Source organism: Paenibacillus sp. MDV22-iso6 (assembly GCF_058408365.1).
Map to the genome: position 1 here is coordinate 874,053 of NZ_JBZVDZ010000001.1, position 57,671 is coordinate 931,723.

At 47.3% G+C, this 57,671-nt stretch carries 55 protein-coding genes and 1 pseudogene (2 of these 56 cut by a window edge); 45 read left to right on the top strand and 11 right to left on the bottom strand.

The window, feature by feature from the left end; genetic code table 11:
* The 6 genes from AC4PM4_RS03700 to AC4PM4_RS03725 all read left to right on the top strand — a co-directional run.
* Positions 1 to 358, top strand: the final stretch of a protein-coding gene (locus tag AC4PM4_RS03700; RefSeq protein WP_090806403.1) for a 5'-deoxyadenosine deaminase. The gene continues 965 nt to the left of window position 1, outside the view; the window shows 358 of its 1,323 coding nt (coding positions 966–1,323); its start codon lies off the left edge, out of view; it ends in the stop codon at positions 356 to 358.
* A gap of 129 nt (positions 359 to 487) precedes the next feature.
* Positions 488 to 1,663 carry an XdhC family protein gene (locus AC4PM4_RS03705; RefSeq protein WP_491612781.1) on the top strand — a complete coding sequence of 392 codons (1,176 nt, stop codon included), beginning with the start codon at positions 488 to 490 and terminating at the stop codon, positions 1,661 to 1,663.
* On the top strand, positions 1,629 to 2,273 hold the full coding sequence (locus tag AC4PM4_RS03710) for a nucleotidyltransferase family protein (protein ID WP_491612782.1): 645 nt from the start codon (positions 1,629 to 1,631) through the stop codon (positions 2,271 to 2,273). Before AC4PM4_RS03705 ends, AC4PM4_RS03710 begins: the two co-directional genes overlap by 35 nt.
* A gap of 308 nt (positions 2,274 to 2,581) precedes the next feature.
* On the top strand, positions 2,582 to 3,496 hold the full coding sequence (locus tag AC4PM4_RS03715) for an FAD binding domain-containing protein (RefSeq protein ID WP_491612783.1): 915 nt from the start codon (positions 2,582 to 2,584) through the stop codon (positions 3,494 to 3,496).
* A 69-nt stretch (positions 3,497 to 3,565) separates the two neighbouring features.
* Positions 3,566 to 5,899, top strand: coding sequence for a xanthine dehydrogenase subunit D (gene pucD / locus AC4PM4_RS03720; protein ID WP_491613068.1), 2,334 nt, complete (start codon positions 3,566 to 3,568; stop codon positions 5,897 to 5,899).
* Positions 5,896 to 6,426 (top strand): (2Fe-2S)-binding protein, encoded by a 531-nt coding sequence (locus tag AC4PM4_RS03725; protein ID WP_491612784.1) that lies wholly within the window; start codon positions 5,896 to 5,898, stop codon positions 6,424 to 6,426. The genes pucD and AC4PM4_RS03725 overlap by 4 nt, the downstream gene beginning before the upstream one ends.
* A 74-nt stretch (positions 6,427 to 6,500) precedes the next feature.
* On the opposite strand, the gene AC4PM4_RS03730 is transcribed toward AC4PM4_RS03725, so the two are convergent.
* Complete coding sequence (locus AC4PM4_RS03730) at positions 6,501 to 7,415, bottom strand: hypothetical protein (protein WP_491612785.1); 915 nt, start codon at positions 7,413 to 7,415, stop codon at positions 6,501 to 6,503.
* A 210-nt stretch (positions 7,416 to 7,625) separates the two neighbouring features.
* Between AC4PM4_RS03730 and AC4PM4_RS03735 the strand changes: the two genes are divergently transcribed.
* The 10 genes from AC4PM4_RS03735 to AC4PM4_RS03780 all read left to right on the top strand — a co-directional run bounded on the left by AC4PM4_RS03735 (position 7,626) and on the right by AC4PM4_RS03780 (position 17,047).
* Entirely contained in the window at positions 7,626 to 7,982 is a 357-nt protein-coding gene (locus AC4PM4_RS03735; RefSeq protein ID WP_072732914.1) for a hypothetical protein, read from the top strand.
* Positions 7,983 to 8,106: 124 nt separating this feature from the next.
* Positions 8,107 to 8,298, top strand: coding sequence for a hypothetical protein (locus AC4PM4_RS03740; protein WP_491612786.1), 192 nt, complete (start codon positions 8,107 to 8,109; stop codon positions 8,296 to 8,298).
* 240 nt (positions 8,299 to 8,538) lie between these two features.
* Positions 8,539 to 9,486: a helix-turn-helix transcriptional regulator gene (locus tag AC4PM4_RS03745; protein WP_491612787.1), complete on the top strand. Its 948-nt coding sequence runs from the start codon at positions 8,539 to 8,541 to the stop codon at positions 9,484 to 9,486.
* Positions 9,487 to 9,552: 66 nt separating this feature from the next.
* Positions 9,553 to 10,119, top strand: coding sequence for a DinB family protein (locus AC4PM4_RS03750; protein WP_491612788.1), 567 nt, complete (start codon positions 9,553 to 9,555; stop codon positions 10,117 to 10,119).
* Positions 10,116 to 10,667 (top strand): EVE domain-containing protein, encoded by a 552-nt coding sequence (locus AC4PM4_RS03755; protein ID WP_481852327.1) that lies wholly within the window; start codon positions 10,116 to 10,118, stop codon positions 10,665 to 10,667. Before AC4PM4_RS03750 ends, AC4PM4_RS03755 begins: the two co-directional genes overlap by 4 nt.
* 676 nt (positions 10,668 to 11,343) lie before the next feature.
* Positions 11,344 to 12,420 (top strand): class II fructose-bisphosphatase, encoded by a 1,077-nt coding sequence (gene glpX / locus AC4PM4_RS03760; protein WP_274570542.1) that lies wholly within the window; start codon positions 11,344 to 11,346, stop codon positions 12,418 to 12,420.
* Between the two features lie 260 nt (positions 12,421 to 12,680).
* On the top strand, positions 12,681 to 13,727 hold the full coding sequence (locus AC4PM4_RS03765; protein ID WP_176854364.1) for a LacI family DNA-binding transcriptional regulator: 1,047 nt from the start codon (positions 12,681 to 12,683) through the stop codon (positions 13,725 to 13,727).
* Between the two features lie 36 nt (positions 13,728 to 13,763).
* Complete coding sequence (locus AC4PM4_RS03770; RefSeq protein WP_491612789.1) at positions 13,764 to 14,936, top strand: Gfo/Idh/MocA family protein; 1,173 nt, start codon at positions 13,764 to 13,766, stop codon at positions 14,934 to 14,936.
* Between the two features lie 162 nt (positions 14,937 to 15,098).
* Positions 15,099 to 15,827, top strand: a complete 729-nt coding sequence (locus AC4PM4_RS03775) for a ThuA domain-containing protein (RefSeq protein ID WP_491612790.1) — start codon at positions 15,099 to 15,101, stop codon at positions 15,825 to 15,827.
* A 113-nt stretch (positions 15,828 to 15,940) separates the two neighbouring features.
* Positions 15,941 to 17,047 carry a Gfo/Idh/MocA family protein gene (locus AC4PM4_RS03780; RefSeq protein ID WP_400344932.1) on the top strand — a complete coding sequence of 369 codons (1,107 nt, stop codon included), beginning with the start codon at positions 15,941 to 15,943 and terminating at the stop codon, positions 17,045 to 17,047.
* A 77-nt stretch (positions 17,048 to 17,124) separates the two neighbouring features.
* On the opposite strand, the gene AC4PM4_RS03785 is transcribed toward AC4PM4_RS03780, so the two are convergent.
* Complete coding sequence (locus tag AC4PM4_RS03785; protein WP_488730639.1) at positions 17,125 to 17,943, bottom strand: SPL family radical SAM protein; 819 nt, start codon at positions 17,941 to 17,943, stop codon at positions 17,125 to 17,127.
* Positions 17,940 to 18,536, bottom strand: a complete 597-nt coding sequence (locus AC4PM4_RS03790; RefSeq protein ID WP_491612791.1) for a bifunctional transcriptional activator/DNA repair enzyme AdaA — start codon at positions 18,534 to 18,536, stop codon at positions 17,940 to 17,942. Before AC4PM4_RS03790 ends, AC4PM4_RS03785 begins: the two co-directional genes overlap by 4 nt.
* Before the next feature lie 174 nt (positions 18,537 to 18,710).
* On the opposite strand from AC4PM4_RS03790, the gene AC4PM4_RS03795 reads away from it, so the two are divergent.
* The 3 genes from AC4PM4_RS03795 to AC4PM4_RS03805 all read left to right on the top strand — a co-directional run bounded on the left by AC4PM4_RS03795 (position 18,711) and on the right by AC4PM4_RS03805 (position 21,421).
* Entirely contained in the window at positions 18,711 to 19,691 is a 981-nt protein-coding gene (locus AC4PM4_RS03795; RefSeq protein WP_491612792.1) for a Gfo/Idh/MocA family protein, read from the top strand.
* A gap of 24 nt (positions 19,692 to 19,715) precedes the next feature.
* Positions 19,716 to 20,432: an SAM-dependent methyltransferase gene (locus tag AC4PM4_RS03800; RefSeq protein WP_491612793.1), complete on the top strand. Its 717-nt coding sequence runs from the start codon at positions 19,716 to 19,718 to the stop codon at positions 20,430 to 20,432.
* 95 nt (positions 20,433 to 20,527) lie between these two features.
* On the top strand, positions 20,528 to 21,421 hold the full coding sequence (locus AC4PM4_RS03805) for an NAD-dependent epimerase/dehydratase family protein (RefSeq protein ID WP_491612794.1): 894 nt from the start codon (positions 20,528 to 20,530) through the stop codon (positions 21,419 to 21,421).
* Positions 21,422 to 21,558: 137 nt separating this feature from the next.
* Here AC4PM4_RS03805 and AC4PM4_RS03810 read toward each other — a convergent pair whose 3' ends face one another.
* Positions 21,559 to 22,569 (bottom strand): LacI family DNA-binding transcriptional regulator, encoded by a 1,011-nt coding sequence (locus AC4PM4_RS03810; protein WP_491612795.1) that lies wholly within the window; start codon positions 22,567 to 22,569, stop codon positions 21,559 to 21,561.
* A 409-nt stretch (positions 22,570 to 22,978) separates the two neighbouring features.
* On the opposite strand from AC4PM4_RS03810, the gene AC4PM4_RS03815 reads away from it, so the two are divergent.
* From AC4PM4_RS03815 to AC4PM4_RS03875, 13 genes are all read left to right on the top strand, one after another.
* Entirely contained in the window at positions 22,979 to 24,769 is a 1,791-nt protein-coding gene (locus tag AC4PM4_RS03815; protein ID WP_491612796.1) for an L-fucose isomerase, read from the top strand.
* 41 nt (positions 24,770 to 24,810) lie between these two features.
* Positions 24,811 to 26,313, top strand: coding sequence for a rhamnulokinase (locus AC4PM4_RS03820; protein WP_491612797.1), 1,503 nt, complete (start codon positions 24,811 to 24,813; stop codon positions 26,311 to 26,313).
* Between the two features lie 53 nt (positions 26,314 to 26,366).
* Positions 26,367 to 27,029 carry a class II aldolase/adducin family protein gene (locus tag AC4PM4_RS03825; protein ID WP_491612798.1) on the top strand — a complete coding sequence of 221 codons (663 nt, stop codon included), beginning with the start codon at positions 26,367 to 26,369 and terminating at the stop codon, positions 27,027 to 27,029.
* Between the two features lie 264 nt (positions 27,030 to 27,293).
* Positions 27,294 to 28,046: a FadR/GntR family transcriptional regulator gene (locus AC4PM4_RS03830; protein WP_090950051.1), complete on the top strand. Its 753-nt coding sequence runs from the start codon at positions 27,294 to 27,296 to the stop codon at positions 28,044 to 28,046.
* 16 nt (positions 28,047 to 28,062) lie between these two features.
* Entirely contained in the window at positions 28,063 to 30,108 is a 2,046-nt protein-coding gene (locus AC4PM4_RS03835; RefSeq protein WP_491612799.1) for a hydantoinase/oxoprolinase family protein, read from the top strand.
* Positions 30,105 to 32,078 carry a hydantoinase B/oxoprolinase family protein gene (locus AC4PM4_RS03840; RefSeq protein WP_072732930.1) on the top strand — a complete coding sequence of 658 codons (1,974 nt, stop codon included), beginning with the start codon at positions 30,105 to 30,107 and terminating at the stop codon, positions 32,076 to 32,078. The genes AC4PM4_RS03835 and AC4PM4_RS03840 overlap by 4 nt, the downstream gene beginning before the upstream one ends.
* A 75-nt stretch (positions 32,079 to 32,153) precedes the next feature.
* Complete coding sequence (locus AC4PM4_RS03845; RefSeq protein ID WP_491612800.1) at positions 32,154 to 33,290, top strand: ABC transporter substrate-binding protein; 1,137 nt, start codon at positions 32,154 to 32,156, stop codon at positions 33,288 to 33,290.
* A 71-nt stretch (positions 33,291 to 33,361) separates the two neighbouring features.
* Entirely contained in the window at positions 33,362 to 34,495 is a 1,134-nt protein-coding gene (locus AC4PM4_RS03850; protein WP_491612801.1) for an ABC transporter ATP-binding protein, read from the top strand.
* Positions 34,492 to 35,409, top strand: a complete 918-nt coding sequence (locus AC4PM4_RS03855; RefSeq protein WP_491612802.1) for an ABC transporter permease — start codon at positions 34,492 to 34,494, stop codon at positions 35,407 to 35,409. The genes AC4PM4_RS03850 and AC4PM4_RS03855 overlap by 4 nt, the downstream gene beginning before the upstream one ends.
* The gene (locus AC4PM4_RS03860; protein WP_491612803.1) at positions 35,402 to 36,241 is read left to right on the top strand and encodes an ABC transporter permease; all 840 of its coding nucleotides are present in this window, start codon (positions 35,402 to 35,404) and stop codon (positions 36,239 to 36,241) included. The genes AC4PM4_RS03855 and AC4PM4_RS03860 overlap by 8 nt, the downstream gene beginning before the upstream one ends.
* Positions 36,238 to 37,455, top strand: coding sequence for a M24 family metallopeptidase (locus tag AC4PM4_RS03865; RefSeq protein WP_491612804.1), 1,218 nt, complete (start codon positions 36,238 to 36,240; stop codon positions 37,453 to 37,455). The genes AC4PM4_RS03860 and AC4PM4_RS03865 overlap by 4 nt, the downstream gene beginning before the upstream one ends.
* A gap of 78 nt (positions 37,456 to 37,533) precedes the next feature.
* The gene (locus AC4PM4_RS03870; RefSeq protein WP_090807502.1) at positions 37,534 to 38,727 is read left to right on the top strand and encodes an MFS transporter; all 1,194 of its coding nucleotides are present in this window, start codon (positions 37,534 to 37,536) and stop codon (positions 38,725 to 38,727) included.
* Between the two features lie 162 nt (positions 38,728 to 38,889).
* Positions 38,890 to 39,240, top strand: coding sequence for a hypothetical protein (locus AC4PM4_RS03875; RefSeq protein WP_491612805.1), 351 nt, complete (start codon positions 38,890 to 38,892; stop codon positions 39,238 to 39,240).
* A gap of 113 nt (positions 39,241 to 39,353) precedes the next feature.
* On the opposite strand, the gene AC4PM4_RS03880 is transcribed toward AC4PM4_RS03875, so the two are convergent.
* Positions 39,354 to 39,980: an FMN-dependent NADH-azoreductase gene (locus AC4PM4_RS03880; RefSeq protein ID WP_400344952.1), complete on the bottom strand. Its 627-nt coding sequence runs from the start codon at positions 39,978 to 39,980 to the stop codon at positions 39,354 to 39,356.
* A 184-nt stretch (positions 39,981 to 40,164) separates the two neighbouring features.
* Between AC4PM4_RS03880 and deoR the strand changes: the two genes are divergently transcribed.
* The 6 genes from deoR (at position 40,165) to AC4PM4_RS03910 (ending at position 47,125) form a co-directional block, all read left to right on the top strand.
* Entirely contained in the window at positions 40,165 to 41,103 is a 939-nt protein-coding gene (gene deoR / locus AC4PM4_RS03885) for a DNA-binding transcriptional repressor DeoR (protein ID WP_063563981.1), read from the top strand.
* 253 nt (positions 41,104 to 41,356) lie between these two features.
* The gene (gene deoC, locus AC4PM4_RS03890) at positions 41,357 to 42,007 is read left to right on the top strand and encodes a deoxyribose-phosphate aldolase (RefSeq protein ID WP_063563980.1); all 651 of its coding nucleotides are present in this window, start codon (positions 41,357 to 41,359) and stop codon (positions 42,005 to 42,007) included.
* Positions 42,008 to 42,280: 273 nt separating this feature from the next.
* Positions 42,281 to 43,471, top strand: coding sequence for a NupC/NupG family nucleoside CNT transporter (locus AC4PM4_RS03895; RefSeq protein ID WP_053780590.1), 1,191 nt, complete (start codon positions 42,281 to 42,283; stop codon positions 43,469 to 43,471).
* 31 nt (positions 43,472 to 43,502) lie between these two features.
* Positions 43,503 to 44,681, top strand: a complete 1,179-nt coding sequence (deoB, locus tag AC4PM4_RS03900; protein ID WP_072732935.1) for a phosphopentomutase — start codon at positions 43,503 to 43,505, stop codon at positions 44,679 to 44,681.
* Positions 44,682 to 44,826: 145 nt separating this feature from the next.
* Positions 44,827 to 45,534: a purine-nucleoside phosphorylase gene (deoD, locus tag AC4PM4_RS03905; protein WP_491612806.1), complete on the top strand. Its 708-nt coding sequence runs from the start codon at positions 44,827 to 44,829 to the stop codon at positions 45,532 to 45,534.
* A gap of 289 nt (positions 45,535 to 45,823) precedes the next feature.
* Complete coding sequence (locus tag AC4PM4_RS03910; protein ID WP_090950065.1) at positions 45,824 to 47,125, top strand: pyrimidine-nucleoside phosphorylase; 1,302 nt, start codon at positions 45,824 to 45,826, stop codon at positions 47,123 to 47,125.
* Between the two features lie 84 nt (positions 47,126 to 47,209).
* On the opposite strand, the gene AC4PM4_RS03915 is transcribed toward AC4PM4_RS03910, so the two are convergent.
* On the bottom strand, positions 47,210 to 48,193 hold the full coding sequence (locus AC4PM4_RS03915) for a TIGR03943 family putative permease subunit (protein ID WP_491612807.1): 984 nt from the start codon (positions 48,191 to 48,193) through the stop codon (positions 47,210 to 47,212).
* Between the two features lie 40 nt (positions 48,194 to 48,233).
* The gene (locus tag AC4PM4_RS03920; RefSeq protein ID WP_072732936.1) at positions 48,234 to 49,268 is read right to left on the bottom strand and encodes a permease; all 1,035 of its coding nucleotides are present in this window, start codon (positions 49,266 to 49,268) and stop codon (positions 48,234 to 48,236) included.
* A 120-nt stretch (positions 49,269 to 49,388) separates the two neighbouring features.
* Here AC4PM4_RS03920 and AC4PM4_RS03925 point away from each other — a divergent pair.
* A pseudogene (locus AC4PM4_RS03925) lies at positions 49,389 to 50,288 on the top strand (CobW family GTP-binding protein); the annotation flags it as partial.
* A gap of 70 nt (positions 50,289 to 50,358) precedes the next feature.
* Here the strand turns inward: AC4PM4_RS03925 and AC4PM4_RS03930 are convergent.
* Positions 50,359 to 51,207: a stalk domain-containing protein gene (locus AC4PM4_RS03930; protein WP_072732938.1), complete on the bottom strand. Its 849-nt coding sequence runs from the start codon at positions 51,205 to 51,207 to the stop codon at positions 50,359 to 50,361.
* 173 nt (positions 51,208 to 51,380) lie between these two features.
* Here AC4PM4_RS03930 and rpmG point away from each other — a divergent pair, with 173 nt between their 5' ends.
* From rpmG to AC4PM4_RS03960, 6 genes are all read left to right on the top strand, one after another.
* Positions 51,381 to 51,530 (top strand): 50S ribosomal protein L33, encoded by a 150-nt coding sequence (gene rpmG / locus AC4PM4_RS03935; RefSeq protein ID WP_024631975.1) that lies wholly within the window; start codon positions 51,381 to 51,383, stop codon positions 51,528 to 51,530.
* 49 nt (positions 51,531 to 51,579) lie between these two features.
* Complete coding sequence (locus AC4PM4_RS03940) at positions 51,580 to 52,287, top strand: metal ABC transporter ATP-binding protein (protein WP_491612808.1); 708 nt, start codon at positions 51,580 to 51,582, stop codon at positions 52,285 to 52,287.
* The gene (locus AC4PM4_RS03945; protein WP_079695963.1) at positions 52,233 to 53,126 is read left to right on the top strand and encodes a metal ABC transporter permease; all 894 of its coding nucleotides are present in this window, start codon (positions 52,233 to 52,235) and stop codon (positions 53,124 to 53,126) included. The genes AC4PM4_RS03940 and AC4PM4_RS03945 overlap by 55 nt, the downstream gene beginning before the upstream one ends.
* Positions 53,113 to 54,192, top strand: coding sequence for a metal ABC transporter substrate-binding protein (locus AC4PM4_RS03950; protein ID WP_491612809.1), 1,080 nt, complete (start codon positions 53,113 to 53,115; stop codon positions 54,190 to 54,192). The genes AC4PM4_RS03945 and AC4PM4_RS03950 overlap by 14 nt, the downstream gene beginning before the upstream one ends.
* A gap of 202 nt (positions 54,193 to 54,394) precedes the next feature.
* Positions 54,395 to 54,871, top strand: coding sequence for a hypothetical protein (locus AC4PM4_RS03955; RefSeq protein WP_491612810.1), 477 nt, complete (start codon positions 54,395 to 54,397; stop codon positions 54,869 to 54,871).
* 46 nt (positions 54,872 to 54,917) lie between these two features.
* Positions 54,918 to 55,625 (top strand): M50 family metallopeptidase, encoded by a 708-nt coding sequence (locus AC4PM4_RS03960; RefSeq protein ID WP_491612811.1) that lies wholly within the window; start codon positions 54,918 to 54,920, stop codon positions 55,623 to 55,625.
* 60 nt (positions 55,626 to 55,685) lie between these two features.
* Here AC4PM4_RS03960 and AC4PM4_RS03965 read toward each other — a convergent pair whose 3' ends face one another.
* The 3 genes from AC4PM4_RS03965 to AC4PM4_RS03975 all read right to left on the bottom strand — a co-directional run.
* Positions 55,686 to 56,057, bottom strand: a complete 372-nt coding sequence (locus tag AC4PM4_RS03965; RefSeq protein WP_491612812.1) for a DUF4363 family protein — start codon at positions 56,055 to 56,057, stop codon at positions 55,686 to 55,688.
* A gap of 23 nt (positions 56,058 to 56,080) precedes the next feature.
* Positions 56,081 to 56,809, bottom strand: coding sequence for a DUF421 domain-containing protein (locus tag AC4PM4_RS03970; protein ID WP_079695960.1), 729 nt, complete (start codon positions 56,807 to 56,809; stop codon positions 56,081 to 56,083).
* 232 nt (positions 56,810 to 57,041) lie between these two features.
* Positions 57,042 to 57,671, bottom strand: the 3' portion of a protein-coding gene (locus AC4PM4_RS03975) for an SDR family oxidoreductase (RefSeq protein ID WP_063563884.1). The gene runs 234 nt beyond the window's last position; 630 of the gene's 864 nt are visible here — the last part of the coding sequence; the start codon falls outside the window, past its right edge; it ends in the stop codon at positions 57,042 to 57,044.

Consider the following 57,671-nt stretch of genomic DNA (forward strand, 5'->3'; position numbering starts at 1 on the left):
GACCGCGCTCATTCAAAAGGTACCTCATGGTCCAACAGTGATGGACGCCCGTACGGTGCTTCGTATGGCGACGATGGGTGGAGCAGAAGTGCTCGGAATGTCCAAGGAAATCGGCAGTCTGGAAGTGGGTAAAAAAGCAGATATGTTGCTGCTGGATCTGGATGATTTTCATACGTACCCTTCCTATGAGACTGATGTGTATTCTCGTGTAGTCTATTCCGCAACTCGCAGCTGTGTAGACACCGTTATTATTGATGGAAGCATCGTGCTCCAAAACCGGAAGATTCAAACGATTGATCGTGGCATTGTGCTTCGTGAATCGGATAAAAGTATTGCAAGATTGATGAAACGTATCTAATCGAATGCAGCCGTATGAAACTCACCCAATGAACTATCTGAGCAAAAGTTGGACATTCAATCTTCGCTAAAAAGCTCAAGAATCACTTCTTCGGATTCGAATTCAAATCCCTGAAAGGATGGAGACACGATGGAAATGCATGATCTGTGTGCAATTGCAGCGCGGGAACCGCGCTGTGTTCTCGCAACAGCGGTTAAGGTAGAAGGTCATGCTTACCGTAAGCAAGGAGTCTCTATGCTTTTGACCGAAGAAGGTGCGATGTATGGCAGTATCAGTCCAGGTTGTCTGGAGAGTGATCTGCAGGCCAGGGTGGACCGTGTGCTGCATACACAGCAGTTGGAATTCGTGGAGTATGATATGCGTCCCGAAGATGATATGTCCTGGGGAGAAACGATTGGCTGCGGCGGGTTAATTATAGTGCTGCTAGAGCCGGTATGTGGTGAACTCAGGTCGATCATGTCCCATATGCATGCGTATTTTCAATCTGGATCAGCTGTGGAGCTAACCCGTTCATTCTACGATCAATACACCCGGATTCATTATGTGATTCAGCTCGCTGAGGGTGCAGAAAGGCAGACATCATTATACTCTTCTCCAGCTGTCAAGGGAGCTTCTCTAAATCCAATAAACACATTGATTACAGAGGAGACACCGCGACTATCATTGGTCGTTATTCATTCGTCTGAAGCTGATGATCTCACATCTAATTCTGGAGAGAGTGATCTTCAGAGGGATGGATTGACTGAGGTGGAGAAGTGGGATATCCCTTTACAGATCTCCGCAAAATATGTACCCAAACCCCGTCTGATTATCATTGGAGCCGGAAATGATGTGATCCCGGTCGCCCGTCTGGGCAAATCAGCAGGATTTCGTGTGGTTGTAGCGGATTGGCGAGAAACCTTGTGCACCGCTGAACGCTTTCCGGGTGTTGAGTTTGTTCGCGGTTTCCCAAGTGAGATCATACCTGTACTGGATATCCAAAGCGTGGATTATATCGTATTGATGAGTCATCAATTTCCGAGAGAACGGGAGTTTCTTGAATTACTTGAGGATCGGAATTATGCATACCTTGGTATTATGGGCTCCAGAACGCGAACAGCACGTTTGCTGAACGATCTCCCTCCACTAAAACAGTTGCATTCACCCGTCGGCTTGACCATTGGTGCCGATGGACCGGAAGAGATCGCAATCAGCATCGCAGCAGAACTTATTGCCTGTAAACGAGCAGCTGTTGCCGCAGAGCATCGCAACGTACAGAGGGGGATTGCACATGCGACTGACGGGCATCGTGCTAGCGGCAGGTAAGAGCAGCCGAATGGGGCGGGATAAACTGTCTATCGTCATGCCTGATGGAAGATGTTTGGCCGCATGGACATTGGAAGCTGCCTTGAAATCCGATTTGGAGAAAGTTATCTGTGTGGTCAAACCCGAGGATTCATTAGCGTGGATCCCCTCCATGTGGCTCAATGCAGCATCATATGGTTGTACTCCAGATACGACGATGAGGCTTCAGATTGCAATCTGTACCGATTATGTATACGGTATCGCCATGTCCCTTCACTGTGGCATTCTGTCTGCTATAGCATACAAGCCAGAAGGTGTGATGATAATTTTGGCAGATCAGCCGCTATTGCAGGCACAAGATATTAACAGGGTTGCTGAGTCGTTAGCCGTCAACAAACTGTGTGATTATGCAGCAGCTACGGATGGCGGTGGAGGCAAGCCTCCGGTCGCCTTTCGTGAGCATATGCTGGGGCCTCTTTTGTCGCTTAGCGGAGATGAGGGGGCGCGAAAAATCATGCGCAATGCCAAATATGCAGGCACGCATGTATCATTGTCTGAATTTAGCTTTTGGGATGCGGATACCGAACCAGAGCTGGAACGTATTTTGGATTATGTGAATGGCATAAGATGAATGAAAATCAAGGCAGAAGGAGCGATTCCTTGTGTATTATTTCTCGCAGTAATGAGGTCAGCCAGACCATCTGGTTGGCCTCTTTATTGTTTTGATCTAATTGGTTATGAAATGGCTTGTGTTAGCTTATCGCAGTAAACAATGCATCAGGCACAAATCAAAGAGTCTATTTATACATTTATCCAAAATGATGTGAAGATAATTGACCTTATTGTTGCAGTCCCATATGATTTGAAGAATTATTTGGATCATTCGTTCATATCCAACGTCCCGCAGACAGATTCCAGGTAGAGAAGGGAGATGGAAGGATGGTCATGTCGGCATATGGGTCTGGAGCACAACCAACGGTTTGGCAGCCCGTTAATCTAGATGAGCTTCAAGCTTTAAAGAGTGAACTGTCCGGGAAGTATTGTTTTGCAGCAGGGGCCACATTATTGCGTACTCAGTGGGAGGGCGGCCTTGTTCCTGTACCTGAGCATATGATCAGCCTTGCCCGTATTCCAGGTGCAAGCGGCGTATATGTGGGTGGAGATGAGCTGGTCATTGGAGCACTGACGCGATTAAGTCATTGTGCCACAGACGTTCATCTGCAACAGCTGCCTTTATTACAGTCTGCAATGAATGCTATCGCTGCTCCTTCTATCCGGAATGTGGCGACAATTGGCGGAAACATTGTATCGGGAGTCGGTGACTCGATCCCTGCACTCCTTGTCTACGATGCACAGCTGTACTGGATGACGGACAACGGCATGGAGATGCGAAGTCTTTCGTCTTGGCTGAACGGTGGTCGTGACGGCAGTCGCAATCCGAATGATGTGTTAATATCCATTCATATTCCGATGAAACATACGCCTTTCCCTGATGTCACCAGCGAGCGGGCATCTGCGACGCGTGAAATTTCATTTTACCGCAAGCTGGGTCGGCGGGAGACCTTTACAGCATCGCTGGTGACGATTGCATTTCACGGAGAAGTGGATGCAGATGGCCGCTGGAATAAAATAGCGATCGCTGCAGGTGGAGGTTCAGGCATGGCCATGCGACTTACGGAGTCGGAAAAGTTGCTTCTTGGCGTGGAGGCTTCTGTTATGCAAGCTTTATCGCTAGCTGCCTCGGCAGCTTCGGAATTCGTGACTTATAGCGATGCATTTGCTACAGAACAGTACCGTAAGCAAACGGCAGGTAATATGCTCGGAGCCGGACTCTGGGAAGCACTTCGCTCATAGAAGAAAACCATTTTGGAGAAGCAAAGCGTAAGCCCAACAGCTTCTGAGGGGAGAAAGGGGAGAGAGATCATGCTGTTGAATCGGGATAATAGTGGGAAACGCTGGCATCTGCGGCCAGATGGGGTAGGCAAAGTAACAGGACAGCTTCAATATCTGACAGACATGACGCTGCCCGATATGATCCATGGAAGGGTCCTTCGAAGCTCTTACCCCTATGCCCGCATATTATCTATCGATATAACCGGAGCGGAGGCTATAGAGGGTGTATTTGCCGTACTCACCTCGAAAGATGTGCCCGGTTTGAACCTGTTTGGCATTGCAACTCCGAATCAGCCTGTATTTTGCGAGCATGTCGTTCGTTATGTCGGTGATGCCATTGCCGCAGTTGCTGCGGACTCCCCGGAACGTGCAGCGCTCGCTCTGGATGCCATCCGGGTTGAGTATGAAGAATGGACTCCGCTGGACAGCCCAGAGGCTGCACTGGCACCCGGTGCACCTGAGCTCCATGAACATGGTCCCGGCAATGTGCTGCACCGTACCGAAATCAAACGAGGCAATGTAGATGAGGGCTTTGCTGCATGCGAACATATTGTGAGTGAGACGTATTATACCCCTCGCCAGATGCATGCCTATATGGAGACGGAAGGCGGGTTATTTGTTCCTGATGAAAGTGGGAGACTCCATGTCTACGCGGCGACACAGCATGGTTACAAGGACAGGATGCAGCTTGCCCGAATCATTGGCTGTTCCGAAGAAGATATTCGGGTGGTCTCGTCTCCGATAGGCGGTTCTTTTGGCGGGAAAGATGAGCTGAATGTACAGCCTTATGGGGCACTGCTTGCTTTAAGGTCCGGACGTCCTGTGAAAATGCACAATTCACGCAAAGAATCCGTACGTGCAGGATTAAAGCGTCATCCAATGAAAATTGAAATGCAGACTGGAATCAGCCGTGAAGGCATGATCCAGGCTCACCGAGTCCGCATTACCGCAGACACCGGAGCATATGCGACGCTAGGGGCACCTGTCCTGAATTTTTGCACAGAACACTGTCTCGGGCCATATTCTATTCCCCACGTAGATGTGGAGGGCGTCTCGGTGTATACGAATAATGGGGTGTCGGGAGAGTTTCGTGGATTTGGCGGGAATCAGGCAATCTTTGCAATGGAGGGTCAGATGGATCGACTCGCCGAGATTATGGATATGGACCCCTGGGAGTTTCGGAGACGCAACATGAGGGGAAAGACCGATCCTGGGCCATTGAATCAACAGATTCTGGTCACAGATGGACTGTCGCAAGTATGGGAGGCGATGGATCGTTCGGAGTTATGGCAAAAGCATCAGTATCCCTCGGCAGATCTTGCTCTACCTCCCTGGATTAAACGTGGAGTAGGTGCAGCCATCGCGATGCACGGAGCAGGGCTTGGTTATGGCATTCCCGATCCGGCGGGCGGGCGTCTATCTCTGAATGCCGAAGGTAAGATTGAAGTGGCATTCAGCTACGAAGAATTCGGTCAGGGACTTATTGCTACGCTGGAAATGATGCTCTGCGATCTGTTCTACTGCTCAACATCCGATCTAAGCATAATCATTGGGGATACGGATCGAGTGCCACACAGTGGTTCAAGCACCGCTTCGCGTTCAACGACGATGGCCTGGATGGCTCTTCAGCGATTACAGACACCATTCCGCTCCAAAATCTTGTCAGTAGCCTCTGCTTTGTCAGGAATTCCGGCTGCCGAACTGATTACTGGAATTGAGGGAGTATGGCACAAGGGACAGCTTTCTCCAGAAGTTACAGCGAATGAACCGGCGATGAATTCCAGAGTTGTTGTTTCTTACGTTGATCTGGCGAAGCATGGAAAAGAGGAAGAATGGATTTTTGATACTCAATTTGAATATCCGACCACGCCGGACAATGTTGTGGGTGGGCATTATCTATATACGTATGCGGCAGTAGCGGCAGAAGTGGAGGTAAACACGCTAACCGGAGAAGCCAAATTGCTAGATACGAGGCATGTGGTTGCTGCTGGCCCTGTCATCAATCCAATGGGATTCATCGGGCAGATCGAAGGCGGAAGTGTAATGGCTCTGGGTTTTACATTGACCGAGGATGCTGTGATGCAAGACAGTCGCTATATGACAACCAATTTGGACACCTACCTGATTCCGACGATTCGCGACATTCACACCAACCTGGAGGTGGAGGCAATTGAAGATCTGCCAGAGGGAGATCCGTTTGGACCACGGGGGATTGGCGAGATTGGTTCGGTGGCGCTTGCTCCGGCCATCACCGCTGCGATTCATCAGGCTACAGGGGTGTGGGTTAATCGTTTGCCGGTTCCGCGCGATCAACTGATCAAACCAATTGGCGTCTTGCTTCAGGAAGGAGTGAGCTCATCATGACTGAACCTTTGAGCAATTTCTGGACAGCCGTTGTGAATGGCGAGGAGAAACAATTGCACATTTCCCAGACAACCCGTCTTGTGGATGTACTACGGACGCAACTGAATCTGACCGGAACGAAAGTTTCCTGCGAGGTTGGTCGTTGCGGTGCATGTATGGTACTGATGGATGGAGAGCCGGTCAATTCCTGTCTCGTTATGGCTTATCAATGTGTTGGAAGCGAGATAACAACAATAGAAGGGTTGTATGGTGAAGAGGAAGGGAAGTTGCACCCAATTCAGCAGGCTTTTGTGGAAGAAGGCGGCTTCCAATGCGGGTATTGTACACCCGGGATGGTGATTTCCACCAAGGCATTGCTAGATCGCTATCCGCAGCCTAGCCAGGAACAGATCGAAATGGGATTATGCGGTAATCTGTGCCGCTGCACTGGATATGGAGGGATTCTTCGTGCAGTTCGTACCGCAGGAGAAACCTGTTTATCATCATCCATTTTAACAACGGAAGAGAAGAAAGTAATTGACCTGTGATTGAACTACGGAATTAAAGAAGACCGGGCGCTGGAGGGCATATCTCCGCTTCGCTCGGTCTTTATTTCTAACGATTAATATTTGATAATGTACCATCCGCCCCAAGTCGAATAATTCAGACCATTTCCATAATTACGATCAGCTGTTTGTGGATTACGAATCGAATTACCACTGGCATCTCTAAAATCAATAGCAGTTAGCCCACGCTTATGTGACCACCCACCATCAGCATCCTGTCTGTACCAATGATAATCATAATTTGGTGCAATAACAAGTGCTACCTTGTACTCTCTGTATCCAGGAACTTCACTATATGTAGAAGTTCGTAGGGATTTATTTAAATATGGCATGTCAAGCTTAGAGGCACTAATGATGCTCGAAGAAGTTAAACTTGTAAAAACTTTTCCGGCCAGTTCACCTGGTTGTAATTTATGTCCAGAATATGTGGATGTATTCAACATGTATGCATAGCAATTAGCTTTATCCGTCAAATTTTCCCATGCACTTGAAGAATAAGGGTGTTCATATCCACCAGTAGGCATTGTTTCAAGAGCTTGAAGAGTTAATTGATCATTTGAGTTTGTTTTAGAATCAATAGTCTGGTTGTTGTATTGGGTTTCATGAACAGTGACTTCTGTTTTATTCAATAAGGCGAATTCAGCAGGTCGATAATTCACCTGTAATTTTTCTTCTTCTGTTAAACTGTTAAACCAGTTCAACCATTCTTTAGTAACTGGAGCGAAAGAAGCTAATGGGTCTACATTAGGTAACGATAGGAGGGCATTCTCGTTAAAAGATATTAATTCAGCTGGTTTGTAACTTACTTTTAATTGATCTTCTTTAGTGAGTTTGTCAAACCAATTCAACCATGTTTGAGTTTCAGCTGCGGGAGAAGTATCCTTTTTGGAACTGTTTGATTCAGCTAATACAGGTAACGCTAGTGTGAATAACAAGATCATTGCAAATAAAGATGAAACTAATTTTTTCATTGTTACGTCCCCTCCTGAAATTTATTAAATATTTTGATTCCAAATTCGATGTGAAAAGTGTTTAACTCAACTGTGCTTATGAATAGAGAACCCCCTCTCGAATAAATTCTAAAAAATGTAATATAAGGTAATTATGTTATGGTACAATAGTGATAAAAGCAAGATATTTATTACAAATTATTCCACATAAAGATTTAAGGAGGAAGAATAATGACAAAACTTATTCCTAGAAAACTCAGTTTAGTATTGTTGCTTTTGGTTGCATTTTGTTCAGGATGTCAGGCAAATAATGATCAGGGGGGGGCGAGTACATCCATTCCCTTAAAAAAACTAAATACTCTCGCAGAGAAAGGAGACAGCCTGACATGGAATGATTTTGCAGCGTACCCTTATGAAGATGAAGGATCGGGATTATATATTCGAAAATACAACATAGAAGGCGGGCACCAATTGATGATTAGCGGTAAAAGTTTGGACAAAAAACCAGACCATATTTATGTGGTGAATAAAGATGGGGAGAAAATCGACCTTTTAAAAGAAAACATCAAAAAAATGAACTTAAAATAACGTAACAATTATTATGTAAGCTTATTATTTTGGATTAACTCATAAGCTGTATCTATATTGCTTGCTAACTATCTCTAACGGACGATAGATAAGGATGATTATTACGAAGGTTTCCTGTCTCGTTATGGCTTATCAATGTGTTGGCAGTGAAATAACAACAATTGAAGGGTTACATGGTGAAGAGGAAGGGATGTTGCATCCAATTCAGCAGGTTTTTGTGGAAGAAGGCGGCTTCCAATACGGATATAGTGGAGGAATACTACGAGCGGTAAACAAGGTGATTGATGAGCACGATAGGAGGGGTTCTACCCAATGATCATGGAAGTAGTGAGGTCCGAGCTTTCTCTGAATTTCAATATCATAAAAGTTTTTATAGACCAACCTATACTCTGCGGGTTGGTCTTTGTGGTTTAATAAAACACCTTACGAAAATGGTTCGATTCGGGCATTGCGAAAACTAGTTCGTCTGTATACTTTTCATTTGTCCATATGTTACTTATAATAAATGTCCTATGAAGATGGTGTAATTGATATTACACACAAGGAGGGGTGATTCGTGAACAAATCGGATCGTATGCTGGCTATCGTACTTGAGCTGCAGCGGGGGAAGGTTCAACGTGCGGAAGATTTAGCCCTCTTGTTTGAAACAAGTGTCCGAACCATATACAGAGACATTCAGGCGTTATGTGAGGCAGGAGTTCCTGTGGTGGGAGAACCCGGAGTAGGATATTCACTTATGGAAGGATACTTTTTGCCTCCGATCAGCTTGACAGCTGAAGAAGCGGTTACACTTCTAATCGGGCTTGATTTTGTCGAACAGCGCTTCGATAACTACTACAAAAGTACATCTTTTACGTCCCGTTCGAAAATTGAAGCAATCCTGCCTGTGCCTCTTCGGGAAGAGGTGGGACAGATACAACAGGGTATCCGTTTACTTCGTTCACCGGACAGTGATACACACGAGCGAGAGATCGAACATATGGGAATCATCCGAAAGGCAATGCAGCATAAACTCAAAATCCGGTTTCATTACCATAAGCCTGGTTCGGTTAATGAAACCGTACAAAAGACCGTTCGTATGTCGTCCCCTTACGGGATGCTTTGGATGCAAGGCTCATGGATGCTGATTGCCCGATGTGATTTGCGACAGGAGATTCGTCATTTTCGTATATCCCGCATGAGTGATCTGGAGATTAGCACAGACCCATTCGATCTTCCTCCAGGTTTTAATATTCACAGCTACTCACCACCTGACAACCGTGATGTGCATGTCCGTGTTTGGTTTCATGGTCGAATTGCAAATAGAGTGATTGAAGCGAATAATTACTACATGGAGAAAGCAGAACTGCAAACAGATGGATTATACGCAGATTTTCGTGTAAGGCATCCAGAAGACGTATTGCATTGGATACTTGGATGGGGAGCCTCGGCTCTGGTCTTGGAGCCCGAATCATTAAGAATTCGAATTCGCGAGGAAGCAAGCAATCTCCTTAAACACTACTGACATAACGCTGTCAGTAGTGTTTGTGTATGATCGGTTTATAACCGATTGAAGGAGTTGTGTATTTGTATGGAAACGACAATAACAAGGAACAACGAAGAGATTCGACGTGATTTTGAACTGACGCTGGAACGTTATTTGCAGGAACTGGATCTGATGAGCGATGCTCAGTTAAGCTACAAACCCAGTGAGATTGAGTGGTCGATAGGCCAGATGTACCAGCATTTAATTCAGTCTGCGATGAAAATGCATTTAGCCAATGTTCAACTTTGTATAAGCGCAGACGAGGACTCGGGCAAGAAGAGAAACCAGGGCAAAACAGAAACAGGTGAAGCTGTTTTTGCGCAAGCAAGTTTTCCTCCGATACGTATCCACGTTCCTGATTCTCCTGAGTATACTCCACTACAATCGGATGGAAGAGAATCAATAATTCAAGGATTTAATGAGGTAAGGGATGAAATGCGGAGATTGGAAGTGCTGTTGGAAGAAACAACACAGGAATGTACGTTGGCACATCCAAGCTTTGGTGGTTTGAATGCAGAGGAATGGTTTGCATTGGTCGAAATGCATTATCGTCATCATTTCTTGCAGCTTGAGCGTCTGAAGAAGGCATGGGAAGAACAGGTGCAGAGATGAATGAACAGGAAAAGGAAAAGCATGATTTGATGGCTACCAGCAAAGGAATTATGCAGATTCATACGAGTGAACTCCTGGCTTCACAGTTAGAAGTTGAGGCTGAATCTGAAAAAGGAAACCGATACTGGATCGGCGTTGTGTCTGCATCACATGTGGAAAAAGGGGTGGAAGGGGGCTTCGCCCAGCTCTGTCACGGCAAGGTAGCTTCTCTGCGCAAAATGAATGCAGGAGACTGGCTGATCTATTATTCGCCGCGAACAAGCATGAAAGGAGGCAAGGTACTTCAAGCATTCACCGCCATAGGGCGCATAATAGACGATCAGGTGTACACGTACCATGTGTCAGATTCCTTTGTCCCGTATCGGAGGAATGTTCAGTATTATCCTTGTCAGCAGGTGAAGATCGCTGATCTGCTGGACCAACTGATCCTTACTCGGGGACAGACACGTTGGGGATATCATTTTAGATATGGTCATTTGCAGATTCAAAAAGAGGATTTTCTGAAAATTGCACTTGCCATGTTGGGGGCTGAGGCAGAAACCTGCTAACCTACATAGTTTGAGCAAAGAGTCAGATCTTATTTATGTGACACAAAGCTGAGGAAAAAATAGACCTTTTGAGGGGAAATAAAAATAATCGAATTTTCAACAACGTAATAATTATTATGTAAACTTATTATTTTCGATGACCTCCATAAGCTGTATCTATATTGCTAACCATGTTTAAGGGGCGGATACAGCTGGATTTAGGTGAATTTCCAGTTCAAATCTTTGAATAAAAAACCTCTTTTAAATGGTCTTCAATATTGTTCCTTTAAGAGTACAGGACGGTTGTAGGGGTCTTATTATAAATCGTTTTCGAAGAACTTGAGAACGGATGAGATTCCTCTCTATAATTGCAAATTATATGTTCATAAACCATTGTTATACGAAATTTTAACTCTGATTTATTCCTGAGAAACACTCAACGCAATGAATATAGAATATCGAAAAATATAAGATGAAATATACTGCTTCAAACCAGATATAATACGGTGGATAAGACTCGTAAAATGGCATGTTCAAAGCTGTGTAAATGTGTTCATTTATCGATGAGGGACAGAATGGGGTGATTTCTCAAAATCGGGTTATTACTCCCGTTTTAGATCAATTTCATATGGATTTGCGATGGATTTAGTACCGCTTTCAATGTATGCTTTTGGAAACTGGAAAGGAAGTGGGAAAAATGGAACGCGAACTGGCGTTGGAAATTGTCCGAGTAACAGAATTGGCTGCGTTAGCTTCAGCACCCTGGATGGGGCGGGGCGACAAGAATAGTGCAGATGAGGCGGCTACTTTGGCTATGCGCGCCATGTTCGATTCCGTGTCTATTCGCGGCACGGTGGTAATCGGTGAAGGAGAAATGGATGAAGCACCCATGTTGTATATCGGCGAGGAAGTCGGCAACGCTGAGGGCCCCGAGGTTGATGTGGCTGTAGATCCTTTGGAAGGTACAGAGATCGTAGCCAAGGGCCTGAACAACGCTTTATCGGTTATTGCAGTGGCGGGAAAAGGCAACCTGCTCCACGCACCGGATATGTACATGGAGAAGCTGGCTGTAGGGCCTGCTCTGGTGGGCAAGGTCAGTATCGAAGATCCGGTTGAGGTGACATTGGAGAAAGCCGCTGAAGCATTGAACAAAAACATCTCAGATCTGACAGTCATGATTCTGGACCGTGTACGACATGAAAGTACGATCAAGACATTGCGCAAGGTTGGTGTGCGGATCAAGTTCCTCAGCGATGGTGATGTTGCAGGCGCGATGGCACCTGCGTTCCCAGAGGCGGGTATTGATCTGTATGTCGGATCAGGCGGGGCACCAGAAGGTGTGCTTGCTGCAGCTGCCTTGTCCTGCCTGGGAGGCGAGATTCAAGGTCGCCTGATGCCTGCGAACGCAGACGAATTCCAGCGCTGCTTGCAAATGGGGATCGATAATCCCTACAAAGTATTAACGATGCAGGATATGATCGGTACGGAAGATGTTATTTTTGCAGCAACAGGTGTTACTCCGGGTGAGATTCTTGGTGGTGTGCGTTACCTCGCGGATGATCGGGCAGAGACCGATTCCATCGTCATGCGTGCCAAAACCAAAACGATTCGTTTCATCCGTTCTCAGCATTTCCTTCCTAATAAGGAAGTGTTGCACAAAGTGCGGCAGCTTCAATCTACACCTGAGCCTTTAGATCGCATTCAAAGTCATGTCACTATTATGGAACAGGCTGAGTTCAGTCAATCATCTGTTGGTAACGGTGTGACGACCTGATATAGGTCTGCACTGTAGTTGGTCTGCCCCAACATGAATCCGTGTGAAAGCGAGTGAAGAAGAAGGTACTATAGGACAAGTTACAAGAAAATATAGTAAGCAAGAGGTGGGGAATTTGTTTACACAAATCCTCATCTTTTTTTGTGTTAAAAGCATTGACAACGGTTACAACACATGAGAAGATGTACGCGCGTACATAATCATTTGATACACTGCATCGGTTTGGCAGGTGTTCAGGAAACATGAAGGAGGTGAGATCCATGGCATCCCGTAAAGAAGTGGCTGATCTTGCCGGTGTTTCGGAAGCTACAGTATCCCGAGTTCTTAATGGCGTTGGTCCTATTAAAGAGGAAACCCGCCGTAAGGTTATTGAAGCTTCCGAGCAGTTGGGTTACGTCCCCAGCGCACTGGCCCGCAGCTTTGCGAGAAGTAAAAGCGGTAACCTTGGCGTGGTGTTGCCCTACGTCCCGAAAGCACACTTGTTCTCGGCGTATTTCTTCTCGGAAATGCTGAGTGGCATTGGGAGCAAAGCCAGGGACAACGGCATGGACCTGCTGGTCATGTTCAGGACACCGGGTGAAGTGATGAATTATACGGATCTGTTCCGCCGTCAGAAAGTGGATGCTTGCATTATTCTCGGCGCACGAGATGATCATGGGGAACTGGCAGCCATGCAGAGGCTTCAGCAGGAAGGACATCCCTTTTGCATTATGAGCCAGCACTTTGCAGGTGAATCATTCATGGAAGTGGATGCCGATCATGTGGAGGGCAGCAGGCTGGCAATCCGTCACCTTACCGATCAGGGCTACCGGAATATCGCCTTTCTTAATGGTCCGGATAGTTATTCCAACAGTCAGGAGCGGCTTCAGGGCGTTCATATCGGACTGAATGAAGCCGGAATGAATATGGATTCCAGTCTGTTGCTGGAGGGGAACTATGGCAGACGAAGCGGGGTGGAGGCAGCTGCCACCATTGCAGCCCGGCTTAACGAGATTGACGCTGTATTTGCTGCGAATGACCGGATGGCAATCGGTGTTATGCATGGTTTGCGTGAGCGTGGGATCAAGGTTCAGGATTTCCCTGCGTTTGTAGGTTATGATGACTCCGATGCGGCCGAGATGGCGGTTCCGCCGCTGAGCAGCGTCAGGGTTCCCTTTTATGAAATGGGAGAACTGGCCGCATCCAAACTTATTCATGGATCACTGGGAGCAACAGCTTCAACAGTGAATTCCGAAGTTCCCTCAGAAACAGCAAGGCAGTTGTTGCCTACAGAGCTGATCATCCGTGCCTCTTCAATCCGTAATTAATACATTGCTAGTTATATTCCAAAGGAGGAAGTGACCATGTCAAAGCGTCTTCGTGTCGGAATGGTTGGATACAAATTTATGGGGAAAGCCCACAGCAACGCTTATCGCAGTCTGCCGATGTTTTTCCCGTCTGCCCCGCTGCAGCCGGAGATGTCTGTAATCTGTGGACGGAACGAGCAGGGAGTTCAGGAGGCTGCCAGTCAGTTCGGCTGGTCTGAAAGTATAACGGACTGGCGCGAGCTGGTGCGGCGTGATGATATCGATCTGATCGATATTAACGCTCCAAGTGATGCCCATAAGGAAATAGCACTGGAAGCCGCTCGTCAGGGTAAACATCTGTTCTGTGAAAAGCCGCTGGCTTTGTCGTTAGCTGATTCGCGTGAAATGCTCCAGGCTGCTGAAGAAGCAGGAGTTGCGCACATGGTCGGATTCAACTACCGTTTCTCTCCAGCAGTGCAGCTGGCTAAAGAGTTGGTGCAAAGCGGACGCCTAGGCAAAATCTATCATTTCCGTGCGTTTTTCCTTCAGGATTGGATCATGGACCCTTCGTTCCCGCTGGTATGGCGTCTGCAAAAGGAAGTAGCCGGATCCGGCTCACATGGCGATCTTGGCGCACACCTAATTGATCTTGCACGTTTCCTGGTGGGTGAATTCAAGGAAGTAATCGGGATGAGCGAAACGTTCATTAAAGAGCGGCCGCTGGCTTCGGAAATGACCGGACTTAGTGCCAAAGGCAGTTCTAACGCAGATGCTCCGAAGGGCGAAGTAACGGTAGATGATGCCACGTTGTTCCTCGCACGGTTTGCAGATGGTACACTAGGAAGCTTCGAGGCTACGCGCTTTGCAGCAGGTCATCGCAGTACCAACTCGTTTGAAATCAATGGCAGTCTCGGTAGCGTCCGGTTTGATTTTGAACGGATGAATGAACTGGAAGTGTATTTTACGAAGGACGATGAAGATGTGCAGGGCTTCCGCCGTGTTCTGGCGACTGATCCGGCACACAAATATGCTGAGGCGTGGTGGCCTGCGGGACATACGATTGGATTCGAGCACACGTTCACACATGAAATGCTGGAACTGGTGACCGCGATCTCCGAAGGACGGCAGCCTGAACCAAGTTTCCACGATGGGGTTGCCTGTCAAGCGGTACTAGAAGCTGTTGAACGTTCCGTTACAGAGCGTCGCTGGGTGTCGCTAGAAGAAATGTAAGCATTAAACCACTGAATTGTGAAGTGGACATCATGTTGGCACTCATTTGAAATAAATAAGCTAGATTTAAGCTAGGATGTTGACCTCGGAGAGGTCTTGAGTTTGCATAAGGTCCGATAGAGAATGACAATAACTTAACTTCCGGAAAGCGAGTGATGGATGATGAGCAAAGCACTAATCGTATGGGGCGGCTGGGATGGACATGAACCAGAGCAAGTAGCAGCGATTTTTGAACGCATTTTGAAGGAAGAACAATTCGAGGTTGAGGTCTCAGATACACTGGAAGCATATGCGGATGCAGAGAAACTACTGGGTCTGGATCTGATCATTCCGCTGTGGACGATGGGGCAGATTGAACAGGAACTCGTCAATAACGTATCTGCGGCTGTTCAGAGCGGCGTGGGTCTTGCGGGTCTTCATGGCGGGATGTGTGATGCGTTCCGCAACAACGTCGACTGGCAGTTCATGACGGGTGGACAGTGGGTTGCGCATCCAGGGAACGACGGCGTGGAGTACACGGTAAACATGAAGCGTGGTTCCAGTCCTTTGCTGGATCATATTGAAGATTTCCAGGTGAAAAGCGAACAGTACTACCTGCACGTGGACCCTGCAGTAGAAGTGCTGGCAACAACACGCTTCCCAATTGTTAACGGTCCTCACGCAGCGAATGGCCCAGTAGATATGCCAGTCGTTTGGACCAAACGCTGGGGTGCAGGCCGTGTGTTCTACAACTCGCTCGGACACCATGCAGATATTGTGGAGATGAAACAGGTTACTGAGATGATGCGTAGTGGTTTCAAATGGACTGCCGCAGGCAAAGCACTTGCGCAAAGCCGCAAGGACGCAGTGGCTGAAGTTTACACAGGAATGGCTGATAACCAAAATCACTAATTTAATTTAAACCTAATTCATATCCGTTGAGATAAATATATTGACCCACATAAAGCGGTGTTGAGTTGTTTTGGAAGCGCTATATCAATTAGGAACACGAAGGGAGTCCACGCATGAAAACAATGAAAGTAGGCATTATTGGCTGCGGTAAAATCAGTGGTATTTATATGGAGAACTGTCACCGATTTGAGGTGCTTGATCTTGTAGCGGTTGCAGATCTAGATCGGAACAGGGCAGAGGAGCAGGCGGCTGCTTATCATGTTCCTAACGTATACACGGTAGATGAAATTTTGGCAGACCCTGAGATCGACTTGATTATCAATCTGACAATCCCTGCCGTTCATGCAGATGTATGCTTGAGAGCGCTCGAAGCAGGCAAACATGTATATGTGGAAAAACCACTCGCCGTCACACGAGAAGAGGGTCAGGCGGTTCTCGAAACAGCTAAGCGTAAAGGGCTGCTGGTAGGCTGTGCGCCAGAGACGTTCTTCGGTTCAGGAATTCAGACGGCACTCAAAGTAGTAGAGGATGGTGTCATTGGCAAACCTGTGGCCGCTACCGCATTCATGATGAGCCGTGGGCATGAGCATTGGCATCCAGATCCGGAGTTCTACTATGCAGCCGGTGGCGGGCCGATGTTTGATATGGGGCCTTATTACCTGACTGCGCTCGTACAATTGCTGGGACCAATCAAGTCCATTGCTGGCATGACGGGCAAAGCGATGGAACAGCGGACGATCACGAGTGAGAAAAAGCGGGGTCAGAACATTCCTGTTGAAATTCCGACGCATGTAGCGGGATTGCTGCAATTTGAGCAGGGAGCTATCGGCACGCTGATTACGAGTTTTGACGTATTTGGCGGAAGTGTATTGCCACCGATTGAAGTATACGGCACGCATGGAACCCTACAGGTTCCTGATCCAAACACATTCGGCGGTCCAGTTCGTTACCGTTTGCTAGGTGATGAGGAATGGACTGAGGTACCCCTTCTGCCAGGATATCAGGAGAATACACGTGGCATTGGTGTTGCAGATATGGCTTATGCTGTGGGTAGCGGACGTGCTCACCGGGCAAGTGGAGAGCTTGCCTACCATGTACTCGAAGCGATGTGGGCGTTCCATGATTCTTCGGATGAGCAGACTTTTTATAAAATGGACAGCACATGTCAGCGCCCAGCTGCACTGCCTGCAGATCTTCCATTGTACACACTTGATCAATAATCGATTAAGTTAGAAGAATAGCCCTGACTCCCGATGCGAGGGAAGCAGGGCTATTTTCATTTTATATAAAGGCATGATTAGGGTTCGAATCCTGCCTGGCTAATCCATATTTCATGTTCCTCAAAATGCGCCTTCATTCGCTCGACTACCATTTTGTAAGCCTCAGTACTGTACCAATCTTCCTTGCCCACTTGTTCATAAAGTGGCTTCATGCCAAGTCTCCGGGTTCGCTTGCCCTCACTGCCATCTCCCATGAAGTAATCATCAACGCATATACGATCAACAAGCGGCCTCAGAATGGCTGCAAAGCTTTCGCTGCTGGGCAATACTGGCGCAATAGCAGCCTGTGTGGGGATACCGGCATCTCGCAGTTGTTCCAGGGCACGCAATCTGCCCGAGATTGGCGGAGCTGAAGGAGTGAACTGCTTGCGGATATCATCCAGATCCGTTTCCACGGTCATGCTAACGCGGACCCGGTCACCCAACTTTTGCAGCAGATCGATATCTCGGGTCACCAATGGACTTCGAGTTTGAACCAATATAAAATCGGGTGGATGCTCAGCCATGACTTCTAGCAAAGACCGCGTGATTTGCTCCTTATATTCAACGGGCTGATACGGGTCTGTACTGGATGACATAAAAATAGTGACTTTACCTTTCGATTTCGCACGCTTCAGCTCCTTGGCAAACACATTGGCGGCTTCCTGTTTCACATCAACCCAGCTGCCCCATGGCTCTTTGCGAAATAAAGATACGGGCATTTGCCTTACATAACAGTAGGAACAGCCAAAGGCGCAGCCTGTGTATGGATTCAGCGTATGCGTATAACCATTAAGGAACCCAGTTCCTTTGTTCAGCAACGTTTTGGGTACTTTGTATACCAAGCTGGTCTTCATAATTGATCACGCCTTTGTTCACGATAATTGGCAGGTGTACATCCTGTATGTTTTCGAAATACAGTAATAAAATACGCCGGATTGGCTATGCCAACCTGTCGACCGATATCTGTGACGGTAAGCCGGGTGCTTTCAAGCAATTTCCGGGCTTCAGTGACTCTTTTTTCCTGAATATACTCCACCGGAGTTAGGCCGGTAATCCGTTTGAACACCCGATGCAGATGATACGGACTACCGTGACTCACATTTGCAAGAATATCAAGTGTAAGGGGCTCGGCATAATGATGTTCAATATAGTCTGTTACAACGGAAATCCATTCCTGATCGGGGACTCGCTTGCCCGTTGGTTTGCAACGTTTGCATGGACGGAAATGTCGTGCCAAAGCTTCTTCGGGATTGTTAAATATAGAGACATTCTCATATTTGGGTGCTTTCGACTTGCAGGAAGGTCGGCAAAAGATGCCTGTTGTTTTGACACCGTAATAGAATTTTCCATCAAAGCTGCTATCGTTGTGGATAATGGCATTCCACTGTTTGTCATCTATAGGAACTGAATCTGATTGATAGGAATTGTGACTTTCCAAAAGAATCACCTCAAGTCTCATTATACCCCTGATTTATGGGAATCGACGAAGTTTCAAACAAAAAAGCAAGATATCAATATGTTGGAAATGGACATCCCTTCAATCTGGTTGAAATATAGGCTACAATGTACAGGATGGCAAGCTGTTTAATTGTGAAATTTATTTACGAAAGAGGTAGATTGAATGGTTCGTTTTGGAGTGGTAGGTACCAACTGGATTACAGAGAGACTTCTTGAGGCCGCTGCACAAGTCGAAGGATTCGAATTGACCGCCGTGTACTCAAGAACTGAAGATAAAGCTAATGCATTTGCAGATCAATATCACGCTGCACTTCGATTTACTAGCCTCGAAGAGATGGCTTTGAGTGATGGGCTCGATGCCGTGTACATTGCTACACCGAATACCTTTCATGCGGAGCAGGCAGAGTTGTTTTTGAGAAACGGCAAACATGTACTGTGCGAGAAGCCTTTGGCCGCCAATGGAGCAGAGGTCCGTCGTATGATTGATACAGCGCAAGAACATGGAGTTCTGCTCATGGAGGCCATGAAATCGACCCTTGTTCCCTCGTTCAAAATGGTACAATCTCACCTACATAAAATTGGCCCGGTACGTAAATATGTGGCGAGCTATTGCCAGTACTCTTCCCGGTACGACAAGTATAAGGAAGGAATCGTCCTGAATGCGTTCAAACCCGATCTTGCTAATGGAGCGTTAATGGATCTTGGTGTGTATTGTCTCTATCCATTGATTACGTTGTTTGGCGAGCCTAAACAAGTTCAGTCCCAGGCATTGATGCTGGAATCAGGGGTAGATGGACAAGGCAGTGTTATTCTGAATTATGATGAGATGGAAGCGGTAGTGACGTACTCCAAAATCTCCAATTCTCACGTTCCAAGTGAAATTATGGGCGAACGCGGCAGCATCCTCATTGACAAAATTGGTTCACCGGAACATGCGGAGATACGCTACAATGATGGTACGGTGGAAAAACTCACTGCCGAGCAAATTTACCCGTCGATGTATTATGAGGTGGAGGAGTTTGTCAATCTGATTCAGCAGGGCAAAAAGGAATCGGATATGAACACGTATGAACGTTCCTACGTTACCATGCAGGTGATGGATCAGATCCGGCAGCAGATTGGTCTTGTTTTTCCTAACGATTAATTCTGGAAAGTGAGCTGAGACGAGATGAGCAGAGATGAGCAGAAGAGCAGAGTAGCCGGCCTGGAGTTGGCACAGATTATTTTTATCGGGCGAACCTTCGAGGAATATATGAAGATGTTCAACCTGACCGTGGAAGAAATTAAAGGTAAGTCCATTCTCGATTGTCCGGGTGGGGCTTGTTCATTCAGTAGCCATGCGCGAGAGTGGGGTGCAGATCCCATGGCAGCGGATATCGCCTATGAACATGAGATCAGCCAACTGGAAGTGAAGGGACTTCAGGATATTGAACATACGATGAAACAAATGGAACACGTACAAGACAAATATAGATGGGATGATTTCGGTTCGATCCATGGCTTGAAAGAAGAACGTAGACGTGCAATCACAGACTGTGTAGCGGATATGAGACGTTTTCCTGACCGTTATGTGGCCTCTGTACTGCCGGAGTTACCTTTTGCCGATGAGCAATTCGACCTAACATTGTCAGCACATTTCCTGTTTACGTATGCAGATCGCCTGAATGCCGAATTCCATCTACAGACGATCCTTGAGCTGTTGCGAGTAACCAAGCGGGAGCTGCGTATCTTCCCTACAGTAGACTTGTCTGGCAAACGTTATGAGCACATGGATGAACTAAAGGCTAAACTGGAAGAACGCGGATATATTACTTCTGAAGAGAAAACTTCATACGAATTCCAGTGGGGAGCACATACGATGCTCCATATTGTGAAATCCCGGTAAACATACCTGAATTGCAACAGCACAGACAGCACTTCATTCATATGAAGGTTTTAATAAGATACGCATGACCAGAACAGGTTAGGAGGTTTTATCGGATGAAAAAAGTACTTATACTTGGTGGGACACGGTTCTTCGGCAAACGTCTGGTTGATCATTTGCTGTGGGAAGGAAAGTCTCAGATCACAGTCGCAACTCGCGGCAAAACGGATGTAGACTTTGGGCCTGAGGTCAACAGGATTAAAATGGATCGTGAAGACCCCAAATCTCTTGCCGAGGTTGCGCAGACCGACATGTGGGATATTGTCTATGACAACATCTGTTACTCGCCGGATGCGGCGAAGTCGGCTTGCGAAGCTTTTGCTGGACGTACCCAAAGATACATTTTGACATCAACGCTCTCGGTATATGGAGATCCCAAACCTGGATTTACCGAAGCCGATTTCGATCCATACACCTACCCGGTGCAATACGGAAGCCACGAAGATTTCTCCTACGGCGAGGGTAAACGTCTAGCGGAAGCTGTATTTTTCCAGGAAGCGGATTTCCCGGTGGCAGCGATGCGCATACCAATTGTACTCGGGATTGATGATTACACGCGAAGACTTCATTTTCATATTGAACATGTGCAAAAAGGAAAACCTATCGGCATGCCCAATCCGAACGCCGAGATTGGATTTATCAATTCCACCGAAGCCGCGAGATTTCTCGCTTGGCTTGGACATTCATCCATTACTGGACCTGTGAATGCAGCGTCCAAAGGGGCGATAACACTTTCCGCCATGATGCATTTGATCGAAACGGTAACAGGCATGCAATCACAGGTATTGACCGAAACGATCAAAGAGGACATGTCACCCTTTGGAATTTCGGAATCCTGGACAATGGATACATCCAAAGCAGAGCAGGCGGGATATACATTCGAAGCATTAATGGATTGGTTCCCGGGTCTAGTTCGAGAAGTCGCTCTGGCACTTCAATCTGAAGGCTAGAATCCATATATATAAGAGTTATTTCATAAAAAAACAGGACGCAATTCAGAGAGATATTCTCCGATGCGTCCTGTTTGTATTTGCTTCAACAAAACAGTTTCTCTCAAGTCAGGGTTGGTCTACGACTGATTTTCCTTTTATTCGCAAGGTACAGAGGCCGAAGCGCGAATACGCAGCTCTGATGGCATAATGACGGTCTGTGGTTCCTCAGGAGCCTTGCCTTCAATTCGGTCAATCAGCATTTGCATGCCGATGGCACCAAAATCATAGGCAGGCTGTGCAGCAACCGTGAGAAAGGGATCAAAGGCAGAAGCCAAATCCAGGTCATCAAAACAGACGACCGAGATGTCTTCAGGCACACGCAGCCCCCGTTTACGTAAAAGTCGAATGACGCCTATGGCGAGCATGTTGTTTGCTGCAAATATGGCTGTAGGTTTTTGCTGATGCGCAAGTAAACTGTCGATACCCACTTCATCGCTGAAATCCCGGTAGCCTGTTCGAAGGATTAAGCCTTCGTCAAAGGGCAACTCGGCTTCCCGGAGTCCCTCCATATATCCTTCTTCTCGCAGCCGCGCAGTCGAAACCTCGGAAGAACCATTAACCAGAGCAATGCAGCGATGTCCCAGATTCGTCAGATATCGAATCAATTGAAGCGCCCCATCTCGGCTGTCCCCAGCGATAACGTCAGATGTGATTCCCGGGACAGTGCGGTCCAAAATAACAAACGGAATGTTACGTTCCTGCAGCTGCTTCAAGTGATTCAGCGAGCGATCCCCTGCAGGTGCAAACAGTACACCATCGACGCGAGTAGACAGAATGGTTTCCACATAATTTTTCTCCTTGTCGTAATCCTCGTCGCTATTGCTGAACAAGAGGCGGTAACCTCGCAGATTGGCAGCATCCTCAGCCCCCCGGGCCAGCGTTGTATAGAAGGGGTTGGTAATATCCGTAATCAACAATGACAGCATCTGAGTCCGTTGCAGCACAAGACTGCGCGCATTTGAGTTTGGTATGTAACCAAGTTCTTCGATGACCTGTTGTACACGCTCGCGTGTAGCCGGGCTAATACGACCTGTTTGATTAATGACTTTGGAGACGGTCATGGCGGAGACGTTGGCTTTTTTGGCAATATCATAAATGGTAATCAATAGGATCTAACCTTTCCGCAACATAGTCTTTCCATTCTATAGGATAATGCCGATTGACAGCAAGATAGGCTCATGCTATCTTAGGGTTACCGATAACCCTAATCATAAAAAAAGTTGATTTATTTCAGTCTCACCGCTCTTCATTTTGCTCACATCGCTTCCTTCACACTCCATAATAGGACAGCATAACGGAGTCAATAATATAGAGCGGTTTATTAAACCAAGTATTTGTAAACGCATTCATAATGAGAAAAAGAACTGACCGTTGGCATGCAATGCTAGTGTGTTACCTCGGGTATCGGTGAAGAGAAGGAACAGAATCCATAATTTGCCCCAACAAAATACACACGGACAAGTCACAAGTAATTCGTACCTATTCTATGAAACCATTGAAGGAGGACGTTTTAGTATGACACATCAGGATTATCGTTATAAACAGGGATTTCCCAAGATTGGTATTCGTCCCACGATTGACGGAAGACGCAAGGGTGTTCGTGAATCATTGGAAGAGCAGACGATGCGCATGGCGACGTCCGTTGCCGAGCTGCTCGCAACAGAACTTCGGTATCCCGATGGTTCGCCGGTAGAATGCGTCGTTGCCGAGTCCTGTATTGGCGGTGTGAACGAGGCAGCGGCAGCAGCGGAACTATTCAGTCGCTCCAACGTGGGCGTGACCATTACCGTTACACCATGCTGGTGTTATGGAACAGAAACGATGGATATGTCTCCTTCTATTCCTACAGCCATCTGGGGCTTTAATGGAACCGAACGTCCGGGTGCAGTATATCTGGCAGCAGTGCTCTCTGCCCATGCACAGAAGGGGATTCCGGCTTTTGGTATCTATGGCGAGGATGTGCAGGATGGAGGAGATACGACGATTCCTGATGACGTTCGTGAGAAATTGCTTCGCTTCAGCCGTGCTGGTCTTGCCGCTGCAACATTGAAGGGACGTGCTTATCTGTCTATCGGCTCGGTATCCATGGGTATTGCCGGCTCCATCGTGAACGATTCTTTTTTCCAGGAGTATCTGGGCATGCGGAACGAATATGTGGATATGAGTGAACTGACTCGTCGTATAGAAGAAGAAATCTACGATCCTGAGGAGTATAAGCTGGCGCTAGCATGGGTGAAGGAGAACTGTAGTGAAGGACCGGACAACAATCCTGCCCATCTGCAGACAGACCGCAAACGCAAAGAGTATGAATGGGAAACGGTTGTGAAAATGACGCAGATCGTACGTGACCTGATGGCTGGCAATCCGAAGCTTGCGGAGCTGGGATTCACTGAAGAATCTATGGGCCACCACGCGATTGTCTCCGGATTTCAGGGACAACGACAGTGGACGGATCATTCACCCAACGGAGATTTTCTGGAATCCATCCTGAATTCTTCCTTTGACTGGAATGGCAAACGCTCGCCTTATCTGGTGGCAACAGAGAACGACAGCCTGAATGGTGTGTCGATGTTATTTGGTTCCCTGCTTACACATACCGCGCAGATCTTCGCAGATGTACGCACCTATTGGAGCCCGGATTCGGTAAAACGCGTGACAGGGCACCAGCTGGAAGGAAACGCAAAGGACGGTATTTTGCATCTGATCAACTCCGGTTCTGCGGCATTGGATGGTACAGGGCAACAATCAAGAGCGGGTGAGCCTGTGCTCAAGCCTTTCTGGGAAATTACAGACGAAGAGGTTCAGGACTGCCTGAAAGCCACCTCATGGCGGCCGGCATCCGTGGAATATTTCCGGGGCGGCGGCTATTCGGCTGATTTCCTGACCAAGGGCGGCATGCCTGTTACGATGACGCGTCTCAATTTGGTTAAAGGACTAGGGCCAGTACTGCAAGTGGCTCAAGGTTACACCGTCGACCTGCCTGAGGATGTGCACGATACGCTGGATCAGCGGACAGATCCGACTTGGCCTTCCACCTGGTTTGCACCTGTTCTGACGGGCTCAGGGGCTTTTACTTCGGTCTATGAAGTAATGAATCAATGGGGCGCGAACCATGGCTCCATCTCTTATGGACATATCGGAGGGGATTTGCTAACACTGGCCTCCATGCTTCGTATCCCGGTGAGTATGCATAATGTACCGGAATCCGAGATTTTCCGTCCACGTGCCTGGGGACTGTTCGGCACAAGTGAACCGGAAAGTGCCGATTACCGGGCATGCAGCGTCTTTGGACCGTTGTATCGTTAACATCCAAACGGCTTGTCGCGGAAGCGAAGGAGGCATGAGAGATGGGAACTCAGGCAACACATGTGCTTGCTGCCGATTACGGCGCCGGAAGCGGCCGGGTGGTCCGTGGGACTTTTGACGGGAGCAAGCTTTCGTTAGAGGAAGTGCATCGATTCAGTAACGATCCTGTACACCTGGGAGATGGATTGTACTGGGATTTCCTGCGACTTTTCCACGAACTGAAACAAGGGATTGTAAAGGGCATACAAGGCATCTCCCAACCGGTCCGTTCCATCGCTGTGGATACGTGGGGAGTCGACTATGGATTAGTGGACGGGGAGGGAAGATTATGCTTCAACCCCCGCCATTACCGGGAATCGCGTAATGCAAAGTGGATGGAAGAAGCCCTGCGCATGGTGAATGAAGAAGAGCTTTATTCCATGTCCGGTGTCCTGCCACAACAGATAAATACCGTATTTCAACTGCTTGGAAGTGTGCGCGAGCACTCGGAAGGTCTGCGGCCAGATGTGCGCATGTTATTGATGCCGGATTTATTTAACTATTATCTATCTGGTCAGCAGGCCTGCGAGTACACAATTGCCAGTACAAGCGGACTATTGCATGCCGGAGATGCTCGATGGAATGAACAATTGATTGGCCGACTGGGTATCCCTGAGACGTTATTCCCACCTCTCGTACAGCCAGGCACGGTGCTGGGGCAATTAACGGATGACTTGTGTGCAGAGTTGAAGATTGAACCGATGCAAGTGATATCTGTAGGTTCACATGATACAGCATCTGCATTAGCAGCCATTCCTGCGACAGATTCGGAATTTGCCTTTATTAGCTGTGGCACCTGGTCTCTCATGGGCGTGGAACGTGACATTCCTGTATTGGATAATCGTAGTCGTCAACTAGGGTTCACCAATGAGGGCACGGTAAATGGCAAAGTGCGAACCTTGAAGAATCGCTCAGGCCTGTGGTTATTGCAGGAGTGCAAACGGCAGTGGGAACGGGAGAATCAACGTTTTACCCATGAGGAACTGGTCCAGCTCGCTGCTTCGGCAACCGCTCACCAATGTTATGTATCGCCCGGAGACGGGGTGTATTTGGCACCAGGCGATATGCCAGAGCGAATCCGGCAACAGTGCAGTGTTAGCGAGCAAGCAATACCTGAAACGACCGGAGCCATTGTACGTTGTATTCTCGAAAGTTTGGCACTGGAGTTCAGACAGACTCTGGATGAACTGGAGCTAATTACAGGCACTCGGCCACGGGTGATTCATATGGTCGGTGGCGGTGTGCATAATCGCTTATTGTGTCAATTTACGGCGAATGCAGCAGGAATTCCGGTGATAGCGGGTCCTGCCGAGGCAACTTCAGCCGGAAATTGCATGCTGCAATTCCTGGCACATGGCGAAGTGAGCAGCTTGTCCGAGGTGCGAGAAGTTATGGCTTCTTCCTTTTCTCCCGAAACCTATGAGCCAGAAGACACCGCAAGATGGCAGGAAGCCTACGTAAGATACCAAAACCTGAATCAAACATTGGCGAGCAAATCCAATTAGATGAGCATTTTGTAAAATGCTTAAAAAGAAAAGTCAAAGGAGTGGAGCAGAACATGTCTGAACAACAGGTAAGGGAAGAATTGACCAAATATGCCCGCAGAGCGGTTGCTCAGGGACTGGTGGTTGGACCTGGGGGGAATCTGAGCGCCCGTTTCGAAGGAACGATGCTTCTTTCGCCGAGTGGTTACGCACTAGAGGATCTGAAACCTGAAGAATGGATCGCGATTGATATTGCGACAGGAGAGACACGTGCCGGATCAACACGCCCTTCCTCCGAGGTGTTGATGCATCTGTATAGCTATCGGGTCAACCCTGACATTCAAGCCATTGTGCATACACATCCGGCATACACCATCGCCCTGAGTCTCGTTTTCGATGAATTGCCTCATTTGTTCCCTGATCAGTCGGCACTGGTAGGCGATATTGGCTTTGTCCCTTATGTTCTTCCCACAACCAAACTTCTTGCTGATGCGGTGGCTGCCAAGGTTGAAGAGCACACAGCGCTTATTCTGGTTAACCACGGATTGGTCACGACAGGTAAAAACCTGCGCGAAGCCTACTACCGCACCCAGGTGGTGGAGGAAAGCGCCAAGGTGTACATGATCGCCAAGGCAGCAGGGGAGCCTAAAGTGCTTACTGCGGAAGAATACAAGGAGATCCAATCTCTTGAAAGTGAAACCTACCGCGTACAGCTGCTGCAACAACTCAAGTCGTAAATGAATATTTATAATTAAACGAAATTTAAAGGTTATCTCAACAAAGAGCAGATTACGTCCTCCAGAAAAAAATCTGGAATATAGGATGTGAATTGCTCTTTTTTTATTTTGGATCAAACGGGGAGTACATGGTGGAAAAAAATAATACATAGTAATTGGGTAAGAATTATTGAAATTATTGTCGATTGAAGGTATACTGTCGTTAATCATCAGTGAGTAACAACAAAAAGAACTACAATTATTTAAATATGAGGAGTGAATTTAGTGGGTCCTGAGCTAAACGAATTGGAGTTGGAATACGAACTGCTGAAGCAGCTTCGGGACGCGAGCGCTCCCATCGGGGCCAGCACGTTGGTTCATACCCTGGGCAAAACGTACGGTCTAAGTCAGGCTACAATCGGAAGAAGACTTATGGAGATGGACGTTGAAGGTTTCACAATACTGGAGGGCCGGAGGGGGAGGGTTCTGACCGAACAGGGGCTGGAACGAATCAAGATTCTGGAGAAGGATTTACAGCAAAAAAGTGTAAATTCCCAGCTCATTCAGATGCTGAACCATTCCGGTGAAAAGGCTCTGCTCGATGTCCTTGTAGCCAGAAGGGCTCTGGAACGGGAAATTGCTTCCCTGGCAGCACAACGAGCCTCCAAAGAATACATAGTGCTACTGGAAGCCTCTATTGCTACCCAGCATCAATTGCTTTCCCAGAATATTATTCCTTACGAGGAAGACCGGGAATTTCACAGGCTACTGGCTTATGCGGCTCAAAACCAGATTCTGCTGCATGCGGTTGAACTCGTCTGGGAGACAAGCCGTGATTTCCTGGAAACAGCTTATATTAGGCAAAGAGTAGGTAGCGAACTGGTCGTGGACCACCAGCGGATTCTGGAGGCAGTAGCAGCAGGCTCCCCGGAACAGGCTGAAGCGGCAATGGTGAATCATATTAACCAGATGATTGAGGATGTCAAACGATATTTTGCCATGCAGAACCTTAATATAACTTCGGATGAGACCCGGTGATAAAGGAGTTGAACTTGTGAAAACAATTTATCGATTAGGTATAGATATCGGAGGCACATTCACGGATGCCCTAGTTATGGACAATCATGGCAGGGTGATTGCGGCACTGAAAACGCCATCGATTGCAGCAGCTCCGGAACAGGCGATTTTTAATGCACTTGATCAGCTCAAGGAAAGCGGAATCGATCTTCATGAGATCGATCTGTTTGTGCACGGAACAACACTTGGGGTTAACACCCTAATTGAGCGTAACGGCGCAGTTACAGGTCTGTTGGTCACCAAAGGGTTCCGGGATATTCTCGAGATTCGGAGGCTACGACTCGAGGATACAACCAATCTGTATGGTGACAAGACCGATGCGCTTGTTCCGAGACATCTCGTTAAGGAAGTGGATGAGCGAGCACTTGCGAGCGGTAGCATACTTCAACCACTGGATCAGAAGCAACTGCTTCAAGCGGTAGACGAGCTGGTGGAAGAGGGGGTTACTGCCTTGGCGATCAGTTTTTTGCACGCTTATATCAATCCTGCTCATGAGCAGCTTGCGGAAGAGTTAATCAGAGAACGTCATCCGCACCTGTTTCTCTGCAGAAGCAGTGCCATTTGGCCGCAGCAGCGTGAATTCGAACGTACACTCGCCACAGCCATGAATGCATATGTTGGGGAACGCATGGGATCATACTTTCTTCGTCTGCAAGAAGGAATTGGCGCTTACGGTCTGAAAGCCAATCTGCTGTCCACGATGTCCAATGGTGGAATCATGACGGCGGCCAGAGCGACCAAAGAGCCTGTACGTACTCTTCTGTCTGGACCTGCTTCCGGCGTAATCGCAGCAACCCATATTGCCGAGCAGGCCGGCATTCATCAAGTCATCACGTTTGACATGGGCGGGACAAGCGTTGATGTTGCCCTCATCGATAAAGAGCCTGCCTATTCTACCGAGAATAAGGTTGGGGATTTTCCAGTCATCATTCCCGCTGTGGATGTAACCGCGATCGGAGCGGGTGGGGGCTCAATTGCCTGGCTCGATTCCGTAGGGGTACTCAAGGTGGGACCACGAAGTGCAGGAGCCAATCCAGGTCCAGCCTCCTATCATCGTGGGGGAGAAGAGCCAACAACAACGGATGCTTATCTGCAACTGGGCATTTTGCAGGCTGATCGATTCCTTGGCGGACAGATGAATCTTTACCCCGAGCTTGCAGAACGTGCTCTGGGCAATCTTGGCGAACGGCTTGGACTAAGTCCCACGCAAACTGCACAGGCCATTCTTGATGTGGCCACCGCCAATATGTATGCCCAGTTCTCTCCGCTCATGGCACGCAAGGGGGTTGATCCCCGGGACTTTACGCTGCTCGCCTATGGTGGAGCTGGGCCAATGCATGCTTTTCTCATGGCGCGTGAAGTGGGCATCCGCCGAGTGCTGATCCCACCATCTCCAGGAACACTTTGTGCCATGGGCTGCACGGTTGCCAACCTTCGCAATGATTTCGTTCATACCTTGCACAAAAGCAGTCAGACGCTTGAGCCTGGTGAGTTATCGACTCTTTACACCAGACTGGAGAATCAAGGTCGTAGTTGGGTTGAAGAGGAAGCCCGCGGCGGAGTGAAACTGGAACATATCTATTGCTTATACAGCGCCGACATGCGTTACGAAGGTCAAGCCTTTGATTTGGAGGTTACGCTCACATCCGAAGAAATCGCCGATCCTGAGAAAGCAAGGATCAAATTCCATATGTACTACCAAAATGTGTTTGGCATCAGCCAGCAGGAAGCTGAAGTCATGTTCGTTAGTCTGAGAGCGACCATTGTTGGCATCCTGCCCACCCAAAGCACGGCGTCTCCGGTAGAGTTGCCATTCGATGAAAGTGAAGCAGAAGAACGAATCATCACTTTTGACCACGAGCAGCGAACAGCAAAAGTTCTTACGAGGGGACAGATCCCACTGGATATGCCCATTCTTGGGCCCATTATTGTGGAGGAATATGATACAACCATTTTCATCCCGCCTGGATTTACGGTATACCGGGATGGTAACGGTAATGTGATTGGGGAGGTGGAGCAATGATTGGCGACAAGGTTTTTCTTGAAATTTTCAACAACCGGATTCAGGCTGCGGTGGAGGAAATGGCCAATGTCGTGCTGCGCACGGGATTCACCGCTTTTGTTAAAGAAACGGGCGATTTTGGAACCTACCTCTTGTCACCATCCGGGGAAACGTTTGGGTCGCCATTGGAGACGGGTTACAATCTGTCCCTTGGCATCCCTGCTGCGGCGACCATAAACAGCATTACAGACTGGAAGGAAGGCGATCTGGTCATCTGCAATGATCCTTATTCCACCAAAGGCATGGTGACACATCTACCGGATGTTCATCTGATCAAGCCCTATTTTCACAAAGGGGAAATCATCGCATACGGCATGTGCTTCGTTCATTCTTCCGATGTAGGTGGTAAGGTACCGGGGAGCGTATCTCCAAGCGCCTACGATATTCATATGGAAGGCATTCGAATTGCGCCAGTCAAGCTGTATGAAGCAGGCGTTCTTAATGAGCAGATACTGCGCATGTTTCTGGACAATAGCCGCATTCCGGAGCAAAACCTCGGTGATCTCAAGGCACTGATGGCAGCCTTGAATCGGGGGGAGCAGCGACTAGAGGAGCTTATCGGCCGCTACGGTGTAGAGAGGATTCAACAGGGTATTAAGCAATTGCTGGAATACGCTGAGTTGAAGGCCCGCGCCATCGTACAGGAGATCCCGGATGGTTCGTATGAGTTCTGGGACTATCTGGAGAAAGGTCCTGGCGGTTATCCCATCCGATTGCGCTGCAAAATGACAATCGCGGGCAGTGATATTCATCTGGACTTTAGCGGAACCGACCCTCAGGTCAGAGCTTCGTTCAATATTCCTACCCACAATCAACAGGGGCATTACATGTTGGTTCCCGCACTCATTCGTTATTTCCGTACGCTCGATCCAACAATTCCATGGAATTCGGGCATGATTCGCATGGTTCGAAATTATGCACCACCGGCTTCAGTTCTCAACCCGGAGCCGATGGCAGCGGTTGGCGCACGAGCAGCTACCTTTATTCGGCTAATGGATGTCATCACAGGTGCTCTTGGAAAAGCTCAGGCAAGTAAGGTTCCCGCCGCAGGAGCCGGACAGGCATGCATCGTTATGATGGCGATGACAGATGCGTCAGATGGCAAAAAAAAGGTTGGCGTGATCCAGCCGATATGTGGCGGTTCAGGAGCAAGACCGATGAAGGACGGAATTGATGGCATGGATTTTGCCGTGGGTCATCTTCGAAACATTCCTGCGGAAACAGTAGAATCCGAAATGCCTGTGCTCATAGAGCATTATGGCCTTCGTGCTGATTCTGCTGGTGCTGGAACCTTCCGTGGTGGAAGCGGAATCGACCTGTGTGTCAAAATTCTTACACCAGATACCGTAATGACCGCCAGAAATATGGAGCGTATGGAGTTTCATCCGTGGGGCAGGCTTGGCGGAGGTGTTGGTACCCATGGGGAAGCGATTCTCAATGCTGGACGTGCAAGTGAACACCATCTGGGAAGAATTGATGAGTTGCTGCTCCAACCCGGAGAGACGGTGACGTTCCTGTCACAGGGCGGAGGTGGATATGGCGATCCATTTGATCGGGATCCAATGCTGGTTCTGGAGGATGTTAGAAGAGGACTGGTATCGACGGAAAAAGCTCTTGAACTGTATGGTGTCGTCATAGAAGGCCGGAACCTGAACGTGAGTGAGACCAGACAGTTGCGGGCCAAGCGGGAACGGCAGCAGGAAGAATTCGATTATGGCTGGACAAGGAAACAGTTCGAGGCCATATGGACTGACGAGATGCAAGTATCGCTGAATCAGGCGCTGCTGAATGTTCCGCTGGCACTCAGAGACTACCTGAAGCGTCAGACCATGGGAGCCGTGGAGGAGAAGCAAACTGCGACCGTATCCGTATCTCCACATGAGATATCAGGCATTATGGAAGGATTGCGTCAGAAAATAGGATTGCATTGATAAGGTACATGAAGGAAAAACGAATTAATTTTTGTCAAATTCATAAAACCAACTAAATCGATGGGGGAAAATCTCATGTTTAAATCAAACAAGAAACGCTTTCTCAGTCTCGCCTCACTGACACTGGCCGGTACACTGGTTCTCTCTGCATGCGGTGGAGCAAGTAGCTCCAGCAATACAGCAGGAGGATCCGATTCTTCTGGAGGAAGCGGAGACAAGGTTAAACTGACCATGTTTATCTGGGCTGGCTCCAATCAGGATGTCGTTCCAAAAGAAGTGGTTGCAAATTACGTCAAAGAGCATCCAAATGTTGAAGTTACTTTTGAAGAATCATCCAATGCAGTCATGTATCCGAAAATGGTCGCTGGCAAGCAGGCTGATCCCAACAATCCAGTTGTCAACTTTGGTTACTTCAACGCAGATGCGACGGCAAAAGGCTTGAACGATGATATGTGGGAGCCACTGGATACAAGCATCGTGACCAATATCAAGGATATCCCGGAGCAATTCCACAAGCCTGACAACAAGGGTGTCGTGTGGGGAGTTTCGAGCTTCGCGCTTGTCTATAACAAAGACCTTGTAAAAACACCGCCAACAAGCTGGAATGATCTGTGGGATAACGAGGAATTCAAAGGGAAAACGGCACTTTGGGACTACATGTTCTATTCCTATATCTCTCCACTTCTTGCAGTCAAAGGACAGGAGCTTGGCGCATCATATGAGAATCCGGAGCCAGCATTCCAGTTCTGGGCAAATCACAGTGACCAGATCGGCACATTGGTTACATCCAATGACCAGTTGAAGGCTCTTCTGGAGTCGGGAGATGCTCTGATTGCTCCTTTCAGTGCACAGGTTGCACAGACATGGATTGACGGCGGTTCTCCACTCGCTGTAGCGTATCCGAGCGAAGGAGCCATTTCCTTCCCGTACACACTTCAGGTTGTGAAGGGGTCAACACCTGAGCAGACACGTGTAGCCAACGAAATTATCAACGAGCTGCTGAGCGCAGAGGCGCTGTCACAATATGCAGAAGCAACAGGTACACCGGTAACCAGCACGACTGCTGCCGTTCCGGACAAATACAAGGACGATCCTTCCTTCTCCGTGGAAACACAGAGCAACGGGATTAGTCCTGACTGGGATGTTCTTGCTCAAAACAGCTCTTCCTGGAAGGATCTATGGGACCGACTCGTCAAAACCAAACTTCAATAAATGATGGTTTTCAGACAAACCACGATAACGGGTTCTATTTCGAACCCGTTATGGACGGGAGGGAAACAGAGATGAGCAGTGAACAAGAACTCATTTCCATTGAAACAAGAGAAGTCACAAAGACCTACGGAGAGCGAGCAGCGGTTAACCATGTGTCACTACAGGTGAAGAAGGGAGAATTCGTTTCCCTGTTAGGTCCGAGTGGCTGTGGCAAAACAACACTGCTGCGGATGCTTGGCGGACTTGAGCAGCCGGATCAGGGGTTCATTATGCTGGGAGGTCGGGATGTAACCGGCATCCCGGCCTACGGACGCAACAGCAACATGATTTTTCAGCAGCTTGCGCTATTCCCACATATGGACGTATTCAACAACATCGCCTATGGGCTCAAGGTGAAGAAGTTACCGAAAGCCGATATCAGGAAGCAGGTACACGAAATGCTTGAGCTGGTACAGCTCGGAGATTATGGCAGACGAGCTGTTTCCCAGTTATCCGGAGGGCAGGCTCAACGCGTAGCCATTGCTCGCGCGTTAATCAACAGACCCGAAGTTTTGCTGCTCGATGAGCCACTTTCCGCACTGGATATGCAGCTGCGTCTGGATATGCAGCGCGAACTGAAACGCATACAACGAGAGTTCGGCGGTACGTTCATCTTTGTAACGCATGATCAGAATGAAGCCATGAACATGTCAGATCGGATCGGCGTCATGCGCGCTGGCAAGCTGCTGCAATATGCTACGCCTGATGAAATCTATGAAAGACCGGCAGACAGCTTCGTGGCCAAGTTCATCGGCGATACCAATCTTCTGGCAACAACGGTGCTTGGACAGGATACGAATGGAATCCGGGTTGAATGCTTCGGGTATTCGCTGCTGGTGAAGACAAATGAGAACACCCCGGTTGCCCTAATAGGTGACCGGCACTCGTTGTGCATTCGCAACGAATATATTCGACTTGGAGAGGATGCGAACCCTTGCCTGAACAAGCTGGATGGACGTGTCATAGAAGCAGTGTATGGCGGGGCAAATATTCGTTACACGATCCAGATTGCTGAGGGGTTTCTGGTTCAGGCCAGTGTACTGCATCAGCGAGGAGCCTCACGTTTTAGCCCGGGGGAGCCAATCCGGATTGGCTTTGATCCGGAGGACGCGCTCTTGTTATCCGAACCTTTGCTGCTTAATCCGGTACAGGAGGAAGGGATATGAATCGGGTTACGGATCGGATCGTGAATCTGTATTCATCCAAAAACCGCCGGTGGATTACCCAGTTGCTTCTTCTGCTACCCGCTCTGACCCTGATGGGCATCGTGTATCTGGGTGGTCTGCTCATCTTTGGCAGGTACAGCTTTGATATCTATGAAAATGGCAAGCTCATCCGGGGCTGGGAGTGGGATGCTTATCGTGCTTTTCTGTCCGATCCGTACTATTGGAAGCTGATAGGCACCACATTTCGCGTTGCCTTCAAGGTCACGCTATGGAGCCTGCTGCTTGCATACCCGCTAGCTTATTGTATTGCCGGCCTGAAGAAACCGGGCATGAAGCAATTGTTGCTGCTGCTTACGTTTCTTCCGCTGCTGGTCAGCGCGGTTGTTCGATCCTATGGCTGGCAGCTGCTGCTATCCAAACAGGGGTTCATGAACTGGCTGTTTATACGACTTGGAATCACGGATGATGGCTTCAGTATGATATATAACGAGACTGGTGTGGTCGTCGCTCTTGTTCATATTTTTCTGCCGTTCATGGTCTTTCCGATCCTGAATGTATTGTCACAAAGTGACGCTTCGCTAAAAGCGGCTGCACAGGATCTGGGAGCAGGAATCTGGCGGACATTCCTCACGATTACCCTGCCTTTATCAGCGAGAGGTATTGCTAGCGGGGTACAGATTGTATTCACGCTATGCCTCACGGCCTTTACAACGCCCCAACTGATTGGCGGAGGCAGAGTCATGACACTGCCGGTATTTATTTACCAGCGAACACTGGATACCAACTGGCCGATGGCTGCGGTAGCAAGTATATTCTTGCTCGTTTCTTCCATCATCGTTTCACTTTTGGTCAATAAAGGAGCCGAAATGCTGATGTTCCGTCGTTCCCGGAAGGGAGAGCAGGCTTATGGTTAAGTCGAAAAGGTTCACTAAATTGCTGCTATATATATTTGCAGGGGCTGTAGCAGTTTATTTACTGTTGCCACTGCTCATGATCCTATTGACATCAGTAGGTTCCGGATCGGCCAGTAAATTCCCGCCGGAAGGTCTTACCCTGAAGTGGTATGCGAATCTGGGAGAGCAGACTCAATTTCTCGTTGCATTCAAGAACAGTCTGATTGCCTCCACTGGAGCGGTATTGCTGGCGCTGATTACCGGAACACTTGCGGCGCTGGCTATCGTACATTACCCTTTCCCGGGTGCAGGCATCTTAAGAGCCTTTTTTGTATCCCCAATGGTTATGCCGAAAATTACGCTTGGTATTGCGTATCTAATTTTGTTCTCCAAAATGCATATTGCAGGCGGATTGTTCGCTCTTATTTTGGGTGAAGCGGTCATCGTGCTTCCCTTCGTGCTAACGCTTGTAGGCAGTGCATTGGCCAACCTGCAACCCGCACACCGAGAGGCGGCAGCAGACCTTGGAGCAGGGCCACTGCGTATCTTTTTTACAATCACATTGCCACAGCTTAGACTATCTCTGCTCCTTTCAGGGTCAATCGCATTTGTCTTCACTTTTGACCAGGTAGAGGCTGCACTACTGCTGCTTCGTCAGGACAGCTACACTCTGCCGATACAACTGTTTCTTTATATGGAAAAGTGGCAGGACCCGACGATCGCTGTTGTATCTGTCGTACTTATCGCTTTTGCACTGGCCTTGTTCATGATCATCAAGCTGGTATTGCGCTCAGTACCTGGATTTGAGAGTTTGTTTGGGGGCAGGAAAAACAAAAGGAGGTCTGAATCATGAACAATTCAAATCATATATCCCACAGCTCGGGTCTCAACCGGGACCGGGCGGAAGACGTAATGAAAACTCAGGGACTTCGTGCCCTGATCGCAACAACTCCGGAAAATATTCACTATGTCATCGGCTCCCAGCTACGCGCAAGCAACTGGACCATGCAGATCTACGCCATTCTACCTGCCGACCGATCCGCTCGACCATGTATCGTCATTCCGACGAATCGTTTGGGCGTTGTGGCCCAATTCGGTATCACTGGAGTAGATATATTTGCCTACAGTGACTTCTTCGTGGAAGGTTCGATCGAAGGCAAACCTTCTACGGATGACATTGATCTGTTCTACTCTCTGCTACAAACGACAGTCATTCATCCAGGGCCGATAGAAGCGCTTAAAGCTGCACTGAAACAACTCGACATCGAGAATCAACCGATTGGAATCGATGAGATGCGAATCGCTCCTGAACTTTTGGCACGGATCACGGAGGATGCGCCTCAAGGAGCAGTTGTTCACGCGTACAAGCTATTTCGCCAAATCCGCTTGGTTAAGACGCCTTTCGAAATCGAGCAGCTCCGACAGGCTGCCCAAGTCAATGAACGGATTGAGCAAGAGCTGATTGATCTGATCGCAGCCGGTGTTCATGAGAAGCAGCTTGCTGACCATTATCGGCTATCTGTGATGAAAGCAGGTGGGACTCCTGCAATGACTGCGGTAGGAGCGGGTCCGCGCAGTGCGCTGCCGCTCATCGAAAATTATTTTCATATCATCGAGCCAGGTGATCAGATCCGCTTTGATCTGTGCTTGCAACTGGAAGGATACTGGGGAGATACAGGGCGTACCGTTGTGGCAGGAGAGCCAACTCCCTGGATGAAAAAACATTTTAATGCAGTAAAAAGTGGATGGGAGACGGCACTTGAAACCGTACGCCCTGGCGTCAAGGCTTCCGACGTCTTTCATGCGGCTGTGTCTCGCGTGCAACGTGAGGGAATTCCGCATTACCGACGTCAGCATGTTGGTCATGCCATTGGCTTGGAACTGTATGACGACATGACCCTCTCTTCCGGCGACCAGCGCATACTGGAGCCCGGCATGGTGCTGTGTGTAGAGGTACCTTATTATGAGCTCGGCGCTGGTGGCTTCCAAATCGAGGACACGGTTGTTGTAACTCCAGATGGATATGAGTTTTTGACTCATATGGAGCGTAAACTGTTCATCAAATAACGATTAATGGAAGGCTTCAGCCAAGCGATCAGTCAGCAGCCGATCATGGAGCTTTCCTACCGAGAAAGTTGGAATATCATGATTCAGCAGGGAACTAAGACGTTTCGTAACATTAGCCTTGCGCTGTTTGCCGGAGGTTTTGTAACTTTTGCGTTACTTTACAGCCTCCAGCCCCTGATGCCCGAGATTAGCGAGGCATTTGCGATCTCGCCTGCACATTCCAGTCTTACCCTCTCAGTTACGACGATTGCCATGGCACTGACCATGTTGTTCATCGGTTCCTTATCTGATTCATTGGGAAGACGATTTATTATGACAGCAGCTTTAGTTGTTTCATCTATTATTGCTATGATTAGCGCGTTTAGCCCTGGATTTACCGAGTTGCTTCTACTTCGAATTCTCCAGGGAGTTGCACTTGCCGGGCTGCCCGCGACAGCCATGACATATCTGTCTGAAGAGATTGAGCCTGCCAGTCTAGGGTATGCCATGGGCCTCTATATCAGCGGAAATTCGATCGGGGGTATGGCTGGTCGTTTTATCAGCGGTGTGATCACAGACTGGTTCAGTTGGCGTGCTGCAATTGGTTTTATCGGTATTCTTGGCCTATGTGCGGCTGTTATTTTCTGGCTTGTCATCCCGCCATCCCGCCATTTTGTCAAAGCGACTCCTGGATTCAAAAAGATCATTCCGCTTTTGTGGTCACAGTGTCGGAATCCACGTCTACTTTGCCTATACGGATTGGGATTTCTTCTGATGGGGGGCTTCGTGACGTTATTCAACTACATTGGATTTGAATTGACAGGAGAACCTTATCATCTTAGCCAGTCCATCGTCGGTAGCCTTTTTGTTGTGTACCTTATGGGTACGTTGAGCAGCACCTGGATGGGCAGGCTTGCAGATCGGTATGGAAGATCGAATGTCCTTGGAATCGCGCTAGGTATTATACTGGCCGGTGCAGTCTGTACCATTCACCCCGAACTTTGGGTCAAAATAATTGGACTTGCCCTGTTTGCCTTTGGTTTCTTTGGCGGACATTCCATCGCCAGCAGCTGGGTTGGACTCGTGGCGGATCAGCATAAATCCCAGGCCAATGCCTTGTATTTATTTTTCTACTACGTGGGATCAAGTGTAAGCGGAACTGGAGGGGGACTACTTTACAGCCATCTGGGTTGGATTGGCATTGTGGGCATGATTGGTCTGTATGTGGTAATCGGCTTTATATTGTGTCGGTTGCTTATAGAAAGGGTACAAGAACATAAGCTTACTTTTTAGCTAAACATAGATCGAAAGTTCGGTAATAAAAAGCACTCATTTTGACCCATAATCACCCAATAGTCCCTAATACAATAACTAACTTTTTTCGACAAGTATTGCATATCCCGAAATACCGAGTATAATACTGGGTAAATAGATGCAAAGGGGATGCAATAAACGATGAAAACACATGCTGAACTGAACTCACTTCTTGTTGACGATTATCTGGATCTCCTGAACATAGCGAAACAGCTAGATGATGAGGAGTGGAAAGAGGCCATTCTGCAAGCATTGAAAGAAGAAGTGGATGCTAATCATCATCTGGATTCAACCGAGGTTAGACAGGATCTTTGGAGTCAATTTGAAGGTATTAACGAACAGATGCATGATCTGTTAATGCAACTGAAAAATGCCGAGGGTCCCGAAGAGAAAGAACAGATTATTGAAGCCATTTGGGGACTGAAAGTGGACCGCCATGCCATTACTCGCAAACTTGAAACCATGAGCCGTGCCAGCGCTGGACATCAATAAAGCTCTAACGTTTATTATAAAATAATAAAAACCCGCATGCCGCCCTATGGAATTAATAATTCATGGGTTGGCATGCGGGTTTTGTGTTTGTTGCTGTATTTGTTTAGTAAGGGTTAAAACTGTTTAGCGAGTGTACGTGCCTCTTCAATAGCTTGCTGTTTGATCTCATCTGCCCGTTCCTTATATTGGTTATGTCCTTCCACAAAAATGCCTTCAAGCTTCGGAACACCCAGGAAAGACATGATAATGCTCAGGTAACGATGACCAGATTCCATCTGAGCCGCAGGCCCTTCGGAATAAATGCCGCCACGAGCCTGAATATGCAGTGCCTTTTTGTTGGAAAGCAATCCAACCGGGCCTTGTTCCGTATAACGGAACGTTTTACCAGCCACGCAGATGGAGTCGATATAAGCCTTCATAATTGGAGGAAAAGAGAAGTTCCACATCGGTGTCACAAAAACATATTTGTCAGCAGAGGCGAATTGATCCGATAATTCATTCAAACGTTGAACCTTAGCCTTTTCTTCAGAAGTCAATTCGCTGCCGGATTGGAGTTTCCCCCAACCACTGAATACATCTGCATCAATATGAGGAATATCCGAGCGATACAAATCCAGATGAATAACCTCATCCGAGGAATGGCTTTCACGATATGCATCCACAAATGCTTTACCTGCAGCCATGCTGAAGGAAGTTTCATAATCATGAGGATGGGCAGTAATATACAATAATGTAGACATACGGTTCTTCCTCTCTATGATGTTTTTTGCCAAAAAGGGCCCACATTAATAAGCGACCGATGTAGTATGCATCGTTTATAACGTTTTATACCTGGATAGTGACCTGGTACTCAATCATGTATAATACAATGGTGTAAGGTGAATCGAACGATAATAGGAATGAGTGAGATGAGCGCATATGGGAATGGATCTGGAGAAGCAACGATTAAGCATTGAAGCAGCGAAATTGTATTATCAGTCGGATTACAGCCAGCAGGATATTGCGGTCAGGCTGGGCGTGTCACGTCCAACGGTATCTCGGTTACTTCAGTATGCGAAAGATCGCGGTTACGTTCGCATTGAAATTATGGACCCGCTGGAGGATATCGACATTATCGCCGGGGAACTCAAGGCCAAGTATAATCTGGATACTGCGCTTGTATGTTTTGCCCCGTTGAAGAGTGATGAAGAAATTTTGAAACATATTAGCAAAAGAGCAGCAGATTACTTACAAGATACGGTGCAAGATGCGGACATTATTGGGGTAACCTGGGGGACAACCATGAACGCCGTAGCCCGTCAGCTTCGTCCCAAGCAAGTCAAAGGCGTGGAAGTGGTTCAACTTAAGGGAGGCGTAAGTCATTCCCACGTGAATACGTATGCGGCAGAAATTGTTCATTTATTTGCGGAAGCTTTCCATACGGTTCCCCGATATTTGCCTTTGCCCGTGATCTTCGACAACATTGAAGTCAAAAAAATGGTAGAAGCAGACCGACATATTGGCAGGATCGTGGAACTTGGCCGACAGGCGAATATTGCCATGTTTACCGTAGGTACAGTGAAGGAAGATGCACTTTTGTTCAGACTGGGGTACTTTAATGATGAAGAACAGCAATTGCTGATGCATTCAGGTGCAGGTGACATTTGTTCACGTTTTTTTGACGCAGAGGGCCGCTTGATCAGTGATGAGATTAACAACAGAACCGTCGGAATTGACCTGGCCGAGCTGCGAAATAAGGAAAAATCGATTCTCGTGGCCGGGGGAAAACGTAAAATAGAAGCCATTCATGCTGCGCTCAAAGGTCATTACGCCAACATTTTGGTAACAGATCAATACACAGCTCAGGCTTTGCTCCGATTATAATGCAATGGATGACAACATCTGCCACGCGACATGGGCGGATGTTTTGCTTTCTTAGACAGAAGCTATACTGTACGATTTCATCTTGGTGAGGGAAGCCTTTTGTTTAATGAAGTTTCCATGGAATGTGTTAAGATTTCAATGATGAACAAAAGTTCATATTGATTTTTACATATGTTCATGTTAGGGTAGGGATATAGAAAATAACTAGTTCAGATAAGGGGAGATTGAATTGACTACACCACAATTAGCCAAAATGATAGATCATACCTTGCTTCGTGCAGATGCAACACAAAGTGAAATGGCCAAATTGACCGAAGAAGCGAAACAATATCAATTTGCTTCTGTATGTGTTAACCCAGGCTGGGTTGCTTATGCTGCTGAACAGCTTCAAGGTACTGGCGTAGATATTTGTACCGTTATTGGTTTCCCTCTGGGAGCTTCCACTTCCGAGACCAAAGCATTCGAAACTAAAGACGCGATTGCTAAAGGTGCTACTGAGGTGGATATGGTCATCAACATTAGTGCTTTGAAAGATGGTAAAGATGACGTTGTTGAACAGGATATCCGTGCAGTTGTTGAAGCAGCAGCGGGTAAAGCTTTGGTGAAAGTCATTATCGAAACTTGTCTGTTGACGGATGAAGAGAAAGTACGTGCATGTCAGGCAGCAGTAAAAGCTGGAGCTGATTTTGTCAAAACGTCCACAGGTTTCTCTACGGGTGGAGCAACACCAGAAGACATCGCTTTGATGCGTCGTACCGTAGGTCCAGATGTAGGCGTTAAAGCTTCCGGCGGCGTGCGTAGTCTGGAAGACATGCAAAAAATGATCGATGCAGGAGCAACTCGGATTGGCGCAAGTTCCGGTGTGAAAATCATGCAAGGCGAACAATCTACATCTAATTATTAAATCGTGAGTAACTTAGCTCGATAAATTCCACTAGATGGAATGCTTGGATGCTTTAAAAGGGTTTAACTTGTTCTTCATATCTATAAATGGATGTGGGGAACAAGTTTTAAAGCTGATCCAAATTTTCTATATTTTTAATTAAAACAGAATCATAAAAAACCGAATTTATTGTAAGCGCTTCAACCGTTTTCTGAAAGGTTAATTCATCACATATATGGGAAACCTTTGAGCTGAATGATCATCCGGCTTAACTACCTTCAAAGGAGAGATAGAATGAAATTCCTAATTGCCCTTCTTGGTATACTTGTTGTCTTTGGACTAGCTTATCTGGTCAGCAACGGTAAGAAGAAGATCCGATATCGTCCACTAATTATCATGATTGTTTTGCAAGTTATATTGGGATACGCATTGTTGAACACAGAAATCGGTACGTTTTTGATTGGCGGTTTCGCGACTGTATTTGAAAGTTTGCTTGGCTATGCAAATGACGGTATCTCATTTGTATTCGGTGGCTTGACTACCGTTGGTGCAGACAGTGGGGGCGCGCCGTTTTTCCTCAGTGTATTGATGCCGATCGTCGTCATCTCAGCGCTCATTGGGATATTGCAGTATATCCGAATCTTACCTTTTGTTATAAAATATATTGGTCTGGTATTAAGCAAAGTCAACGGAATGGGCAAACTGGAATCATATAACGCGGTTGCTTCGGCTGTATTGGGGCAATCTGAAGTGTTCATTTCTGTGAAAAAACAAATTGGGTTGCTGCCGAAACATCGGCTGTACACCTTGTGTGCCTCGGCGATGTCCACGGTATCGATGTCGATTGTCGGTGCCTATATGTCCATGATTGATCCGAAATATGTGGTTACGGCACTTGTGCTGAATCTGTTTGGCGGTTTTATCATTGCTTCCATCGTGAATCCTTATGAGGTTTCCGAGGAAGAAGATATATTGGAAGTACAGGAAGAGGAAAAACAATCCTTCTTCGAAATGTTGGGCGAGTACATTTTGGATGGTTTCAAAGTTGCCATCGTCGTAGCAGCAATGTTAATCGGTTTTGTTGCTTTGATCGCACTGGTTAACGGGATCTTCAGTGCAGTGCTCGGCATTTCGTTCCAGGAACTGCTTGGTTATGTGTTTGCACCATTTGCTTTCATTATGGGTGTTCCGTGGAAAGAAGCGATTCAAGCGGGAAGTATTATGGCTACCAAAATGGTATCCAACGAATTCGTTGCCATGCTTGATCTGACCAAACAGACTACATTGTCTGCCAGAACAACAGGTATCGTATCCGTCTTCCTCGTATCGTTCGCCAACTTCTCCTCGATCGGTATTATTGCCGGTGCGGTGAAGGGACTTCATGAGAAACAAGGTAATGTGGTGGCCCGCTTCGGTCTGAAACTGCTTTACGGTGCATCGCTTGTCAGCGTGCTGTCTGCGATCATCGCCGGACTGTTCTTGTAAAAGCCGGATTATTGGAAGGAGTGCTTAAGTTATGTCAACATTCAAAAGAGTACATCTGATCGTTATGGATTCAGTGGGAATTGGTGAAGCGCCGGATGCAGCGGAATTCGATGATTTCGATGTCGATACCTTTGGTCACATTGCACGTGAACGCGGAGGATTGAAGATGCCGCATATGGCCAGTCTTGGACTGTCCAATATTAAGGAAATTGAAGGTGTGCCTGTAGCGGATGCACCAAAAGCCTTTTACACCAAGATGCAGGAAGCATCCAGAGGAAAAGACACCATGACGGGTCACTGGGAACTGATGGGTCTTTACATTGATACCCCATTCCGCGTGTTCGCAGACGGATTCCCGGATGAGTTGATTCAACGCATTGAGGAAAAAACAGGCCGTAAAGTGATCGGTAACAAACCGGCCAGCGGCACGGAAATTCTGGATGAGCTGGGTGCAGAGCATGTTGAAACTGGCGCGCTCATCGTATACACATCCGCGGATTCGGTTTTGCAAATTGCGGCACATGAGGACGTTGTACCATTGAAGGAACTGTATGAGATCTGTGAGTTCTGCCGTGAAATTACACTTGAAGATCCGTATATGCTGGGCCGCATTATTGCACGTCCATTTGTAGGTGAAGCGGGTGACTGGAAGCGTACAGCTAACCGTCATGATTACGCGCTCAAACCTTTTGGCCGTACCGTGATGAATGAACTTAAAGATGGTGGATTTGACGTGATCGCTTTGGGTAAAATCGCAGATATTTACGATGGCGAAGGTGTAACCAAGTCTGTACGTACCGTCTCCAACATGGATGGCATGGACAAACTGTCCGAAACGATGGATGAGGCGTTCACTGGACTCAGCTTCCTGAACCTGGTTGACTTCGATGCCCTGTTCGGTCACCGTCGTGATCCACAAGGTTATGCTCAAGCACTTGAAGAGTATGATGCTCGTCTGCCAGAGATCTTCAGCAAAATGACAGACGATGATCTGCTGCTCATCACAGCTGACCATGGTAATGACCCAACCTACCGCGGAACGGACCATACACGTGAGTATGTGCCACTGCTTGTGTATTCTCCACGCTTCAGTGGGGGCAAAAAGCTTGAACTGCGCAGTACGTTTGCGGATGTTGGAGCAACAGTAGCTGAGAACTTCGGAGTGAAACTGCCTGAATATGGCACAAGCTTCCTGAAGGATTTGAAATAGTCAACATTTTTATCTTTAACTGAACTTGGGGAAAGCTGTTATTTTCTTGAAACATAAAGTTGGACTGGATAACCACGGGGACAGCTTCGGCTGTTCCGGTTTCTGGCCTTCATTCAATCATATGATAACTGGAGGAGATTTAATCATGAGTACACATATTGAAGCTAAACCCGGAGATATCGCAGAAACAATCCTTTTGCCAGGAGACCCATTGCGTGCAAAATTTATTGCAGATACGTACCTTGAAGATGTCGTTTGTTACAACGAAGTTCGAGGAATGCTCGGATTCACGGGTACATATCAAGGACACCGTATCTCGGTGCAAGGCTCGGGCATGGGGATTCCATCGTTCAGCATCTATGCTAACGAACTGATCAGCGAATACGGTGTAAAAAACCTGATTCGTGTCGGAACTTGCGGAGGTATGCAAGAACATGTACGTGTTCGTGATGTTATCCTTGCTCAAGCTTCATGTACCGATTCCAGCATGAACAAACTCGTATTTGGTGGATATGACTTCTCCCCGATCGCGTCGTTCTCCCTGCTGAAAGAAGCCTATGACCGCGCAACTGCCAAAGGCATGAAAATTCACGTCGGTAACGTATTCAGCTCGGATTCCTTCTATCGTGACGATCGTTCCGTGACTGAGAAATTGATGCAGCACGGCGTACTGGGCGTTGAGATGGAAACAACTGCACTGTACACACTCGCAGCCAAATTTGGCGTAAACGCACTGACCATCTTGACTGTAAGTGACCACTTGCTGACAGGTGAAGAGACTTCCGCCGAAGAGCGTCAAAAAACGTTCAACGACATGATGGTAGTAGCACTGGATACAGCAATTACGCTGTAATTGTTGCTAAGCATCATTTGATTTTGATCGAAACTTTTGTTTCAAGCACGTAGTGGAGGACCCGGAATCGATTCTAAAGAAGCGAAGCGTTCGCCCTATAACAAAACATAAAATTTACACGATCACGAAGAGGGCAGAAAAAACCTGAAGAAGCGAAGCGTCCGCCTTTAGCACCGGATTTTCCCTTTAGAAAAGGGAATCAGAAAAATCTGGGGATAACAGCGGTTGGAAGGTTGTTCTGCCATCGGAGTGACCCGTGTAAATCACCCACAACGAAGGAGAGATCATCATGAGAATGGTAGACATTATTGCTAAGAAACGCGACGGAAAAGAACTGACAACAGCTGAGATTGATTTTGTTGTTCAAGGATACACACAAGGCGAAATCCCTGATTATCAAGTCAGCGCTTGGGCGATGGCTGTATTCTTCAAGGATATGACTGATAAGGAACGCGCAGATTTGACCATGTCCATGGTGAACTCGGGCGAGACCATTGATCTGTCCGCAATCGAAGGTATCAAGGTAGACAAGCACTCCACAGGAGGCGTTGGCGATACTACAACGCTGGTACTGGCACCGCTTGTTGCTGCTCTGGATGTTCCAGTTGCCAAAATGTCTGGACGTGGATTGGGTCACACTGGTGGTACAACAGACAAACTGGAATCTGTTGCAGGTTTCCACGTCGAGTTGGAGAAAGAAGAGTTCATCCGCCTCGTTAACGAACATAAAGTTGCCGTTATCGGTCAAAGTGGCAACCTCACGCCGGCAGACAAAAAGCTCTATGCATTGCGTGACGTTACAGCTACCGTTAACTCCATCCCACTGATCGCAAGCTCTATCATGAGTAAGAAAATTGCAGCAGGTGCCGATGCGATCGTATTGGATGTCAAAACGGGTGCTGGTGCATTCATGAAGACAACAGAAGACGCAAAAGAACTGGCACATGCCATGGTAAGCATCGGTAACAATGTAGGACGTAAAACAATGGCTGTCATTTCCGATATGTCTCAACCACTGGGCCTCGCTATCGGTAACGCGCTTGAAGTGAAAGAAGCCATTCTTACGCTGCAAGGTAAAGGACCGAAAGATCTGGAAGAACTCTGTCTGGCGCTTGGACGTCAAATGGTATTCCTTGCTGGTAAAGCAGACTCCCTGGAGCATGCTGAGGAGAAATTGAAAGAAGTGATCCAGAACGGTAAAGCGCTGGAGAAATTCAAGGACTTCCTGGCAAATCAAGGCGGAGACGCTTCAGTTGTAGATCACCCAGATCGCTTGCCACAAGCGAAATATCTGGTTGAAGTACCAGCGGATAAAGACGGATATGTAGCTGGTATCGTCGCTGACGAAATCGGTACTGCAGCAATGCTGCTCGGCGCAGGCCGTGCAACAAAAGAGTCCGAGATCGATCTTGCTGTGGGCTTGATGCTCAACAAAAAAGTGGGTGACGAAGTTAAAGCTGGTGAATCACTCGTAACCATCCATGCGAATCGTGAAGACGTAGCAGACGTAATCGCGAAGATCAAAGAGAACATTACTATTGCAGATCATGCAGATGCTCCTGTATTGGTGCATGATATCGTAACTGAATAATATATCAGGCAAACAAGGTTAACCTGATGCCGGAATAAAATTTAAAGCCCCGAAGTTATGCATTCCATAGCTTCGGGGCTTTTCTTATTTATTTTGCAATCCATCATACGTCACAACTGAATCTGCACTGGTGTAAATGTATGGGGTGGATGGCTGATCGACCGGAGTTACCTTCGATGCCCGAATCTCAATGGTGTCCTTGCCATTCACTTGAGCAGAACCAATGGTGCCATCGATTTGTACCCAGCTGTCTGTAGGAAAGCTGTCTGCATTCGGGACATGAATCATCACACCAAAGGGTGCCGCGTCTGCTGGGCAGCACATCACGAGAAATCGCCCTAATGCAAAATGAGATTCATGCTCCATACTTTTGTCTCGATATACAAACCCGGTAAGGCTGATAGCCTTGCCTGCAAATTGTCGTTGGAACATATCGATCGAACCTAATGTCTCGGAGAAAATTTCAGGATATACCTTTATGACTGATTCCGCATATAACTTCTCTGCCAGTTCGGCAAATTCACGACTGTACTCATCCGGGGGAACGAATTGTACTTTCGTGGCAGGCACAGATGATTCAGCATTTGCAGTTTTTTTGGATAGATCTTTAATGTCCAGTTCTACTGTATCAGGTAAGGGTTCTTTTCGACGAATTTCCGGAGGTCCATAGGTTAGGGACATGCCTTTTTGACTGGCCATAGAACTGCCTAGTGCCTGATCCGGCAAAAGAAAACCAAGTACTAATGGAATGGCAATCAATCCATACATCAGCGAGCTGCGTCCCCATCCTGAAGGAGGCGGATGCTCACAGTCGCAATGGAGCTGGCTATTACCGAATAGTCCATGCCAGGCCATGATGGCGGCAATGAACAAAAAAGGAACAGGGCAGCAGAGTAGCAATCGCTGCATCGTCGGCGCCAAGTAATAATGAAGAGAATCCGTTGTATTCAAATGAATGATGTATACGGCGAGCCCGCCGATCCACAGCGCACGAATCAGGTTATGCCACTGGATAGGGTGAGATTTGGTAACCGGAGCTTTGGTCACTGTATAACCAGGATGGTTCATGTAATCACCTCTTTTGATCAGATAATACATTCATACATGCTCATGCCAAAAGGTTAATCAACCACGATCCCGCGAAAACCAACGCAATAATGACCAGGCTCAAGCCAATAACAAACCGGGTGCGGAAGGTGGAGAGCAGCATCAATGTGCTTTTGAAATCAAGCATTGGACCGAGAACGAGAAAGGATAATAGCGGCCCTAACGCAAACGTGTGAGAGAAGGCTGAGGCTACGAATGCATCGGATGTCGAACAGAGAGACAATACATACGCAAAACCCATCATGAAGGCATAGGAGGCAACAGGCCCGTTACCCAGAGAAATGAGATCACTGCGGCTGATAAAGGTTTGAATGCAGGCTGTTATTAGAGCACCAATCACCAAATATTTGCTCATATCAACAAATTCGTCACCCGCATGGATGAAAAAGCTGCGCCAGTTTTTATCGTGCACGTGATCATGATCGGTAGAATGGGAATGAGGCTGTGCCATTTTAAATCCGGGATGTGTCTTGACCTCCGTCACTGTTGCCTTCGGTTTACGCAATGGATTCTGGCGGACGAACATATACACCAGACCACCGATCGCAGCTGCTACAGCAAAGGCCAGTCCCATACGGGCGATCGTAATTTCGGGATGGGAAGGAAAAGCGAGCAGGGTCGCGGTAAAGACAATTGGATTTACTACAGGGCCGCTAAGAATAAAGGTCACCGCGATATAGGGGGGCATGCCTTTATGCATCAACCGTCGAACGACCGGAATCATGCCACATTCGCAGATGGGGAAAACGATTCCCAGCAGACCCGCTACCAGCACACCTCCGACGGGGTTCTTAGGCGTTAGTTTGCGAATCATTTCCTCAGATACAAACCATTGCATTAGCGAAGATAACAGCACCCCTATGAGCAGAAATGGAGCGGCTTCGAGGAAAATGCTGATGAATACTGTTTTCATATTTTGTAAGGCTTCACTGTTCCATGCTCCTTTCAGATTGGGAGCCATCGTAATCAACACGGGAACAAGAAATGCACAGGGAATCAGGAATGACAGGAGCTTAAGATTGGCTGCCATTTTCATGGGATAAACCTCCAGAACCGGGACTTTGGTAAAATATATGCTTGTACCGTCCCCATCATACTCGTTCGCAGTAATTAATCAACATTTTTACGATTTACATATCTGGACCTTAAAAACTTGTTATTGATTGAATCGACAGGTATTGGAGAGCCAGTCCCCGTTGCCCAGACATTTACGTATATTGATGAAGAGCTGGGGATTGATTTGACGAAATTTACGCGGCTCGACACGATGGTAACGGTAGTAGATGCTGCCCAGTTCTGGCGTGACTTCTATTCCAAAGAAACGTTGAAGGATCGGGGGCAGGAAGCCATAGAGGAAGATGTACGGGGGATCGTTCATCTGCTGACGGATCAGGTTGAATTCTGCGATGTGCTGATTCTGAACAAGTGTGATCTGGTAACGGAAGACGAGCTGCTCAAACTTGAGAAAGCACTACACGCGATGCAGCCGGAAGCTCGACTTATTCGCACCACACATGGACAGATTGACCCGAGGGAGATATTGAATACCGGACGGTTTGATTTTGAAAAAGCAAGCCAGTCTGCGGGCTGGATCCGCGAATTAATGAAGGAAGAACACACACCCGAGACAGAGGAGTATGGCATTCACTCGTTTGTGTACCATCGGAAACGTCCGTTTCATTCGGAGCGTTTGCTGCGCTGGATTGCCAAATGGCCTGAGAGTATTGTTCGTTCCAAGGGCTTAATGTGGCTGGCTACACGTAACCATATGGCGGTGTCGTTTAGTCATGCGGGAAGATCCAAGCAGTTGGGACCAGCCGGGTTGTGGGTAGGCGCGATGAGTGACGAAGAGCGGCAAATGCATTTTGGTGAAACACTTCCGCCTATTCCGGATTGGGATGAGCAGTGGGGCGATCGGATTACGAAGCTGGTGTTCATCGGGATAGACATGGACCGAGCGGAGATCGAACGGACGTTAGATGAGACACTCCTTACCAACGAAGAGATGCAACTGAACTGGCGAGAACTGAAAGATCCATTTCCAGCGTGGAGTTGAAGTGAAAAGAAAAAGATCTTCAAGTTCAATGGTGCACCTGAAGATCAATGATTGTATTGGATTAAGGATTTTAGCTAAAGTACAAATCGCCAAGATAAAAATCGCCGTTGCCGCTTTTTTGCGGACTAAACACAAAGGAAAGATATACTCCAAAAGAACCCGTCCACCCTTGTGGATAATAAATGGCTTTGTAACTTTGACTTATTTTGGTTTTGTCATTCATTGAAATCACTTTAAAATCAGCTGATTTGATGTTAATCAATTGATCTGCATATTTGGTCAGTGTTTTTTTATCATTTGCTTCAATGAGACCTTTAACTTTAGTCTTGAATTTATCTTTTTGATACTGCTTGCCTCGATCAAAAAAGTCAATCTCGGCATTTTCAATGACTTTGTCATCTATGTATTTATCAAACTCACTAGTACTGCCCGTTTTAAGTGCTTTACCATACATTTTAATCAGTGTTAGAGATTCTTTTTGCAATTTGGCTATCATCTGAGCATCAGTTCCAGTCATCTTGATTGAGCCTGAAGTGCTCGAACTACTTGTTTTACTTGAATCTTCAGAACCTTTAGTACCTGTACTGCTGTTATTGTTACTTGAACTACTAGACTTACCGCTACCTGAATTAGTAATACTTACAACTTTGTTGCTAACATTCAGAGATACGTTGGCTCCCAATGCTTCTGCTGTGGTACTTACAGGCAAGTAAACATCACCGTCATAAACTAATGCATTCAGTTTGTCTCCAGCTTCATTCTTGGGTGTCCAAGACAAACCGTTTACTTTAAAGCTAATGTTGCTGTCGAGTGCTGCTTCAATATCCTGAATTCCGTTTGAAGCTGCCACACCCAGGGCACCGAAAGCCAAACTGCATGCTACCAATGACCCAATAAAAGTTGATTTTTTGATCTTCATCTAGTTCCTCCGTAGGTAAATTATAATGATACCAAAGCAGTATATCATATGAAATTGTAATGTGCATACAAAATTTTACTTTAGTAGGTGAGGGGTTGACAAACATAAAAGCATGGGCTAAACTCATTAAATAGTAATTATTACGATTAAATAGATCAAAGGAGGCCATATCCATGAGAGTCATTGTAACCTTAGCCTGCACCGAGTGCGGAGATCGCAACTATACAACAACCAAGAACAAGCGTAACCATCCGGAACGGATCGAATTGAAGAAGTATTCACCACGATTAAAGAAAATGACCATTCACCGGGAAACAAGATAATTTTTTTTGTTATTTTTAAATCGTAATATTTACGAAAAGAGGAAAAGCTATGATTCTATCTTCCATGCGTGATGTGGTATTCGGATACGGCAAAGAGCCAGTCATTGACCAACTGTCGCTGGATATCCATGTGGGGGAGTTTGTCGGCATTACAGGACCGAATGGTTCTGCGAAAACAACCATGCTCAAATTGCTGCTGGGGCTATTACAGCCCTGGAGCGGCACGGTACATATGAATGCACAATCCGTACGTGGCAGTAAGTTGAACATCGGATATGTACCTCAACAGGTAGCATCATTCAACAGTGGATTTCCCAGTACGGTGATCGAACTGGTGCGATCCGGATGTTACCGCAAACTCGGCTTGTTCCGCAGATTCACATCCGAGCAGGAAGCCATTGTGGAACGCAGCTTGCGGGAAGTCGGCATGTGGGAATATCGCAACGCCCGGGTTGGAGAACTATCTGGTGGACAAAAGCAGCGAATCTGCATTGCCAGAGCCTTGGCAGGCCAGCCGCAGGTACTCGTGCTGGATGAGCCGACTACAGGCATGGATCGGCGCAGCCGTGAAGGGTTCTATGATCTGATGCGCCATTATGCAGACGTTCATGGACTGACCATTATTATGGTCACCCACGGATTAGAAGAGATGGGCAACCGGTTGGACCGGACGATTACTCTTGAGCGGCAAGAAAGTGAGGAATGGCAGTGTTTGAATACGAATTCATGCAGCGTGCTTTCTGGGCAGGCGGACTGATCGGAGTCATTGCTCCAATTTTAGGAGTCTATCTGATGCTGCGACGGCAGGTGCTAATGGCGGATACGTTGTCCCATGTTTCATTGGCAGGGGTTGCCCTGGGTTCTGTGATGAACCTAGATCCGGTGATCTGTGGATTTGCGATTGCGATTATCGGCGCATTGCTGGTGGAACAACTCCGGCGAAATTACCTGACATATAGCGAGGTGCCTGTAGCGATCATTATGACGTCGGGTCTGGCCCTTGCTGTGGTGCTCATGAGTCTGAAAACCAATCTGTCCAAGACATTCAGCTCTTACCTGTTCGGTTCCATCGTTGCCGTTAGTGATATGCAGTTATGGATTATGGCGGCTGTGTGCGTCATCGGACTGATTTTTTTCATCGTGCTCAGAAGGCCACTGTACAATTTGACGTTTGATGAAGAGACAGCTTCCATTGGAGGCATTCAGGTTAAAGGTTTATCCTTTGCATTTGCCATTCTGACAGGAATGACCGTTGCTTCAGCCATGCCGATTGTCGGCGTATTGCTTGTGTCTGCTTTAATTGTACTGCCCGCTGCCCTGGCACTGAGATTGTCACGCAGCTTTGCGGCAGCGATCCTTATTGCTGTCGTCACTGGATTAATTGGTATTTTTAGCGGACTAACAACCTCTTACCATCTAAACACACCACCGGGAGGAACGATTGCTCTCATCCTGTTGGTCTTTCTATTGATTGGTATATCAGCACAAAAGCTGATTGGACGATATAACCGTAAACGTCATCGTAAAGAGAGAAAACAACAACGTGCAACTCTATTCATACATTCAAGGGAGAATACGCCACATGAAATTCAATAAAAAATCAGCTCTTGCACTATTATTCAGTCTTACACTTATCGTAGCCGGTTGTGGACAAAATCAGTCCGCTTCCGATTCCAGTACCAGCTCGGCTAACACGCCAGCACCTGCAGAGACCGAAGAGGCCAAACTGAACGTTGAAGTCAGCTTTTATCCAATGTATGAATTCACCAAAAATGTAGCGGGTGATCTGGCTAATGTTCATACACTCGTTCCTGCGGGTATGGAGCCACATGATTGGGAGCCGACACCACAGGATATTGCGAGCATCGAGAAAGCGGATGTGCTTGTCTATAATGGGGCGGGAATGGAATCCTGGATCGATCAAGTTACGGATAGTCTGAGCAATGCCAAACTCATTCAAGTGGAAGCGAGCCATGGGATTAAGCTGTTAGAAGGATCGGAAGAAGATGAGCATGATCACGAACATGCCGATACAACGGACACGCATGACCATGCGGATGAAGCCACAACTGAGGAGCATGATCACGATCATGACGCTGAAGTAGAAGAAGGACATACACATGATCATGATCACGGTGGACTTGATCCCCACGTTTGGCTGTCACCTGCACTTGCCGTGAAGGAAGTGCGGAATATCGAGGCTGGACTCGCACAGGCTGCGCCTGAACATGCAGAGCAATTCAAGCAAAATGCCAATGCCTACATTGCCAAACTGGAGGCACTGGATCAGGATTTCAAGGCAGCTGTGGCAGACAGCAAACGTAAAGATTTCATCACACAGCATGCTGCATTCGGCTATCTTGCACAGGAATATGGTCTGCAGCAAGTACCGATTGCCGGTCTGTCTCCTGAACAAGAGCCTTCCGCAGCGCAAATGGCATCCGTTATTGATTTTGCCAAGGAGCATCAGGTGAAGACGATTTTCTTCGAAACGTTGGTTTCATCCAAAGTATCAGAGACTATCGCCAACGAAGTAGGAGCCAAAACAGCTGTATTGAACCCGATTGAAGGGTTGACGGAAGAGGAGATCGCTACAGGAATGGATTACATCGGCGTAATGCGGCAGAATTTGGAGGCCCTGAAACTGGCACTGAATGAATAGCGGTTTTGCTACTTTAACAAGTTGAATTTACGAAAAAAGAGAACCCATTTGATGCCCGTCATCGAAAAAGGTACAATAATACAACATGCTGAGGAATGGCACAGCCATTCCTTTGCCTTTGGCCACGCAGAGAGCACAGGGATGTGCTCTTTTCGTTGTTCAAGGTGACGGAGATCATGCGGGGAACGGGAGGAAACGCCTTATGGATTCAGATGAAGAACAGGAAGTACTATTAAGCCAGCAGCCTGCCCATCTTTGGAGAAGACGCAAGCTGGAGTTAATGCAGTGGACGGAACGCGAGAAGCAGACCGTGGCAGCGAAGAGAACGGAGATTTGGAACGATGTCGAAGTGGATGCTGAGTTAGTTGATGCCTTGACTTTGCTTCACAGAGCGGGCGTACGTACCGAGTTTTCTTGTGCTGGTGTGAGCCCACTCGATGAGCCGATAGATCATTCCCTTTATGCCTATGTTACACTTATACAAAATGAGGCAGCCGATCGATTTGTGACTTATGCGCTGTCGCAGATGCGCAATAGATTGCTTGCCACACTGGAGACAGGACCGGGTCGATATGATCTGTCTTCTTTTTTCATAGGTCATAACCGGAGTTTCTGCTGGTGGATGCAATATTGCGCCGCGCATTTCATGGATCGAAACGATTATAATGTAGCCACGTAGTATAGTGATAGGTATTTTTACTCGGAAGCAAGGAGGTAGGACCTGATTGAATAAATGGCTCAAAACCATACTGTTTCTGGTGGGTTCAGCGCTACTGACCCGCTTTATCCCATTTTCTTCATTGTTCCGTAACCTGGATACGATGATACACGAATTTGGCCATGCGCTGGTAACACTGTTGTTATCCGGCAAAGTATTGCGCATTGAATTGTACGCAGATCACAGTGGCGTTACATATTCATCCATGCTGACACCAGGCAGATCTATATTGGTTTCCTTAGCGGGGTATGTCACGGCGTCTCTCTTTGCCTGGCTGTTATTCTATCTTTACCGGAAAGGACGGCACATGTGGGGGCTCGGCATTATGACGGGTGTAGCTCTTGTGTCGCTTCTCTTCTACGTAAGGGGAGAATTCGGCATGCTCTGGCTTACAGGCTTCAGTGCACTGAATGTTGTGATTATGATCTTTGGTGCCAAAATCGCGAAATTCTATTATTTGTTACTGGCTTTCCTCACACTGGAAGAGTCCGTAGTTAGTGCTATGTATGTTGGGCTAATGTCTTGGACACAGCCGTCCCGGGCAGGGGATGCAGCCAATCTGGCTCAGCAGACATTTCTCCCGGCACTGTTCTGGGGAACGTTATTTGCACTGTTTGCACTGTGGTGTGCGAAGGGAGCACTGACGCTCTTTTTCCGAAAAGAAAGCACGGTCCACACGTCAAAATCCCGTGGATTACGCGGGCGTAATGTTTAGAAAACAGAGAAGGCACTTCCTTTTTTATTAAAGGAGAGTGCCTTTTTGCGTGTCTTCGTGTCAATCTCCAAGATTGTCCCATAACACATAAAAGTAATAAATTTCTTCCATGATCGCCTTATCATCCTCTGCGGCAATACCGCCCTTCATCCGTGCAAGGGTACCCAGAATATCGTAAATCGTCTCACGCTCCACACTGAACTGTATGCGATTGACGATCTTGTCCCAGGCTTTCATCGCGTAATCGATTTGGGACTTGGCTTCAGTCCATTTTTTGCCCTCAACCTTTTTCTGCAATGTTTGTACAGATTCAAGCAAGCGATCATCAGCACCAAAGGGCTTTTTGAGAAGGGCTCCGCTTGCCATTATCGCAACGAACACAAGAATGAGGCAGATCGGAAGCACATACAGCAACCAGAAACGCGATTTCATTCAATCGCCTCCTTCATGTAAATTTAGAAAGGCCCCTCATAATCGCCCATATCGATTTTTTCGGTGATCTTATCTTTAAATAGATCAATATACAATTTATCGTTAGGCAATATGGCGGCAAAAGCAATATCCTGTATCGTCACTTTTTGCTTCTTAAGCTGCTCGCTGAGCCAGTTCGTATCTTTGTTTCGTTCCTCCAGATTTTGCTTAATCAGCACGCCATCAATGATAATCTCGGTCATCAGCTTACTCTTGGCAGGATGCATATGCATGTCCTTCGCGGTTACCGGTTGATTCTCTGGTTTCAACACAACAGAGAGACTGCCGTCCGGTTCAAGAATGGCATAATCCAGCGTAGTGATGTCAAATACATCCTTTTGCCGCAGCATCATGGTCAATTCGTCAAATTTCACACGCATTTTACTCAGGTTTTGTTCGAGAATTTTACCATTCTGGATGATCAGTGTGGGGTCAGAGTCCATCAGTTTGGAGATGGTACGATTTTTCAGCGTAATATACTGAAAAATAATCGTGATAATGGTGAAAATGGTCAAGGCCACAAAATGAATCCACGCCTTGGAAGATAGATCGGTCGCAAATGTACCTGCGATGGAACCGATCGTAATACCGTTAATGTAATCAAAATACGTCAAGTTGCCCATTTGTTGTTTGCCCAGCACCCGGGTATAGATGATCAGGGTCAGAAAGGCGATAATCGATCGCACAGCAACAACCCATGTTTCTTCCATCATGTATGTATCACCTTCCTTCGCTTCATCTTACAGATTGAAAATGTGAATGCTTGAAGCCATTCTTTAATTCCACCCAGCATATTTGTGGGCTATAACAAGCTTTTCCTAGGCTGGATAATCTTATTCTTGAACGCAAAAAACCGAAACCCGGCTAAGTGCTCCAGGCTTCGGTTAATCATTCGTTACATATCTTTAATTCGGTAAATCCATGGAATAGTAAATAGAATAGAGGTCATACACCCGAGTAAGCCATAAACCCTCCATCTACAGGAATAACCGTACCTGTAACAAAACCGGACTGACGTTCATCTGCCAGCCACATCAGCGTGCCTAGAAGATCTTCCGGTTTGCCGAAGCGGCGCATTGGCGTGTGCGCAATGATTTTACTTGAACGTTCGGTCGGCGAGCCATCCGGCTTAAGCAGCAGATTACGGTTTTGTTCAGTCAGGAAGAATCCTGGTGCAATGGCGTTTACTCGGATTCCCGATTCGGCCAGATGTACCGCAAGCCATTGCGTGAAATTGTTAATCGCCGCTTTGGCTGCACTGTACGCAGGAACTTTGGTCATGGGCGAAGGGGCACTCATGGACGAAATATTAATGACGGTAGCTGGAACATCACGTTCTATCATTTGTCTTGCGAAGATTTGGGTAGGGATGAGGGACCCAACAAAGTTCAGATCCATCACCTGACGGAATCCCTCGACACTTACATCAAAAAAAGTAGTGATATCCGGCTGCTCCAAATCTTCCTGTCTGAAAATTTCATTCGTGGTATTGGCGCTGGCATGGTTGCCACCCGCTCCGTTAATAAGGATATCGCAAGGTCCAAGCTTCTCCTGAACAACAGCTGCTGCCGCTAT

What these genes read in the sequence shown, in the direction of transcription:
- AC4PM4_RS03860 (WP_491612803.1), top strand. Translation starts at nt 35,402, where the DNA reads ATGGTTAAGTCGAAAAGGTTCACTAAATTGCTGCTATATATATTTGCA.
- AC4PM4_RS03930 (WP_072732938.1), bottom strand. Translation starts at nt 51,207, where the DNA reads ATGAAGATCAAAAAATCAACTTTTATTGGGTCATTGGTAGCATGCAGT.
- AC4PM4_RS03915 (WP_491612807.1), bottom strand. Translation starts at nt 48,193, where the DNA reads ATGAACCATCCTGGTTATACAGTGACCAAAGCTCCGGTTACCAAATCT.
- AC4PM4_RS03775 (WP_491612790.1), top strand. Translation starts at nt 15,099, where the DNA reads ATGAGCAAAGCACTAATCGTATGGGGCGGCTGGGATGGACATGAACCA.
- AC4PM4_RS03770 (WP_491612789.1), top strand. Translation starts at nt 13,764, where the DNA reads ATGTCAAAGCGTCTTCGTGTCGGAATGGTTGGATACAAATTTATGGGG.
- AC4PM4_RS03820 (WP_491612797.1), top strand. Translation starts at nt 24,811, where the DNA reads ATGGGAACTCAGGCAACACATGTGCTTGCTGCCGATTACGGCGCCGGA.
- deoB (WP_072732935.1), top strand. Translation starts at nt 43,503, where the DNA reads ATGTCAACATTCAAAAGAGTACATCTGATCGTTATGGATTCAGTGGGA.
- AC4PM4_RS03945 (WP_079695963.1), top strand. Translation starts at nt 52,233, where the DNA reads ATGGCAGTGTTTGAATACGAATTCATGCAGCGTGCTTTCTGGGCAGGC.
- AC4PM4_RS03895 (WP_053780590.1), top strand. Translation starts at nt 42,281, where the DNA reads ATGAAATTCCTAATTGCCCTTCTTGGTATACTTGTTGTCTTTGGACTA.
- AC4PM4_RS03850 (WP_491612801.1), top strand. Translation starts at nt 33,362, where the DNA reads ATGAGCAGTGAACAAGAACTCATTTCCATTGAAACAAGAGAAGTCACA.
- AC4PM4_RS03780 (WP_400344932.1), top strand. Translation starts at nt 15,941, where the DNA reads ATGAAAACAATGAAAGTAGGCATTATTGGCTGCGGTAAAATCAGTGGT.
- AC4PM4_RS03840 (WP_072732930.1), top strand. Translation starts at nt 30,105, where the DNA reads ATGATTGGCGACAAGGTTTTTCTTGAAATTTTCAACAACCGGATTCAG.
- AC4PM4_RS03815 (WP_491612796.1), top strand. Translation starts at nt 22,979, where the DNA reads ATGACACATCAGGATTATCGTTATAAACAGGGATTTCCCAAGATTGGT.
- AC4PM4_RS03870 (WP_090807502.1), top strand. Translation starts at nt 37,534, where the DNA reads ATGATTCAGCAGGGAACTAAGACGTTTCGTAACATTAGCCTTGCGCTG.
- deoC (WP_063563980.1), top strand. Translation starts at nt 41,357, where the DNA reads ATGATAGATCATACCTTGCTTCGTGCAGATGCAACACAAAGTGAAATG.
- AC4PM4_RS03805 (WP_491612794.1), top strand. Translation starts at nt 20,528, where the DNA reads ATGAAAAAAGTACTTATACTTGGTGGGACACGGTTCTTCGGCAAACGT.
- AC4PM4_RS03795 (WP_491612792.1), top strand. Translation starts at nt 18,711, where the DNA reads ATGGTTCGTTTTGGAGTGGTAGGTACCAACTGGATTACAGAGAGACTT.
- AC4PM4_RS03755 (WP_481852327.1), top strand. Translation starts at nt 10,116, where the DNA reads ATGAATGAACAGGAAAAGGAAAAGCATGATTTGATGGCTACCAGCAAA.
- AC4PM4_RS03740 (WP_491612786.1), top strand. Translation starts at nt 8,107, where the DNA reads ATGGCTTATCAATGTGTTGGCAGTGAAATAACAACAATTGAAGGGTTA.
- AC4PM4_RS03750 (WP_491612788.1), top strand. Translation starts at nt 9,553, where the DNA reads ATGGAAACGACAATAACAAGGAACAACGAAGAGATTCGACGTGATTTT.
- deoR (WP_063563981.1), top strand. Translation starts at nt 40,165, where the DNA reads ATGGATCTGGAGAAGCAACGATTAAGCATTGAAGCAGCGAAATTGTAT.
- AC4PM4_RS03785 (WP_488730639.1), bottom strand. Translation starts at nt 17,943, where the DNA reads ATGAAGACCAGCTTGGTATACAAAGTACCCAAAACGTTGCTGAACAAA.
- AC4PM4_RS03765 (WP_176854364.1), top strand. Translation starts at nt 12,681, where the DNA reads ATGGCATCCCGTAAAGAAGTGGCTGATCTTGCCGGTGTTTCGGAAGCT.
- pucD (WP_491613068.1), top strand. Translation starts at nt 3,566, where the DNA reads ATGCTGTTGAATCGGGATAATAGTGGGAAACGCTGGCATCTGCGGCCA.
- AC4PM4_RS03705 (WP_491612781.1), top strand. Translation starts at nt 488, where the DNA reads ATGGAAATGCATGATCTGTGTGCAATTGCAGCGCGGGAACCGCGCTGT.
- AC4PM4_RS03865 (WP_491612804.1), top strand. Translation starts at nt 36,238, where the DNA reads ATGAACAATTCAAATCATATATCCCACAGCTCGGGTCTCAACCGGGAC.
- AC4PM4_RS03855 (WP_491612802.1), top strand. Translation starts at nt 34,492, where the DNA reads ATGAATCGGGTTACGGATCGGATCGTGAATCTGTATTCATCCAAAAAC.
- AC4PM4_RS03950 (WP_491612809.1), top strand. Translation starts at nt 53,113, where the DNA reads ATGAAATTCAATAAAAAATCAGCTCTTGCACTATTATTCAGTCTTACA.
- AC4PM4_RS03845 (WP_491612800.1), top strand. Translation starts at nt 32,154, where the DNA reads ATGTTTAAATCAAACAAGAAACGCTTTCTCAGTCTCGCCTCACTGACA.
- AC4PM4_RS03920 (WP_072732936.1), bottom strand. Translation starts at nt 49,268, where the DNA reads ATGAAAATGGCAGCCAATCTTAAGCTCCTGTCATTCCTGATTCCCTGT.
- AC4PM4_RS03800 (WP_491612793.1), top strand. Translation starts at nt 19,716, where the DNA reads ATGAGCAGAGATGAGCAGAAGAGCAGAGTAGCCGGCCTGGAGTTGGCA.
- AC4PM4_RS03715 (WP_491612783.1), top strand. Translation starts at nt 2,582, where the DNA reads ATGGTCATGTCGGCATATGGGTCTGGAGCACAACCAACGGTTTGGCAG.
- AC4PM4_RS03965 (WP_491612812.1), bottom strand. Translation starts at nt 56,057, where the DNA reads ATGAAATCGCGTTTCTGGTTGCTGTATGTGCTTCCGATCTGCCTCATT.
- AC4PM4_RS03710 (WP_491612782.1), top strand. Translation starts at nt 1,629, where the DNA reads ATGCGACTGACGGGCATCGTGCTAGCGGCAGGTAAGAGCAGCCGAATG.
- glpX (WP_274570542.1), top strand. Translation starts at nt 11,344, where the DNA reads ATGGAACGCGAACTGGCGTTGGAAATTGTCCGAGTAACAGAATTGGCT.
- AC4PM4_RS03910 (WP_090950065.1), top strand. Translation starts at nt 45,824, where the DNA reads ATGAGAATGGTAGACATTATTGCTAAGAAACGCGACGGAAAAGAACTG.
- rpmG (WP_024631975.1), top strand. Translation starts at nt 51,381, where the DNA reads ATGAGAGTCATTGTAACCTTAGCCTGCACCGAGTGCGGAGATCGCAAC.
- AC4PM4_RS03725 (WP_491612784.1), top strand. Translation starts at nt 5,896, where the DNA reads ATGACTGAACCTTTGAGCAATTTCTGGACAGCCGTTGTGAATGGCGAG.
- AC4PM4_RS03940 (WP_491612808.1), top strand. Translation starts at nt 51,580, where the DNA reads ATGATTCTATCTTCCATGCGTGATGTGGTATTCGGATACGGCAAAGAG.
- AC4PM4_RS03970 (WP_079695960.1), bottom strand. Translation starts at nt 56,809, where the DNA reads ATGATGGAAGAAACATGGGTTGTTGCTGTGCGATCGATTATCGCCTTT.
- AC4PM4_RS03875 (WP_491612805.1), top strand. Translation starts at nt 38,890, where the DNA reads ATGAAAACACATGCTGAACTGAACTCACTTCTTGTTGACGATTATCTG.
- deoD (WP_491612806.1), top strand. Translation starts at nt 44,827, where the DNA reads ATGAGTACACATATTGAAGCTAAACCCGGAGATATCGCAGAAACAATC.
- AC4PM4_RS03955 (WP_491612810.1), top strand. Translation starts at nt 54,395, where the DNA reads ATGGATTCAGATGAAGAACAGGAAGTACTATTAAGCCAGCAGCCTGCC.
- AC4PM4_RS03880 (WP_400344952.1), bottom strand. Translation starts at nt 39,980, where the DNA reads ATGTCTACATTATTGTATATTACTGCCCATCCTCATGATTATGAAACT.
- AC4PM4_RS03730 (WP_491612785.1), bottom strand. Translation starts at nt 7,415, where the DNA reads ATGAAAAAATTAGTTTCATCTTTATTTGCAATGATCTTGTTATTCACA.
- AC4PM4_RS03825 (WP_491612798.1), top strand. Translation starts at nt 26,367, where the DNA reads ATGTCTGAACAACAGGTAAGGGAAGAATTGACCAAATATGCCCGCAGA.
- AC4PM4_RS03735 (WP_072732914.1), top strand. Translation starts at nt 7,626, where the DNA reads ATGACAAAACTTATTCCTAGAAAACTCAGTTTAGTATTGTTGCTTTTG.